This is a genomic window from Methylobacterium sp. E-046 (genome assembly GCF_022829625.1).
Taxonomy (GTDB): domain Bacteria; phylum Pseudomonadota; class Alphaproteobacteria; order Rhizobiales; family Beijerinckiaceae; genus Methylobacterium; species Methylobacterium longum.
Genome location: NZ_JAKSYP010000073.1, coordinates 1 through 56,781, shown reverse-complemented (window position 1 = coordinate 56,781; position 56,781 = coordinate 1). Strand labels below are relative to the sequence as shown.

Here is a 56,781-nt window from a genome sequence, read left to right as displayed (position 1 = left end):
TGCGTCGCATGAACACGATGCGTCACGGCAGCCCGAACGCGAAGAACCCGGCCATGCGCGGGTATCAGCAGAATCTCGGCAACACCACGAACGGCCCGCGCTACTGAGGTCCGGCCGGCCCCGGATGCTGGGGCCGGCCGCCATCCACTGCCGCGGCGGCTTCTCCCCAGCCGCGTCGGTGCCCGCGTCCTGATTCGCGCGCGGCGCTCTGCTAAGAGGCGCCATGGCCATTCCCGCCGTCCGCCCCGCCGCCGACAAGACCCCCGGCCTCGACCCGACCGGCGCCACGCCCATGATGGCGCAGTACATCGAGATCAAGGCCGCCAATCCGGACTGCCTGCTGTTCTACCGGATGGGCGACTTCTACGAATTGTTCTTCGAGGACGCGGAGATCGCCTCCCGGGCGCTCGGCATCGTGCTGACCAAGCGCGGCAAGCACGCCGGCGGCGAGATCCCGATGTGCGGCGTGCCGGTGGAGCGCTCCGACGACTACCTCAACCGCCTGATCGCCCTCGGCCACCGCGTTGCGGTCTGCGAACAGACCGAGGATCCCGCCGAGGCGAAGAAGCGCGGCCCGAAATCGGTGGTGCGCCGGGAGGTCGTCCGCCTCGTCACGCCGGGGACCATCACCGAGGACCGGCTCCTCGATCCGGCCCGGGCGAACCTCCTCCTCGCCATCGGGCGCCGCAAGGCCGGAGAGGGGGCCGTCGCTTACGGTCTGGCGGCCGTCGACATCTCCACTGGACGCTTCGCGTTGAGCGAGGTCGCGGGCGGCGATCTCGCCGGCGCCATCGCCCGGCACGACCCGCGTGAGATCGTCCTGTCCGAGGCGATCCACGCGGATCCCGCCCTCGCGCGGATCTGGCAGGAGAGTCGGGCCGCGGTCGTGCCGTTGGCACAGGCGGAGCTGGAACCCGCGGCAGCCGAGCGGCGCCTGCGCGAGCAGTACGGCGTCTCCACGCTTGACGGCTTCGGGCAGTTCACCCGGGCCGAGATCGCCGCGGCTGGGGCAGCGCTGCTCTACATCGCGCGCACACAGCTCGCGGCCCGACCCACGTTGGCGGTTCCGAGCCGGGAGGACGGCGGCGCCACCCTGGCGATCGACGCGGCCACCCGCGCCAATCTCGAATTGACGCGCACCCTGTCGGGGGAGCGGGCGGGGAGCCTGCTCGCCACGATCGACCGGACCGTGACGGCGAACGGTGCGCGGCTCCTGGCGGAGCACCTTGCCGGCCCGCTGACCGATCTCGGCGCGATCGCCCGGCGCCACGCGTCCGTGGCGCATCTGGCGGACGATGGCTCCCTGCGCGGCGTCCTGCGGGAGGCCCTGGCCCGGGCCCCCGACCTCGCCCGGGCGCTGGCGCGCACCGGGCTCGGCCGGGCCGGGCCCCGAGACCTGGCTGCCATTCGCGACGGAATGGCGGTGGCCGCGGATCTCGGGGCGCGTCTCGCCGCAATTCCGGACCTGCCGGCGGACCTCGCCCGGTTGGCCGGGCACCTGTCCGAAGCCGATCCGGACCTGATCGCAACCCTGGCGGCGGCCCTGGCCGACGAGCTTCCGCTGAGCCGCCGCGACGGCGGCTTCGTGCGCGGGGGGTACCATCCCGAGATCGACGAGGCGCGGGCCCTGGGCCAGGATTCGCGCAAGGTCATCGCCGCTCTCCAGGCGCGCTACGCCGAGCAGACCGGCTGCCGAACCCTTCGGATCAAGCACAACAACCTGCTGGGCTATTTCATCGAGGTCCCGCAATCGGTGGGTGAAGCCTGCCTCAAGGGACTTCAGAGCGAGTTCGTCCATCGCCAGACCATGGTGGACGCCATGCGCTTCACCAGCGTCGAACTGGGCGGGCTGGAATCCAAGATCTCTGGAGCGTCCGACCGGGCGCTCGCCCTGGAAGCCACCGTCTTCGACGACTGCGCCGCCCGCGTCCTCGCGCGCGCCGAGCAGATCGCCGAGGTGGCCGAGGTACTGGCCGGGCTCGATGTGGCCGCAAGTCAGGCCGAGCTCGCCGTCGAACTCGATTGGCGGCGGCCGGTGGTCGACGACTCGTTGAGCTTTGTCATCACGGGGGGACGGCATCCCGTCGTCGAGGCGGCCCTGCGCCGGGCGGGCGAGCCGTTCATCGCCAACGATTGCGACCTGTCAGGCGATACCCGCGGCCGCATCCGGCTGATCACCGGCCCGAACATGGGCGGCAAGTCGACGTTCCTGCGCCAGAACGCGCTGATCGCGGTGCTGGCCCAGATGGGCGCCTTCGTTCCGGCGTCCGAGGCGCGCATCGGCCGCATCGATCGCCTGTTCTCCCGGGTCGGCGCCGCCGACGACCTCGCCCGCGGGCAATCGACCTTCATGGTCGAGATGGTCGAGACCGCATCGATCCTCAATCAGGCGACGCGCCGCTCCCTGGTGATCCTCGACGAGATCGGCCGTGGCACCGCCACCTTCGACGGCCTCTCCATCGCCTGGGCCTGCCTGGAGCACCTGCACGAGGTGAACGCCTGCCGGGCGCTCTTCGCCACGCATTTCCACGAGCTGACCGCCCTCGGCGATCGGCTGGCGCGGCTGGAGAACGCCACGCTCAAGGTGGCCGAGCATCGGGACGGCGTCGTGTTCCTGCACGAGGTGGTGGCCGGAGTCGCGGAGCGGAGTTACGGCCTGCAGGTCGCGCGGCTGGCGGGCCTCCCGGGCAGCGTGGTGACGCGGGCCGGGGCCATTCTCAAGAGCCTGGAGAAGGCGGAGCGCGGCCGACCGGCGCGGGCTCGGATCGACGACCTTCCGCTGTTCGCCGCCCTGGCGCCGCCCCCGCCGCCGGAGCCGCCGCCCGAGGATCGCCTCGGCACGCTCCTCGACGCGATCGATCCCGACACGCTGACCCCGCGGGAGGCACTGGATGCGCTCTACAGGCTGAAGCGCGAGCGATTGGCAAAGAGCTGAGCCGCTCTGCGCTGGATCGGCTGGAGCCTCAACGCGGCGCGGGCGAGAAGCCGTCCGGCAGATCGGAGTCGCTGCGGCCGGCGCGCCGGTCCGCCACGTAATCGAGGGTGCTGGCGACGACCCGCTCGGAATAGGGTTTCGCGATTACCCCGATGGCCCCGGCGAAATCGGGCGGGATGCGCTTGGCGTTGGCGGTCATGAAGACGACGGTGGTGCGCCGGTCGGCCGAAAGCACCCGCGCAACCTCGATGCCGGTCGGACCGTCGACCAGATGGATGTCCACCAGGGCGACGTCCGGCGCCGTGGTTTTGGCCATGGCGATGGCCTCGGCCGCGTTGCCGGCGACACCCACGGTGACGTGGCCGAGGTCATCGAGGAGGCATTCCAGCTCGAGGGCGATGAGCGCCTCGTCCTCAACGACGAGGATGCGAAGGGCGGCTTCCGCGGCTGCGTTCCCCGACCCCATGTCCACTCCGTTCTCCGACGTGAGCACCGCCGAGTTTGCCGCGACCTTGTAGCGTCAGCACGGAATCCTCAAGACGATCCCTGGATCGGAATGTCGATCTCCACGGTGGTGCCGGGTCCGGCATCCGCCCACGCGATCGTCCCGCGCATCTGGCGGACCACCATCTCCACCAGATTGCGTCCGAAGCCCGCCGGGTTCGGGGGCACCGCCGCGAGGCCGACGCCGTCGTCCCGGATCGTCAGGTGCATGCCCGATGAGGTCCGCCGGGCGGCGATCGACACCACGCCCTCACGCTCTTCCGGGAAGGCGTGCTGAAGGGCATTCGCGGTCAACTCGTGGAGAAGAAGCGCCAGCGGCGCGGCCATCGCGGCGGCCACGGCGATCGGCTCGACATCGGCCTCCACCCGACGCCGCCCCGGATCGAGGCCAGCGTTCATGTCGGCGAGTAACTCGGTCGCGAAGTCGCCGAGGTTGAAATGCGTGCAGTCGCCCTCCGAGTAGAGCATCCGATGGGCGGTCGACAGCGCTCCGATGCGCTCCGCCATGCTCTGGAGCGCGTCGCGTGCCTCACCCTCGGGAGTGCGTCGCGCCTTGAGCAGCATCAGCGAGGAGATCACCTGGAGGTTGTTCTTCACCCGATGATCGACCTCGTGGAGCAGGGCCGTCTTCTGCTCCAGCGCCGCGCTCAGATCACGCGTCCGCGCGTCGACCAGACGCTCCAGTTCGTCGTTGGTGCCGCGCATGGACACTTCGAGCTGGTGGGTGTGCGTCATGTCCGCCTGAGCGGCGTAGTAGAACGCCACGCCCTCGGCATCGCGCACCGGCGTGATGGTCATCGCGTTCCAGAAGGTGGTGCCGTCCTTGCGGTAGTTGAGAAGTTCCACCGAGATCGGCTCGGCCGAGCGAACGGCATTGCGGATCCGCGCGACGGTCGCCGGGTCCGTGGCCGGTCCCTGGAGCATGCGGCAGTTGCGCCCAATGACTTCCTCGACATCGTAGCCCGTGGCCTGCAGGAAGGCGTCGTTCGCCCAGGCGACCGGGTTGTCGGGCGCGCGCGCGTCCGTGATGACCATCGGTGACGGACTGCTCGCGAAGGCGTCGACCAGCGCCATCGGCGGTGGACTGGCTTCGATTCGAATACTCAACGCACTCTTCCATGCACGGGCGATGTCAACCGTTCGTCCGGCGGCGCCTCCCTCACGCCGCGATCCGCGGGTGGTGAACACCGCGTTAAGCAAGCTTCAATCAAGATTGGGGCGAAAAACATCACAATCCAGCGAAAAGCCCTGCGGCGTAAGGCTGCCACGATTTCGCGGGATCAAGGCCACGCAGGCTCAGGAGTTCCATGCCATGGCCAACCCGCCACAGGCTGTGCACCGCTTCCGTCTCCGCGACATCGTCGAGGATCGGCGAATCGTGCTGATGCTGGCCCTCGGATTCTCCTCGGGCCTTCCGCTTCTGCTGGTGCTCGGGACCTTCACGCTCCGGCTGGCTTTCTCCGACATCGACGTGCGCGCCATCGGGCTGTTCAGCTACGTGGCGCTGCCCTACTCCCTGAAATTCCTCTGGGCGCCCGCCATCGACCGCCTGAACGTCCCGGTACTGACCGCCCGGCTGGGGCGTCGCCGGGCCTGGATGGTGACTACGCAGGCCGCCGTCGCCCTGTGCCTCGTGCTGATGGCCTTCTCCGATCCGAAGACCAACCTCGCGCTCCTCGGTCTCGGCGCCTTCCTGGTGGCGTTCTGCGCGGCGAGCCAGGACGTCGTGATCGACGGCTGGCGCATCGACGCGGCCGGAAGCGATTTCCAGGGCATCCTGGCGGCGACGTCGAACCTCGGCTACCGCCTCGGCCTGATCAGCGCGGGCGCCGGCGCGCTGTTCATGGCGTCGTCCGGCGGCTGGACGCTGGCCTACCTGATCATGGCGGCGCTCATGCTGGTCGGGATGATCGCGGCCCTGCTGGCTCCGTCCTTCGATGCGCCGCGCCGGGTCCGGGCCGAGACGCCCGGCCGGTCGCGGTTCTGGTCGATGCGCCGCGCCGTGCTCGAACCGCTGACCGAATTGCATGGCCGCTTCGGCAACGCCCTCTGGGGCATCCTGCTGCTCGTCGCCCTGTACCGGCTGCCCGACTTCCTGTCGGGCGTGATGGCGAGTCCCCTCTACCGGACACTCGGCTTCGACCTGAAGGAGATCGCCACCGTCACGAAGCTGTACGGCATCTGGGTCGGCATCGCGGGTGGCTTCGCGGGAGGCTGGGCGCTCGCCCGCGTCGGATTGTTCCCGACGCTGCTCCTCGGCGCCTTCCTGGCCGCGTCCTCGCACCTCGCCTTCGCGTGGCTCTCGGCCGGGCCCGCCGACATCTGGCGCCTGACCGTGGCCATCTCCATAGAGAATTTCTGCGGCTCCTTCGCGGGGATCGTGCTGATCGCCTACATGTCGAGCCTGACCAGCATGGCCTACGCGGCCACGCAGTACGCGCTGTTCTCCTCGCTCTACGCCCTCCCGGGCAAACTCGTGGCGGGCTCCTCCGGCTTCGTGGTCGCCGCCATCGGCTATCCCGCCTTCTTCGTCATGACCTCGCTGGTGGGGATACCGGTCCTCGTCCTCTGCCTGGCCGTCGGGCGCCGGAACGGCCAGCCCCCGGCCGAGGCGCCGGCGGCGGGCGAGGCGGGGAACCGCATCCCGGGGCCCGAACTTCCTTCCACGGCGCGAGCCCCGGGGGCGGCGTGAGCCCCGCGGGCGGCGTGAGCGCGACAGAACCAGGAATCCTCGGATGAGCACGAGCGACCTCACCCGCGTCGAGACGACGCTTCCGGCGGCGACCCCGGAGGCGATGCTGAGCGAGGCCGATCTGGCCGCCCTGCGACGGGCGGTCCAGGTGCTGGAGCGGCCGAGCCTCGCGGCCCGCCTCTCGGCGGCCGCCGGCGCGCCCCTCGACATCATCGGACGCTCGCTGCCCGCACCGGTGACGGAGGCGGTCGGACGAAGCACCGAGGCCGCCATGCGGGGCGCGATGCGCGTCGCCCTGGCGACGCTGCCGCGCACGGATCTCGCCCCGGCCGAGGACGACGGGCTCGGGGCGGCGGCCGCGAAGGTCGAGAGCCGGGTCTCGCGGCTGCTCGGTTCCGGGGACACCAAGCACAAGGCGATGGCGGCCCTCTCGGGCGCCCTCGGCGGCGCCTTCGGACTTGCCACGCTCGCGGTCGAACTCCCGGTCTCCACCACGCTGATGCTGCGATCGATCGCGGAGATCGCCCGAGAGGAGGGCGAGAATCTGGAGACGCCCGAGGGCGTGCTCGCCTGCGTGCAGGTCTTCGCTCTGGGCGGCCGGGCGGCGGCCGCCCCGGAGGCGGGCTCCGCGCTCACGGAGAGCGGCTACTTCGCGGTCCGCGCCGCCCTGGCCAAGACCCTGGCGGAGGCGGCCCGGTACGCCGGCAGCAAGACGCTCCTCGACCAGTCCGCCCCGGCGCTGATCCGCTTCACGGCACAGATCGCGGCGCGTTTCGGCCTCGTGGTCTCGCAGAAGGTCGCCGCGCAGGCCGTGCCGATCCTCGGCGCTTTCGGGGGTGCCGCGGTCAACACGGCCTTCATGAACCACTTCCAGGGGACCGCACGGGCCCATTTCACCGTCCGGCGCCTGGAGCGCGCCTACGGCGCCGCCGCCGTCCGGGCCGCCTACGAGGTCGAGAAGGCCGCCCTCGGGGTTGCTTGATAGCCGGCTCATAATCCGCGAGTGTCCCGGCCGCGCGGCGCGGGAACGGGGAGGCGGTCCTGATCGGCAACGGCGAGATGGTGGCGCGGCTCGCGCTGGCAGCCCTGTTCGGCAGCGTGGTCGGGCTGGAGCGCGAGCGCCTGCTCTGGGCCGCGGGCCTGCGGACCCACATGCTGGTCTGCGTCGGCTCCTGCCTGATCATGCTGGTCTCGGCCTTCGGCTTCGCCGACGTGCTCGGCACCGAACACGTGGTGCTCGACCCGTCCCGGATCGCCGCGCAGGTGGTCTCCGGCATCGGCTTCCTCGGAGCCGGCACGATCCTGCTGCGCGGCGAGGTGGTGAAGGGCCTGACCACGGCGGCGAGCCTCTGGGGCGTGGCGGCGATCGGGCTTGCGATCGGCAGCGGCCTCTACGTGCCGGCCCTCGCCACGACCGCGCTGATCGTCGGCATCCTGGCCGGCGTGAAACCCTTCGAGGAGCGGTGGCGCGAGCGGATGCGGGCGCACACGCTTCGGCTGACGGTGCGCCGGGGCATGATGTCCATCGACACCCTGCAGGCCGCCACCGGCGAGCGCGCCTCGCGGGTGCGGACCTTCACGGTCCACCCGAGCGACGATCCGGCACTCGACGCGGTCACCGTCACCTTCGTGCGCCTGTCGCGCACGAGCGTCGCAACCATCGCGGCGAAGCTCCGGGCGATGCCCGACGTCGTCGCGGTGGCGGAGGAGTGAGCCGGCACCCGGGCGCATTGTCGAGGCGCAAGCGCGGGTCCGTCATCGCGCCCTGAGCGCAGCGCCGCGGGTCGGCGCATCGACGGGAGTCCTGGCCCCTGGCCGCATCACGCCCGGGCGCGCCGGCACCTCACGCCGCTCCGCGACCCTCGCCGTCGAGGAACAGCCGGTAGCTCGGATTCTCGGTCTCGTCGGTGGCCGGGTAGCCGAGCGCCTCGATGACGGTGTCGAACCGCGCCCGCTCGCCCGGGGGGACGGCGATGCCGGCGAGCACGCGGCCGTAATCCGCGCCGTGGTTGCGGTAGTGGAACAGCGTGATGTCGAAGTCCGGTCCCAGCGCCTCGAGGAACTTCATCAGCGCGCCCGGCCGCTCGGGGAACTGGAAGCGGAACAGGCGCTCGTGCGCCACGCCCACGGCCCGGCCGCCGACCATGTAGCGGACATGGACCTTGGCCATCTCGTTGTCGCTCATGTCGAGGACGCGGTAGCCGGCCTCGCGCAGCGTACCGATCAGCGCCTGCTTCTCGCGCTTGCCGCCGCCGACGTTGATGCCGACGAAGATCTGCGCCTCGGAGCCCGGGGCGTGCCGGTAGTTGAACTCGGTGACGGCGCGCGGCCCGAGTGCCTGGATGAAGGCCCGATAGGCACCGGGCCGCTCGGGGATCGTGACGCCGAGCAGGACCTCGCGCTGCTCGCCGATCTCGGCGCGCTCGGCGATGTGGCGCAGGCGGTCGAAGTTGAGGTTCGCCCCCGACGAGATCGCGATCAGCGTACCCGCGCCGCCCTCGCGTTCGGCGTAGAGCTTGGCGCCGGCGAGGCTCAGCGCCCCGGAGGGCTCCGACACCGCGCGGGTGTCGTCGAAAATGTCCTTGATCGCGGCGCACATGGCGTCGGTGTCGACGGTAATCACCTCGTCGAGGTGCTCGCGGCAGAGCCGGAACGTCTCCTCGCCCGCCTGACGGACGGCCACGCCGTCGGCGAACAGGCCGACGGAGGGCAGGCTGACCCGCGTGCCGGCGGCGAGCGCAGCGGCCATGCAGGCGGCGTCCTCGGGCTCGACGCCGATCACCTTGGTGCCCGGCCGCAGGTACTTCACGAAGGTGGCGATCCCGGCGGCCAGTCCGCCGCCGCCCACCGGCACGAAGATCGCCTCGATCGGCCCGGTATGCTGCTCCAGGATCTCCTTGCCGATGGTCCCCTGGCCGGCGATCACGTCGGGATCGTCGAACGGGTGCAGGAAGGTCAGGCCCTGCTCGGTCTCGAGGATCTTCGCCTGCGCGAGCGCCTCGTCGAAGGCGTCGCCGTGCAGCACGACCTCGGCGCCGCGAGCCCGGCAGGCATCGACCTTGATCGACGGGGTGGTGCGCGGCATCACGATGACGGCGCGCGCGCCGAGCTTGGCGGCCGCCAGCGCCACACCCTGCGCGTGATTGCCGGCGGACGCGCAGACGACGCCGCGGGCGATCTGGTCGGGGCTCAGGCCCGACATCTTGTTGTAGGCGCCGCGCAGCTTGAACGAGAAGACCGGCTGCAGATCCTCGCGCTTCAGGAGAACCGGCCGGCCGAGCCGCTGCGTCAGGCGCGGCATCGGATCGAGGGGGCTCTCGATCGCCACGTCGTAGACGCGGGCGGTGAGGATCTTGCGGATGTAGTCCGTCACGGTGTGGAGTCTCGGCGGATGTGCAGGGCTATGCCGGCCAGATAGACCCTCCGGCCCGCGGATGCGAGCGCAGCCGGCGCGAGGCAGATCAGCCCAGCCGCTCCACCAGCGCCGCCACCCACACCAACAGGGCCGCCATCTGCGCCATGAAGGTGCCGGCGGAGGCGAGGTCCTTCACGGTGCCGATCATCGGATGATGACCCGGATGGACGTGGTCGCAGAGCTTCTCGACAGCGGTGTTCAGAAATTCGGCCGCCAGCATCAGCAGCAGGCTCACCACGAGGGCGACGCGCACCCACAGCGTCGGGCCGAGGAGCAGCGCGACCGGCACGCCGAGCGCCAGCAGGACGAGTTCCTGCCGCACCGCCCGCTCGGTGCGCGCGCCGTGGCGCAGCCCGCGCCAGGAATTGAGGAAGGCGACAACGAGGGCGTTCATCGGGCCGCCCCCGGAACGGAGCGGCTGATCCACTTGGCGAGCAACGGGCCGGTGAGCAGCACCACGAACAGGCGCAGCGTCTGTACCGCCAGCACGAAGGAGACGTCGGCCTTCGAGCCGACCGCGATGATCGCGACCGAATCGAGACCGCCGGGGCTGGTGGCGAGGACGGCGGTGAGAAGGTCGATCGGCAGCAGCAGGGTCAGGCCCCAGCCCCAGGCGGCGCAGAGGGCGATCACGGAGAACGTCGCCGCCAGGATGCCGGGGAGTGCCGTGAAGGTCAGGCGCAGGGTCTCCCGGGTGAACCGCAGGCCCACGTAGATGCCGATGCAGGCATAGGCCAGTTCGAGGAGCGGCACCGGCAGCGCCATGCGGACGAGGCCGGTGGCGTGGAGCAGGCTGCCGAGCACCATCGGGCCGACCTGCGCGCCGGCCGGGACCCGCAGCGCCAGGGCTGCGCCGGCACCGACCACGGCGACCGCCAGGGTCGCGAGGAGCGAGAGCGGACCGGTCACCTCTCCGGATCCCGCGACGGCGGCCCCCGGGACGGGGGTATCCATCAGGAATCGCGCGGCGAGGGAGGCCGAGAACACCACCGCGGCGACGCGCACGTACTGCATGAAGGCGACCAGACGCGGGTCGGCGCCGAAATCCTCGGCCATCGCCACCATCGCGGACGCGCCGCCCGGCGAGGATCCCCAGGCCGCCGTCGTCCCGGGCAGCACGCGCAGCCGGGTCAGGATCCAGCCGACGAGGCCGCTGACCGCGACCGTCACCAGCACGACGGCGACGATGAGCGGTCCGTCCTCCAGGAGGGTCTGGGCGATCTGCCCGGTGACGGCGTGTGCCACGAGGCAACCGATCGCAGCCTGCGAGGCCTGGAAGGCCGCGCGGGGCACGTGAAGGCGCGATCCGCCGACCCCGAACGCGATGGCGCCGATCATCGGCCCGAGCAGCAGCGCGGCCGGAAACTGCGCGCGCACCAGGCCGTACGAGACGGCCGCGGACGCAGCGATGAGGGCGGCCCAGAGGCCGATGGTGCGGAGAGAGGGCAAGGCGACCGATCAAGAGGGGCCCGCTGGGACCATCGGGCGTGAGGCGCGCGCTATAGCGCAATATTGTCGCTGTCACGGCAGAGTTTCGACACAGCGGATTCCGGGATCGACGCTGCGCGCCCGATTGGGCAGGGTTGAGGGTTCGCGGTTACCGGCGACGCCGTCAGCCCTGGTGCCGTGGCCGGCCCAACGGCCCTGGGCTACGCCTCCGTCACGTCCTCGTCGCGGCAGACGGCCGTACCCGGCGGCGCATGGGCCCGGAAGAATGCCGCCAAACTCGCCAACCCGGCCGCCCGCGGGTCGCTGGCCCGCCAGACCAGCGCGATGGTGCGTCCGGGTCCGTCGACGTCGAACGACCGGGTCACCATCAGGCCGCTCGGGTCGGGATGCGCCGGTACGGCGAGCGCCGGAAGCAGCGTGTACCCGGCGCCCGCCGCCACCATCGAGCGGAGGGTCTCCAGGCTCGTGGCGTGTCGCCCGACCGACGAGCCGGCGCCGCAGGCCGCGATCGTCTGGTCGCGCAGGCAATTGCCCTCATCGAGGAGCAGCAGATCCGGTCCGGCGATCTCGGTCGCCGACAGGGCGCCGCCGCGGGCGAGGGCGTGCTCGGCCGGACAGGCGAGCCAGAACGGCTCGACGAAGAGCGGTGCCACCGAGAGCCCGTGCTGCGGCACCGGCAGCGAGACGAGGGCCGCATCGATGCGGCCGTCGCGCAGACCCTCGATGATCTCGGTCGTGCGCGATTCCGACAGCGACAGCATCAGCAGCGGGTATTGCTCGCGCAGCGGGCGCAGCACGAGGGGGAAGAGATACGGCCCGAGAGTCTGGATCGCCGCGAGGACGAGACGTCCCGTCAATGGCGCGCCGCGCCCCTCGCTGGCGAGGGCGAGCAGCCGCTGCGCCTCCGCCAGCACCACGCGCGACTGCCGCACGATGACCTGACCGGCCTCGGTGAGCAGGACCCGCCGATTGGAGCGCTCGAACAATGTCAGGCCGAGCGCAGTTTCCAGTTTGCGCACCTGCACGCTGAGCGTTGGCTGACTGACGTTGCAGCGCTCGGCGGCGCGGCCGAAATGCCCTTCATCCGCGACGGCGGCGACGTATTCGAGACCGCGCAGGGACAGACCAGCCAGATTCATAGGCTGCGTCTATCAGAACCTTTGTGACGATGCATTTGCCTCGGGGTCGTCCCGGGGCCATAACCCTTCCACAGAACAGTTCCAGGCTGGCCTGTCCCCCGGAACCGTTGCACCACGGAGAAACGGAACGCATGAGCGATCAACGCCCGATCCTGACCACCCGCCAGGGCCATCCGGTCCGCGACAACCAGAGCACCCGCACGGTCGGTGAGCGCGGGCCGGCGACGCTCGAGAACTACCAGTTCATCGAGAAGATCACCCATTTCGATCGCGAGCGTATTCCGGAGCGCGTGGTCCACGCCCGCGGCGCCGGCGCCCATGGCTGGTTCGAGGCTTACGGCAAGATCGGCGACGAGCCGGCCTCCAAGTACACCCGCGCCCGCGTGCTGAACGAGACCGGCGTGAAGACGCCGATGTTCGTGCGCTTCTCGACCGTCGCCGGCGCCAAGGAGAGCCCGGAGACGGAGCGTGACCCGCGCGGCTTCGCGGTGAAGTTCAAGACCGTCGACGGCAACTGGGACCTCGTGGGCAACAACCTCAAGGTCTTCTTCATCCGCGACGCGATCAAGTTCCCCGACATGATCCACGCGTTCAAGCCGGATCCGGTGACGAACCGGCAGGAGGCCTGGCGCTTCTTCGACTTCGTGGCCCAGCACCCCGAAGCGATCCACATGGTGACGCACCTGAAGTCGCCCTGGGGCATCCCGGCCAATTACCGCGAGATGGAAGGCTCGGGCGTCAACACCTACAAGCTGGTCAACGACCAGGGCGAGGCGGTGCTCTGCAAGTTCCACTGGGAGCCGAAGCAGGGCGTGCGCAACCTGACTTCGAGCCAAGCTTCCGAGATCCAGGCCAAGGACGTGGGTCACGCCACTCGCGACCTCTACGACAACATCAAGGCCGGCAATTTCCCCGAGTGGGAGTTCTGCGTGCAGATCATGCCGGACGGCCCGAACGACCACCTGTCGTTCGATCCTCTGGACGACACGAAGCTGTGGCCGGTCGATCAGTTCCCGCTGCTGCCGGTGGGCCGCATGGTGCTCGACCGGGTGCCCGACAACTTCTTCGCCGAGGTCGAGCAATCGGCGTTCGGCACCGGCGTCCTGGTCGACGGCATCGACTTCTCGGACGACAAGATGCTCCAGGGCCGGACGCTGTCCTACTCGGATACGCAGCGCTACCGCGTCGGTGCCAACTACCTGCAGCTGCCGATCAACGCGCCGCAGCCCGGCGTGAAGGTCTACTCGAACCAGCGGGACGGGCAGATGACCTACGGGGTCGACGGCACCGGTCCGAACAAGCACATCAACTACGAGCCCTCGACGCTGGCCGAGGGGCTCCGCGAGGCACCGAAGCCCGCGAAGGACTATCATCAGCCGGTCCAGGGCAATCTCGGCCGCTACCAGACCTCGCGCACGGAGGACGACTACACCCAGGCGGGCGTCCGCTACCGCTCCTTCGAGACCTGGGAGCGCGACGACCTGATCGCCAACCTCGTGGGCGACATGAAGCAGTGCCCGGAGCCGATCCAGCTGCGGATGGTCTGGCACTTCTGGCATGCCGACGAGGATTACGGCCGCCGCGTCGCCGAGGGTGCGGGCATCGACCTGGAGAAGGCCAAGGCCCTGCCGCCGCTGCCGGGTCGCGCCGCGCCGGGCAAGCGCCTGCAGGCCGAGACCTTCACGGACGGGTCGCAGGCGCACCGGGTCGCGGCCGAGTAAGCATCCGCTGAACGGATCGATGAAAGGCCTCGCGGGCTCTCGCCCGCGGGGCCTTTTCTTCGACGCTGGGCACCCCGCGTCGTTTCGGCTCGCGTGGCGCGCGGGTCATGGCTCAAGACCGAGACGGCCGCGCTCCAGCGCCGAACCGGCGTTCATGTCGGCGGGGAACGCTCCACCCGGACAGGGACAGGGGCGTCGAATGAAGCCCCTGCCGACATGGGTTCGCGTGACCGGATCGTAGGTCCTGAACCGGCGGGCGCAGACCGCGACCGAAAGCGGATGTGCCGCTCCAACCGATTCGATCCGGCGCCGGAACGGGCATTTCGGCGAACGCCTCGTCGTCGGAGACGTAGGGGTCGGCGCAGTCGCCGAACACCCCGCCGAGGCCCAACCCCAAGCCGCCGAGCCCGAACCCGCAGCCCCACTGGCGCCCGGCTCGAGAATGCCGATGATAGGGGGGCCGCTACGCGAAGCCGCGCCGGAAGCCGCGCCCGATGAAAGGCCCTGCGGGCCTCAGGAGTACCATCGGTCTGCCCCACGCCCCGCCCCGCATACCGCTGTAGACGCCGCCCCCCGGGCCTCGACGCCCGTCGCAATCAGCGTCACCGCGAGCAGCGTGGCCGCGGCCAGGCGGATTCTCGGCCTTTCGATCTCTGCGATGCGTGTCACCCCGGCACGGTGCGGCCGAGTCGATCCGCCGTCGCGCGCGATTGCTCTGAGTAAGGGTGCGCGCGGGTCGGCACCCGTCGAGGACGTATCCGCGTTCCGGCCTAAGCCGCGGGATGACACGGATGAAGCACATGAAGCGGCGCTCCGCCCTCGCCGGAGCGATTTTCCACGGTTGTCCCGCCGAGTATCGGAGGACGCACCGGCGCCCGGTCAGGGGGTCGATGCGACAGGCCGGGCAACCTCGCCCCGCGCCTCCGGTTCTGCGACGCTGACCTTGCGGTCCCGGCCGGCGGCGAGGCCGATCAGGATCGCGGAGGTGGCGATGCCGACGAACATCGCCCCCGGCACACCCCATCCGCCCGTCGCCTCATGGGCGAGGCCGAAGATCAGCGGGCCCAGGCAGGCCCCCGTATAGCCGATTCCCTGCGCCATGGCGGACAGGCCGGCGGCGCTCGCCGCATCGGCGGCACGCAGCACGATCAGGGTGAGACCCAGCCCGAAGCACCCGCCGACGCCGAACCCGAGGGCGCAGGCGGCTGGGATGCGCAGCGCATCAGCCCCGAAGGCGAGGACGAGGAAGGCCGCCGCGGTAAAACCCGGGATGGCGACGATCCACGCCCGCTGATCCGGCCTGCGGGCGGCCAGCATGGCAGTCAGGAGGGCGCCCGGCGCCTGCACCAGCGTCGTCAGGGAGGCATACAGCCCGGCATCCAGGGGCGAGAGCCCGCGGCCCTGCAGGAGCAGGGGCAGCCAGCCGAAGAGGATGTAGGCGAGCGACGATTGCAGGCCCATGAAGCCCGTCACCCACCAGGCCAGCGGGCTGCGGAGCAGACGTCCGGCGGAGGGCGCCGCCGTCGACGTTTTCCGGCGGGCGAAGGGGACCCACAGGAAGGCCGCGGCCAAAGCCGGCAATGCCCAGATCGCGAGGGCCGAGGGCCACCCGCCGTCGAGGGCGTGCTCGACGGGCACCGCCGCGCCCGCCCCGGCGGCGGCGCCGAGGCAGAGGGTCATGGTGTAGAGGCCGGTCATCAGGCCGCCGCTGCCGGAGAAGTCGCGCTTGACCAGGGCCGGCAGCAGGACGTTGTCGAGGCCGATGCCGATGGCGGCGAGGGCGGTCCCGGCGAAGAGCGGCACGAGGCCGCCCAAGCCGCGGAGCGTCAGGCCTGCCGCCAGGATCGTCGAGCCGGCCAGCACCGCGAGATCGGGTCCGATCCGCCGGATCAGCGGCGCGGCCAACGCGCAGGCCATGCCGAGGCACAGGACCGGCAGCGTGGTGAGGATCGCGGCTCCGCCGGCGCCCAGGCCGGTGCCGTCGCGGATGGTCGCCAGCAGGGGGCCGACCGTGCTGAGGGCCGGGCGCAGGTTGAACGCCACGAGCATCAGCGCGAGCCCGAGGAGCAGGCGGCTCGGGGTTGCACGACCCGCGCTCACGGCCGTCGCGCCATCACAGCGCCTCCGAGGCAGGCGGCGAGCATCAGCGCGAAGGCCGCGTCGCCGAATTGGCCGTAGAGCGTACCGCCGATGATCCGAGCCGGCAGGTCGGCGTCGAGCCAGGTCTCCTGATCGAGGGGCGTGCGTGCGACGATCCGGCCGTGCGGGTCGATCACCGCGGAGATGCCGGTGTTGGCGTCGCGCACGAGCGGCAAGCCCTCCTCGACGGCACGCAGACGTGCCTGCGCCAGGTGCTGGCGGGGGCCAGGGGTGTCGCCGAACCAGGCGTCGTTGGTGACGTTCAGGATCAGCCCGGCGGACTGCGGTCCGGCGGGCAGGATTGCCCCCGGAAAGATCGCCTCGTAGCAGATGGTCGCCGCGGTCGGCGGCAGACCGGGTACCGTCAGTATCCGCTTCGCCGCCAGAGCGCCCGCGGAGAAGCCGCCGGGTATCGCCACGAACTGCCGCAGGCCCAGCGCCCGCAGGGCCGCGTCGAGGGGCGCGGGCAGGTACTCGCCGAACGGGACGAGGTGGACCTTGTCGTAGCTGTCGGAGATCACGCCGTCGGACCCGATCACCATGACGGCGTTGAAGTAGCGCAGGCGTTCGCCCGGCAGGGGCTCCTCGGCACGGGCCGCCCCGGTGATGAGGTGCTGCCCCGCCTTCAGCCCGGCCGCGACCCGGGCGAGGGCGTCGGGGTCGCGCTGGATCAGGAACGGGAAGGCCGATTCCGGCCAGACGATATGGGTCGGCGGGGGCTCCCCGGCCTCCACCGGGCGCTGGCTCAGCTCGATGTAGCGGTCGACGATGTCGGCCCGGTTCTCCGGCCTGAACTTCGCGTCCTGCGGCAGGTTCGGCTGCACGAGGCGCAGGCGCACCCCCGTCACCACCGGATCCGGCGGCCCGAGGCGCCCGGCGCCGTAGAGGGCCATGCCGACGAGCACGATGGCGGCGGCGGCACTCAGACCGAATCGGCTGCGCGGATGCGAGCCGGTGGCGAGCGTCGCGGGTGCGGCGCAGATCAGCACCGCGAGGATCGTGAGGCCGTAGAGGCCGATCACCGCGGCCCCCTGCATCAGCCAGAGGTTCTGGGCCAGCGCCATGCCGAGGCTGTTCCAGGGAAAGCCCGTGAACACGTGGCCGCGCAGCCACTCGGCGGCGCCCAGACCGAAGGCCAGGGCGGCGATGCGCGCGGGACCTCGTCCCCACAGCAGGCCCGCGGCGCCGAACCCTGCGCCGTAGAACAGGCCGAGCGCGAAGGGCAGGCCGATCACCCCCAGCGGCAGGGCCCAGAGGAATTCGTCGGCCTCCACCAGGAAGGCTTGGCCGAGCCACCACAGGCCGGCCGTGAGATAGCCGAAGCCCCAGGCCCAGCCGAGCAGGAAGCAGGGTCGGAAGCGCCCGAGCGTGGTCCGTCCGGAGACGGCGCCATCCTGGAGCCAGACAGCGATCGCGAGGGATACGGCCAGGGCCGGCAGGATGCCGTAAGGCGGCATGGCCAGCGCACCCAGCGCGCCCGCGAGCCACGCCAGCCCGAGGCGGCGCCATCCCGTCAGGCGCTGGATCGCCGAGACGGCGCCCGGCCCTGCGGCGCGGGCCGGATCGTCTATGGGACCGCCCACGGGGCCGCGCATGGGCGCGCCGGCCGCCGAGGAGGCCCGGGCGAAGCCGTCCACCAGACGAATCACGCCGGGACCGTCACGGGTGCGGCGTCTCGCTGGTCGGGCTGCTTGAGGGCGGAGGCAGGGCGAGCGGAACCACGGTGCCGATTCGCGCCGCACCCTTGTGGAAGCGCAGGCGCTTCAGGCGTCGGGGGTCGGCGTCGAGCACCTCGAATTCGAGGTTTCCGGGGCCGGCGATCAGTTCGCCCCGCGAGGGGACGCGCCCGGCCAGCGTGACGATCATGCCGCCCAGCGTGTCGATCTCCTCGGCCATCTCGCCGACCGCCGCGGCGAGGTCGACACCGGTCGCCTCCGATATTTCGGCCAGGGGCGTGCGCGCGTCGGCCACGAAGACCTCGTCCTCGCCGTCGACGCGCTGGACGTGCTTATCCTCCGCGACGTCGTGCTCGTCCTCGATATCGCCGACCACCACCTCGATCAGGTCCTCGATGGAGATCAGGCCGTCGGTCCCGCCGTACTCGTCGATGACGAGCGCCATGTGGGTCCGCGTCGCCTGCATCCGGACCAGCAGGTCGATCGCCGGCATGGACGGTGGCACGAACAGGACCGGACGCTGGATGCGCGCGGCCGCCAGGGTCGGGGTCAGGTCGACCTTGCCGAGGTCCAGACCTCGCGGCAGGCGGGCCGCCGGCCGGCGCACGCGCGGCGCGACCGGGGCCTCCGCCACGCCGTCGACGGTCGGGTCGACGGGCTTCGCCACGGCCGGAGCGGAGCGCCGGGCCGGTTCGGCCTTGGCGGCGATGTGGTCGACGAGGTCGCGGATGTGGACCATGCCGCGGGGATCGTCGAGCGTCTCGCCGTAGACCGGCAACCGGGAATGACCGGCGGTGCGGAACAGCTTGAGCAGGTCGCCGAGGCTCGTGTCGTTCGAGACGGCGACGATGTCGGCCCGGGGGATCATGACGTCGTCGACGCGCACCTTGTGCAGGCCGAGGACGTTCTTGAGCATGATGCGCTCGAGCGGGGTCAGGCCGCTCTCGCCGGCATCCGGCTCCGCCAGCGCTTCCTCAAGTCCCTCGCGCAGCGAGTCGCGCGGCTTGAGGTGAAGCGCCTGGAGAAGGCGGTCGTACCAGGGCTCCCGGTTCTGGGATTCGCCCTCGGTGGAACTGGGCGCGGCCAGGGCCGCGCCGCGACTTCGATCGTTGCTCATGTCTCTCGGGTCTGGGGTCGGTCGGACGTCGCGCGCTCAGGCATAAGGATCCGGGATGCCCAGGGTCGCGAGAGCCGCGACCTCGAGGGCTTCCATGACGTCAGCCTCGGCCTCGCCGATCTCGTGGTCCTGACCGAGACAATGCAGGGTGCCATGGACGAGGAGGTGCGCGAGGTGATTCTGGAGCGGCTTCGACTGCTCGGCACTCTCGCGCACCAGGGTCTCGTAAGCAAGGACCACGTCGCCGAGCGGAACGGCCGCGCCGGCCCGCGGCGGTTGCGGAGGCGCCGGGAAGGACAGGACGTTGGTGGGCTTGTCCTTGCCGCGCCACGTCCGATTGAGTTCCTGCACGGCGGCATCGTCCGTCAGCAGGATGCTGACCTCGACCGGGTCGGCGGGCTTCCCGGGGGCGACCGCGAGACCCGCCTCGACAGCGCGCCTGACATGCGCGTCGAGGCCGGGGATCGCGGATTCCCAGCGCTCGTCCTCGACGGCGACGTCGATCTCGTGGACCCCACTCACGCCGGAGGCCGCCGCCGGGGGTTTGGATTGCGGTCGGCCTCGCCGTCGCCGTGGGCCGCGCGCTCGTAGGCGGTGACGATCCGGCGGACGAGGTCGTGGCGCACCACGTCGACGTCCTTGAACCGCACGCGCCCGATGCCCTCGACCCCGTCCAGCACGTTGACCGCCTCGACCAGCCCGGACTTCTGGCCCGGGGGCAGATCGATCTGGCTGGGATCGCCGGTGATGATCATGCGCGAGCCCTCGCCCAGCCGGGTGAGGAACATCTTCATCTGCATGGAGGTGGTATTCTGCGCCTCGTCGAGCAGCACCACCGCGTTGGTGAGGGTGCGACCGCGCATGAACGCCAGCGGCGCGATCTCGATCATGCCGGTCTGGAGGCCGCGGTCGACGTGCCGCGCTTCCATGAAGTCGTAGAGGGCGTCGTAGATCGGCCGGAGATACGGATCGACCTTCTCGCGCATGTCGCCCGGCAGGAAGCCCAGGCGCTCGCCGGCCTCGACGGCGGGCCGCGACAGGATGAGCCGCTCCGCGTGGCCCTGCTCGAGCAGCGACACCGCGTGCCCGACCGCGAGCCAGGTCTTGCCGGTTCCGGCGGGCCCCTCGGCGAAGACCAGCTCGTTGGAGCGCAGCAGCTTGATGTAGGCGTCCTGCGCGGGATTGCGCGCCCGCACGGCCCCACGCTTGCGGGTCGCGATCTGTTCGAAATGCGGCTTGTCGGCCTCGGCCGCGATCGCCTCGGCCGGAAACAGCGTCGCCTGGGCGGTTGCCTCGCGTATCGCGCCGTCGACATCACCGAGCGTGAGGGTGCTGCCGCCGGTCCGCACCCGCGCGTAGAGCTTCTCGAAGACCCGCCGCGCCGTCTCGACGGCGTCGGGCGGCCCCTTGATGACGAGATGATTGCCGAGCGCCGTGGCGGTGACCTCCAGGCGCCGCTCGATATGGGCGACGTTCTGGTCGTACTGGCCGAAGACGAGGCTCGCGAGCCGGTTGTCGTCGAAGGTCAGCGGCACCTCGACCGCCTCGTCCGATCCGGCAGGCCGCGCCGCCGGTCCACGACCCCGCAGGGCGCCGCGCGCGCCCGCCCCGTCCGATGCGCTCAAGCCGTCATCCTCGCACATGCCTCATGCCGCCGCAGCCTCCGAGACCAGCTGCCCGAACAGGCTGTTCGTTCCCGCCTCGGTGATGCGTACCCTGACCACGGAGCCGATATGGTGAGCCGCCGCGTCGAACTGCACGGCGAGGAGGTGCGGCGTCTTGCCCGCGACCTGGCCCGGACGCCGCCCGGGCTTCTCCACCAGCACGTCGAAGGTCCGCCCCTCGGCCGCCCGCTGATAGGCGTAGCGCTGGCTATCGAGGAGCGCCTGGAGTTCGGCGAGCCGCGCCGCCATCACGGACTCCGGCACTTGGTCGGTGCGGTCCGCGGCCGGCGTACCGGGGCGGGGGCTGTACTTGAATGAGAACGCGCTCTCGAAGCCGACATCGCGCACCAGGCGCAGGGTCTCGCCGAAATCCGCGTCGGTCTCTCCCGGAAAGCCGACGATAAAATCGGATGAGAGGGCGATATCGGGTCGGGCTGCGCGCACGCGGTCGATCAGGCGCCGGTACTGGTCGCCGGTGTGCTTGCGGTTCATGGCGGCGAGGATCCGGTCCGAACCCGCCTGCACCGGCAGATGCAGGTACGGCATCAGGGCCGGGATCTCGGCATGGGCCCGGATCAGCGCGTCGTCGAAGTCGTTCGGGTGGCTGGTCGTGTAGCGGATCCGGGCGATGCCGGGGATGCGCGCCACCGCGCGGACCAGCTCGGCGAGGCCGGCCACTGGACCGTCGGTGCCGGTGCCGTGGTAGGCATTGACGTTCTGGCCGATGAGCGTGATCTCGCGGACGCCGCCCTCGGCGAGTTTCTCGGCCTCGGCGAGCACCGCCGCCACGGGCCGCGACACCTCGGCGCCGCGGGTATACGGCACCACGCAGAACGCGCAGAACTTATCGCAGCCCTCCTGCACGGTGAGGAAGGCCGAGGCGCCGAGCGTCCGCCGCCGGGGCAGGTGGTCGAATTTGTCCTCGACGGGAAACTCAGTGTCGACCACGCGGCGCTCGCGGGACCGGGCCAGGAGATCCGGCAGGCGGTGATAGTTCTGGGGTCCGACCACCACGTCGACGGCGGGCTGGCGCGCCTGGATCTCGGCGCCCTCGGCCTGCGCGACGCAGCCGGCCACGACGATACGCGTGTCGAGGCCTTGTGCTTTCCTCTCGCCCTTGAGGACGCGCAGGCGCCCGAGTTCGGAATAGACCTTCTCGGCGGCCTTCTCGCGGATGTGGCAGGTGTTGAGGACGACGATGTCCGCGTCCTCGACCGTGTCGGTCGCCGCGTAGCCTTCAGCGCCGAGCACGTCGGCCATGCGGGCCGCGTCGTAGGCGTTCATCTGGCAGCCGTAGGATTTGACGAAAGCCTTCTTCAACGTGCGCCGTCCCGAACCAATCCGCTCAAATCCTCGCGCCCGCCCCGTGCGGGCGGGCCGGCGCGAGGCCTGTAGCACGGATCGCGCGGGCCGTCGCGGCGCCGAAACGCAACCGGCCGCCCGTAGGCGGCCGGTGAACGATCGAGGCGGCGCAAAGCGCCGGCCGTCTCAGTGCGCGGCCGGCACCGCGGCGGGCACGTCCACCACCATCTGCTGGAAGAACGGCACGTAGGCCTGCAGCATCACGAACAGGCCGACGAGGCAGGCGAGCGCGATCGAGTGCCAGAACACGAAGCGCAGGATCTTGCCTTCCTGGCCGAAATAGCCGGTGGCCGTCGAGGCGACGACGATCGACTGCGCGTCGACCATCTTGCCCATCACGCCACCCGACGAGTTCGCAGCCGCCATCAGCACGCCCGGCAGGCCGAGCTGCTCGGAGGTGATCCGCTGCAGGCCGCCGAACAGGACGTTCGAGGCCGTGTCCGATCCCGTAAGCGCCACGCCGAGCCAGCCGAGCAGCGTCCCGAAGAACGGGTAGAGGATGCCGGTGCCCGCGAAGGCGAGGCCGAGCGTGGCGTCGACGCCCGCGTAGCGGGTGAGGACGCCGAGCGCGAGCATCGCCGCGATGGTGATCAGCGAGTAGCGCAGGGCCCAGATCGTCTCGAAATAGGCCGAGACGAGGCGCAGCGGCGAGAAGCGCATGATCAGGCCGGAGATGATCGCGGCGATCAGCACCCCCGTGCCGGTGTACGACATGTAGGTGAACAGGAAGACCGCGCCTTCCGGGATGGGCTTCGCCACCACCGGCGGCACCTTCATGATCACGTTGTGAAGGCCCGGCACCTCGTACTTCCAGGTGAAGAGCGGGTTCACGATGCCCTTGAACCAGCCGGTTCCCCAGATCGCCACGATGATCGAGAGAATGATCCACGGCACCCAGGCCATCAGGATCTCGCCCTGCGTGGCGGTGCGCGCGCCGGTATGGACCGGGGGTGAGCCGGGGACGCCGGCGCCGAGCGCCACCGGACGGGGACCGGCCACGGCGAGCGACGGATCGTGGCCGCGCAGAGCCGGCGACGTCCAGATCTCCTTGGGCTGCCACACCTTCAGGAACAGCACGAGGGCGAGCATCGAGGCGAGCGAGGCGCCGATATCGACGATCCAGGGGTTCACGTAGTTCGAGATCAGGAACTGCGCGACCGCGAAGGAGGCGCCGCAGACCAGGATCGGCGGCCACACCCGGATCATGCCGCGGAAGCCGGCGAAGACCCAGATCAGCCAGAACGGCACGATCAGCGAGAAGAGCGGCAGCTGCCGGCCGATCATCGCGCCGAGGATCTCCGGCGGATATCCGGTGACGGAGGCGAGACCCTGAATCGGGGCGCCCAGCGCGCCGAAGGCGACGGGGGCGGTGTTGGCGATCAGTGACAGGCCCGAGGCGGCGAGCGGCGAGAAGCCCAGCCCGATCAGGATCGCGCCGGTGACGGCGACCGGCGTGCCGAACCCGCCCGCGCCCTCGAAGAAGGCGCCGAACGCGAAAGCCACCAGCAGGAGCTGCAGGCGCCGGTCGGCCGTGATCCCGGCGACCGATTGCTGCAGGATCGCGAACCAGCCTTTCTCAACCGTCAGCCGGTAGAGGAAGATCACGTTGAGGATGATCCAGCCGATCGGGAAGAAGCCCGTGACCACCCCGAGGAGCGCCGCGCGGGTGGCGAGATCGGTGGGCATGCCGAAGCCCACGATGGCGACCAGCATGGCGAGGCCGAGGGCGATGATGGCCGCGATATGGGCCTGCACGCGCCCGCTGGCGATCATGACGAGCAGTGCGATGACCGGCACTGAGGCGGCGAGCGTCGAGAGCCAAGCGCTCCCGAACGGATCGTAAACCTGATTCCAGGTTTGCAACGGGCGTCTCCCAAAAAATTCCGGCTGATACGGATTGCGGCCTAGCTAGCAGAGAGATTCAGCCCGCTCAATCTGTCGCATCATGTATTCTGAGGTCATTTCTACGGATAGATCTTCGGCGAAAAGCCAGAACCACATCCCGGTCATGTCCGAAGCCGCCGCGCGGCGGAGACGATGTCCCGGGTGACGCCCGCGTCGGCGGGCGCGTCGCCAACTTCTGCCGCGATCCGAGTCCGGAAGTCCCCGCCCGCAGGCGGCGCGCTGCGCGACCGAACGGTGCCGGGCCGCCGAACGGCTGTTCCGTCCGCGCGAAGACGGACCTGAGGCGTCAGACCTCGGCCATCTCGGGCTCACGCAGGCCGACGCCGGGCGAGGTCGGCCGCACAGCCGTCGCGGGCGCGCTCGGACCCCGTCCCGCGCCGACGCCCCGCAGGGCGGCACGGACCTCGGCTTCGGCGGCCGCCGTGGCGACCTTCCGGTCGGTACTCGCTTCGAAGGCGATCGGGCTGCCCCAGACGACGTGCACGTCCACGGGGCCGCCGCGCAGGAAGTCGGAGAGATGCGGGGCGAGTTCCATGTCGCCATACCACGCGATCTCGACGCGCTCGGAGCGTGTCACCGGCAGGCCGTTGCGATGTGGATAGCTGATTGCGAGCGGCTGGAGGCGGACCCGCCCGGACCCGGCCTCGGCCTGCAGGGCGGCCCGCGCCGCGCCGACCAGGGAGGATCGGAACGGGAGGAGGCGGGTGCCGTCGCTCGTCGTTCCCTCGGCGAACAGCACCACTAGCTCGCCCCCGGCCAGGCGGTGACCGATCGCGGAGCTGACCGCACCGGTGGCCGCGCGCCGTCGCCGGTCGATGTAGATCGTGCGCTGCAGACCCGCGAGGGAGCTGATCACCGGCCACCCGGCGATCTCAGACTTGGCCACGAAGGAGAGCGGGCGCAGCGATCCGATCGCGATGATGTCGAGCCAGGAGACGTGATTGGCCAGCACGAGGGCGGCTTCGCCGGGAGCCGGTGGGGTCCCGCTCTGCGTCACCCGCACCGAGAACAGGCGCAGGAACACCCGGTGAAACAGCAGCGGCGCCAGACCGGCGCGGCGGCCGAGGACCCGCAGGGCGATCCAGTGCGGCGGCGCCAGGATCGCGAGTGCGAGGGCAAGCGCCGCGCCGCGCCAAGCGATGCCGAAGCGGCTCACGGCGCTACAGGTCGGCGCTCATCGTCAGCGCGGTCGCCCGGCTGCCGTCGGCCTTGAGGTAATAGCCGGTGCGCGCCCCGACCTGTCGGAACCCGTGGCGGGCGTAGAGCTTCAGGGCGGGCGCGTTGCCCTCGTCGACCTCCAGATGCACCCGGGTGATGCCGGCCCGCGCAAGGCTGGACAGGTGCTCGCGCAGGAACTTGCGGCTGTGACCGCCACCGCGGAGCGCCGGAGAGAGCACCACGGTGAGGATCTCGGCCTCGTCGGCCGCCCGGCGCGAGAGCACGAAACCCTGGAGCGTTCCGGCGCGCCACAGGCCGTGGGCCTGGGTCGAGCGCTCGCAGAGCATGCGCTCGAACTCGTGCGCGTCCCAGGGGCGCGCGAAGGCGGTGGCGTGGAGGCGGGCCAGCGCCGGGGCCTGCGACGCATCGGTCAGCGGGGCGACGTAGGGCTCGGGCGTCAGCGCGTCCCACCACGCGAACCACCAGTCGAAAGGCCAGAAGGGGGCGGGGCGCGTCATTGCCGGGCGATCCGCGCATGGCCCTGGGGCCGGGCATCGGGGCCGCGCAGATAGAGGGGGCGCGGCAAGGCCTGAGCCGGATCGGCCAGGAGGCCCAGGGAGGCGACCGACGCGATGTCGGGACCCGCGATGCCGGCGATTTTGGCATCGATGCCGCGCTCGGCCAGTGCGGCCGCCAGGAGCGGCGCCCCCGAGCCGGTCAGGAGAATGGGTCCGGTGCCGAGGCGCTCGGCCGCCGCCTCGACGGCGAGATGGGCGGGGGCGAGCCCGTCGCCGGCCCCCAGGGCCTGGACGTAGACCGCACCGTGCCGGGCATCGATCACCGCGGCGATCATACCTTCCGCCGTCTCGGTCAGGAGCGGCGCCAGGAGGGCCGACAGCGTGCCGACGCCGACGACCGGCTTTCCCGTAGAGAGCCCGATGGCGCGGGCGGCCGACAGCCCGACGCGCAGGCCCGTGTAGCTGCCGGGACCCACCGTGACGGCCACGCGGTCGATCGCCTCGAAGCCGCCTTCGACCCGGGCGATGACCCGCTCGATCAACGGGAGCAGCGATTCGGCGTGGCCTCGCGCCATCGGCAGCGCCTCGGCAGAGAGCGGCGCCTCGGAATCCTCCGTCGTGACGCAGGCGGCGCAGGTATCCAGCGCTGTGTCGATGGCAAGGATACGCACGTCCACTCCCACCCGCCGGTTCGAACCGGCCGTTACCTCCTTGACGCCCCCGAAGGACGCGAAGAGCCTCGATCGATAAAGCAAATCGGCCGTCGCGTCAGCGGCAGGGCGCCGGCGATGGGTTCATCGCCAGTGGAGTGTTGCCCGCTTGCGCCGGTCCGGCGCGGCCATGGCGGTTGCGCTCAAGCGGCGCGGACCGCGTCGAGGAAGCGCCGGACCTCACCGTTCAGTTCATCGAACTGGCGCGCCAGCGCGGAGGCCGATGCCAGCACCTGCGTGGCCGCCGCACCGGCCCCCCCGGACGCCTCCGCGACCCCGGCGATGTGGCGGGTCACCTCGTCCGTTCCGCCCGCCGCTTGGGCGGTGTTGCGGACGATCTCCTGGGTCGCCGCGCCTTGCTGCTTCACAGCCGCCGCGATGCTCGCCGCCAAGCCGTTGATCTCGCGAATGCGACCCGTGACCGACCCGATCGCACTCACGCACGCGCCGGTCGCATCCTGGACCGCGCCGATCTGCGCGGCGATCTCGTCGGTCGCCCGCGCGGTCTGGCCGGCGAGTTCCTTGACCTCCCCGGCCACCACCGCGAAACCCCGGCCCGCCTCGCCGGCCCGGGCGGCCTCGATGGTGGCGTTGAGGGCCAGCAGGTTGGTCTGCCCGGAGATGGACGCGATCAGGCCGACCACGTCGCCGATCTTCGTCATCACACCGTTGAGCGCTTCCATCCGCCGGGCGACGGCCTCCGCCTCGCCGACCGCCTGCCGGGCGAGGCTGGACGAGCCCACGACCTGGCGTCCGATCTCACGGATCGACACGCCGAGTTCCTCGGTGGCCGCCGCCACCGCGCCGACGTTGGAGGCCGCTTCCTCGGCGGCGGTCACCACCGCGCCCGATCGGCTGCTCGCCTCGACGGCGGCGTGCGTCATGGCTTCGGCCGTCGCCTGCAGATCCGCAGCCGAACCGGAGACCTGGGCGACGATGCCGCCGACCGCCTGCTCGAACCGGTCGGCGAGCTCGACCGTCGTGCGCCGCCGCTCCAGGATCGCTGCCTCATCGGCACGATGCCGGAGCTGGATGTCCTCGGCAGCCTTCTGCGCCACCATGGCCCTGATGCCCTCCACGGCCCGGCCGACCGCGCCGATCTCGTCGCCGCGGCGCGCCTCCGCGATCTCGGCCGCGATCTCGCCCCGCGCCATGCGCTGCAGCACGGAAACGAGCCGACCCAGCGGACGCGTGATCCCGATCGTGGAGACCGCGAGGGCGCAGACGAGGCCGATCACCGTTCCGAGGGCGCCGAACCCGATCAGAGTGTAGCGCGTCGCGTTGGTCCGCATCGTCAGAGTGTCGGACAGGTTGTCCATACTGGCTCCGATGGCATCCCCGAGCCGTGCTCCTTCGACGCCGAGCTTCTTGAAGAGCGGATCGATTTCGGCATGCGCCCAGCTCAAGGCCGCCGCCTTCTCGCCGTCGATGGCGAGGCTGCGCACCTCGGTGGCATGCGTGATGAAGCGTTCGATCCGGGCGCGCTGGGCCTGGACCTGATCGGCGAGGACCGGGACTTGGCGGGCGATCTCGGCCAGCGTTTCCCGGATCTCGGAGACCGCGACATCGAACGTGGCGGCGACCTCGCGGACCGTTTCGCGTTCCGGCTCGGCGATCATCCGGTAGACCAGATAGGTCAGCGTGTTGTTCAGCCGATTGCTACGGCGCACGTTCGACACCGCCTTGGCGTCACGCGACAGCAGCACCGTGTAGGTCGCGTCGACGGCCAGCATCCGATCCTGTGCGAACCAGATGCAGCTGCCGACGATCACCGTGATGGTCAGGTTGATCAACAGCAGCTTCGTGAGGATGCTCGTGCGCGCCAGCAAGCCCATGCGGATCTCCGGGATCGATGCGCCATCGAAGGTCGCAGCGTCCTCGCCCGTCAAGCCCACCGTCCGAAGTTCACGCCAAGTTGTTTGCCGATGGCATTCGCAGACGACCATCGACTTTACCGCAACTATTCAGAATTAAATTTTAAATACTGATCAACAAAGCAACAATCGACGCATAGTTGAGGATTTTTACTTCTCAATCGAGCCGGCAGCTCCACGAATACGATGCGCGTTTCGCGTCTTGCGGGTGCGCCGGCTTACCGTTCCTCGGGACGGCGCGAGGGGTGGGTGAGACTGCCGGCCGCGTGCCCTCTCAGAAGCCTGCGCCGCCCGGTGCGCCGCGACGAAAGAAGCCGAACGCCAGCGCACCGGGACCCGCCGCGCGCTTGGTTCGGGGACGAGGCCTTGGCGAGCCTCGTCCCGGCGGCGGCTCAGATCGCCTGGACCTCGCGGATCTCCGGCAGGAAGTGGCGGAACAGGTTCTGTACGCCGTGCCGAAGCGTGGCGGTCGACGACGGGCAACCCGAGCAGGCACCCTTCATCTCCAGATAGACGACACCTTCCTTGTATCCGCGGAAAGTGATGTCGCCGCCATCGCCGGCGACGGCGGGGCGCACACGCGTCTCCAGCAGGTCCTTGATCGTCACCACGGTGTCGTGGTCGGCCTCGTCGTAGAACTCGTCACCCGGCTCGATAGCGCCGGCACCGCCTTCCGCCATCACGGGTGCACCGGACTGGAAATGCTCCATGATCGCGCCGAGCACGGCCGGCTTCACCTGGGCCCATTCGGACCCGTCCTCCGCCTTGGTGACGGAGATGAAGTCGTGCCCGAAATAGACGCCGGACACGCCGGGAACGGCGAACAGCGCCGAGGCGAGGGGTGACCGGCCGGCAGCCTCGGCATCGCGGGCTTCGAAGGTCGATTCGGACAGGACCACGCGTCCGGGCAGAAACTTCAGGGTCGCCGGGTTCGGCGTGGCTTCGGTCTGGATAAACATGCTGGGCAAACTCCACTGCGCCGGTTCAAGGCCGGCCGGGACAGGCGCCCCGCGGCGCCACCTTCCATGTGGACCGCCACCCGGATTTTCTCAACCTGGCGCCCGCGACCACGGAGTGGACATTCGCCGAGGAGCGCGACAGGACGGGCGGGGTCGAGGTGGCACAGGAGCTGGACGTGGACGTGACTGGGGACCAGACGCTCGCGCAAAGATTAAGCGAGGACCTCCGCGAGACCCAGGCCAAGCTCGACGCGGCCCAAGCGGAGGCCGCATCGCTCAAGGTCCTGCTGGCCCTGCGCACGCATCAGCACGACACTACGTGGCAGGAGGCACGCCGCCTCGCGGCGGACCTCGAAGACGCGCGAAGCCGTGCAGATGCGGCGGCCGACCACGACGCAGCGGGCGCGAGTGCGGCAGGTGCGGAGGCCGTGGCAACCGCCGACGAGCGCACCGAGGCGGTCCGGATCGTGCTGAACGCGGTCCTGGCGAGCATCAGCCAGCGCGCCCTTGATCGCCGCAACTTCCAAGACATCATCGCCCGGGCCGGCCGGGAAGCGCCCGACCAGGGTCCCGGGGCGGCACGGCACGCGGTGCTGTTGACGGAGGCACGCCGCGTGCTCGGGATTTCGGCCTGACGGTATTCTTGCCGGCACGCCCGCGAGCCAGTGCACGGATTCTCGGCGCGGCACCGGATCCAGCGGCCCAGCCGGTGGCTCCGGCGACCGGGCTCGTCTGGACAAGGCCCAGCGCCGCGTCCCGATTGCGGGCGAGGGAGGACGGCGCCCCCGTCACGGTTAACCCCTCTTTAACTCCGTGCTCCGATCGTCGCCGGCGGGACGGACAGGAGATCGACCGCATGCAGATCAGCGAGCAGAACGTGCGCGAGTGCGCCTATTACATCTGGGAAGCCGAGGGCCGGACTCACGGGCAGGCCGCGGCCCATTGGATCCGCGCCGAGGCCGTGCTGCGCGCCAACGTCGCGCTGGCAGCCGGTGAGGCTGCGCCGAAGAACGTCGCCAAGGTCGCCAAGCCGGCCGCGAAGGCTTCTGCGACCAAGATTGCGAAGACCAAGGTTGCCACGACCAAGGCCGTCACGGCCAAGATTGCCGCTCCGGCGGCCGAGGCCACCAAGCCTGCTGCAGCCGTCAAGACTGCCAAGCCGACCGCGCCGAAGGCCGCCCGGGCCTCCAAGGCTGCGGTTACGGCCGGCCTTGCCGCCAAGGCAAAGCCCACCCGCACGCCCGCCGCGATGCACTGACGCGCCGGCGCTCCGGCGCCCCCGCGATCTCCGGAAGCCCGCCCCCGACCGGGGGCGGGCTTCCGTCGTTCCGGGGCAGGGGAGCGATGGGAACAGGCACGCCGCCGCCCGGTTGAATGCCCTGATGCGGGCGCCCTGCACCGCGAGGAGGCTGGGATGCGCGCGGCGATTTTCGACATCGATGGAACGCTGCTCGACAGCGTCGACCTACATGCACGGGCCTGGGTCGAGGCCTTCACACATTTCGGCGTCGAGACCGATTTCACCGAGGTCCGCCGTCAGATCGGCAAGGGCGGTGACGAGCTGATGCCGGTGTTCCTGCCGAAGTCACGGATCGAGCGTGAGGGCGAAACGATCGAGGCCTACCGCTCCGACCTGTTCAAGCAAAAATACCTGCCGGAGGTGCGACCGTTTCCGGGCGTCCGCCCCCTGTTCGAGCGCATCCGGGCGGCCGGTCTCACGATCGCGCTCGCCTCCTCGGGCAAGCGCACCGAGGTCGAGCGCTACACCGAGATCCTCAAGATCGGCGACTTGGTGAACGTCGCGACCAGCTCGGATGACGCGGATCGTTCGAAGCCGCATCCCGACATCTTCGAGGCGGCCCTGAAGAAGCTCAACAGCGGCACCCGCGACACGATCCACGTGATCGGTGATACGCCCTACGATGCCGAGGCCGCCGGAAAGGCCGGCCTGCCGACGATCGGACTGCTCTGCGGCGGATTCCCCGAGGCGGACCTGTCGGCGTCGGGCTGCGTGGCGATCTTCAGGGACCCGCAGGACCTCCTCGACGGGTTCGAGAGGTCCCCGCTGGAGGCGGCGTGAGAAGCGCGACGGGAAAGCACTTTCCACCGCACAGCGCTCATCATCCACAGTTTCCGTCCCGGCTGTTGCAGCGCGGTGACGGAGATTGATGCCGGCTACGCAAATATGAGAAAGGGGCTGGTGCAGGGCGATCGAAAGGCGTAGCGACCCGCCCGCCAATCTGGATCTTCTCGAAGGACGCGCGCCTCGTATGCCCCAGACTCATCTCGCCGGCCCGGCACGGCGCTTCATCCCCGGCTCGAAGTCCCTACCGGAGCAGATCGCGGACGCCATCGGAAGCCGGTCGACCCCGCTCAGTCAGCTCCTGCGCCTGATGGCAGCCCTCGAAGCCGAGGGCGGGGACGATCGCCTCCGCCTACAGCTCCGCGCCCGGATCGGCGCGCCACTCGACGCCTGAGCGGGCCGGCGGCGCTTCAGCGCCGCCGATGCCGATGACCGCGCCGCCGGCTGGAGCGCTTCGCGGGCCGTGCCTCGCGCTGGCCGAGCCTGCTCATGCAGGCAAAATAGATCTGGCGCCCGATCTGCTCGAGTTCCAGGCCGTGCGGATTGGGCGCCGAGAACACCTTGGCGCGGGCTTCCAGACGGCAGGCCGCGTCTTCAGGACTGCGGATCGGCGGCTCCGCGCGCGCGGGACTGCCGGAGAGCACGAGCCCGATCAACGTTCCCGACACGATCGATACGCAAAGGCGCGTCCGCGCCCGGATACTCGGCATGCTGAAGCGCGGTCCTCGCTGATCGAACCGCAGACATAGTGCATCCCGGTCAGCCGTGAAGCTTGGTCAAACTGCTGGTTGCGCCGAGTCCCCTCAGGGTACGACCCAGAGACACCGACCGCCCCCGACGACGGACATACACTCGTAGGGCGCGCCGCCGATCAGCGCCCGTTGCTCGACAGGCCCGATTCGGCTTCGCGGGACGCGACGGCAATCGGCCTCCACGGGAGGCGCTTGGCCCGAGCCGGCGGCGGCATCGACGCGGCGGGCGGCAATCAGGGTATCGCACGCGGTCACGGCCGCAGCATCCTGCGCCGATGCGGCATTGGCCCAGGCCAAAGCCGTTACGGCGAGCGCCAGACGTGTTCGAGACAGCATCTCGTCCTCCTGAAAGCGACGGACGGAACCGGTTTCGCCGTCGCTCCCAACGCCGCGCTGGGCACGCTGGTTGCCCGGGAGCCGACGCGCCGGACGCGAAAACGCCCGCCTGAGGGGCGGGCGTCTTCCGGTCTTCGCAGTTGCGTCGGCTCCGGCAGCGCTCAGCGCTTGCTGGCCTTGGCCTTGCGCGCGGCGTAGCGGGCGTCGCGCTGCGCCTTCTTGGCGACCAGCTCGGCGGACTTGCGCTCCTGCGCGGCCGCGAGTTCGGCGGCTTCGCGCGCGATCTGCGCGGCGAGTTCCGCCTCCTCGCGCTGACGCTTCTCTTCCGCGGCCTGGCGCTCGGCGGCGATGCGGGCGGCTTCCCGCTCGCGGGTGCGCTCCTCGCGCGCCTTGGTGACCTCGGCGCGGGCCTTGGCCTTGGCGATCACCTCGGGATCGTCGGACGGCGGCCTGGCCTTGAACTTGGCCAGCAGGGCGGCCTTGGCATTCTGGGAGTTCTGACGACGATCGTCGAAATTCCTGTAGTCGAATGCGCTCATCTGACCTTTCTCAGTTGCAAGCGTTGAATGTGTTGCGAGGACAGTTTCTATCAGTCGTCTTGTGGCTTCGACGCCGTCCCCGGACCCCGAAACCGCACCGATCCACCGGCCAAGCCGGTGATCCGACCCCAGCGCTCGGCCCACGCCAAAGCGCTCGGGTCGGACCACGTCTTGATTATGCGAAGCCCATAACCGCAGCTTCGACCCATATGCAATCGTTGCAGCGCACGTGGACCGCTGGCAGAGCGACAAACCGGCTCATCTCTGTGAGAGTTTCACCGAACGATGCCGAAAAACCTCAGCCGGTCGATCATGATGGCCGACCGGTGGCGATCCCGCAGGCGCGTGAACCGCATCTGCCTGGAGGTTGAAAATAGGGTTCGCACCGGGAAGCGACAAGGTCGACGCAACGATCAACATCTCCCAATGTGCGCGGCCGAGGCAGGTTCGAGCAATAGACCGGCACCGCCGAAGCTGGGTCATGGTCGACTGGGGACGAGTGATCTTCCCACATCTTCACGAAAGACAAGGCTGACCTGCAAGCGCGGCATCGGAGCGCGACACCGCCTTCACCGGGCCGGGCCTCACGCTGTTCACGGCATCCCCGTTATGACGCGCGAAAGGCTCGTGCCGCCGCGGGTCCCCGCCAGGGCATCCGCACAACCGATTTTCCGCTCTCCGTCGGCCTAATAAGTAGGCAAGATGGGCCGGACCGGCGACGGCTGGCTCACCGTGACGTTTGCCTGTTGGACAGGCACACCGGTTCGCGCCGGGGGTTGTCGGGTCCGGCATGAGGCCTGCTTCGGAAAACCCACCCGTCCGCCCCCGCGGACGCTTCTGAGGATCGCGATGTCCGAGGCTACGTCCCCCTTCGATCCCGAAGCCTACGCGGCGGCCATGTCCGCACTCCTCGCGCTGAAGCTCGATCCGACGTGGATGCCGGCGATCACCGCGAACCTTCGGGTTCTGGCCGCAGCGGCCGAACTGGTGAACGGGGGCCCACCCTGCGACGGCCTGGATGCCGCACCGAGATTTGAAGTATGAGCGCGACGGCCCCTGCGGACGCAGCCACCATCGCGGCCGATGTCGGTGCTGCGCGCAGCAGCGCTCGGACCGTGGTCGCGGAAGCCCTCGACCGGATCCGACGCCTCGACGGCCGCGTGAACGCCTTCACCGATATTCTGGCCGACCGGGCCTTGGCGCGCGCCGACCGGCTCGACGCCGCCATCCGCGGAGGCGTGCCTGCCGGGCCGCTCGCCGGCGTGCCGTTCGCGGTGAAGAACCTGATCGACATCGCGGGCCTGCCGACCCGGGCGGGCTCGAAGATCAACCGCGACCGTACACCGGCCGCGCGCGACGGCGCCCTGGTGCGACGCCTGGAGGCGGCCGGAGCCATCCTGCTGGGCGCCCTCAACATGGGCGAGTATGCCTACGACTTCACCGGCGAGAACGTCCATGACGGCGACGCCCACAACCCGCACGCCCTCGACCACATGACCGGCGGTTCCTCCGGGGGCTCGGGGGCAGCGCTGGCCGCCGGACTGGTGCCGCTGACCCTCGGCTCGGACACCAACGGGTCGATTCGGGTTCCGGCGGCCTTCTGCGGATGCTTTGGCCTCAAGCCCACCTACGGCCGGCTGACCCGCGCCGGAAGCTTTCCCTTCGTCGGCAGCCTCGACCATCTCGGCCCGATGGCGCGGAGCGTCACTGATCTGGCCCTCGCCTACGACGCGATGCAGGGACCGGACACGGACGATCCGGTGGCGACCGCGCGCCCGCCCGATCCGGTCCTGCCGGGGCTGGACGGTGGCCCCGGCGGCCTGCGGATCGCCGTGGCGGGTGGCTACTTCGCCCGCGGCGGCGATCCCGACGCGTTCGCGGCGGTGGCGCAAATCGCCGACACCCTCGGTGCGCGCCGGACCGTCGAGTTGCCCGAGGCGCACCGAGCCCGGGCCGCCGCTTACCTGATCACCGCGGCGGAGGGCGCGACGCTCCATCTCGAACGCCTGCGCACCCGTCCGCAGGATTTCGACCCCGCGGTTCGCGACCGCCTGATCGCCGGGGCGATGATCCCGGCACCCCATGTGGAGCAGGCGCAGCGCTTCCGTCGCTGGTACCGCGACGCGGTGCTCGACCTGTTCGGGAGCGTGGACGTGATCCTGGCACCGACCACGCCTTGCCGGGCTCCGAAGGGCGGCCAGACCCACTTCGTCCTGGACGGCACAACGTTGCCGCTACGGCCCAACATCGGTCTGTTCACGCAGCCGATCTCGTTCATCGGCCTGCCCGTCGTCGCCGTGCCGGTCTGGCTCGACGCCGGCCTGCCGCTCGGAGTCCAGGTTATCGTCGCCCCCTGGCGCGAGGATCTGGCCCTGCGCGTTGCGCGCTACCTCGAAACGAGCGGGTCCTGCGCGGCGCCCGTGGCGGAGCTTGCCCGATGATCGTCGACGATCCCGCCGTGAGAGCCGAAGTCGAGGCGGCGTTCCAGGCATACGAGGTTGCTCTCACCACCAACGACGTTCCGACTCTGGAAGCCCTGTTTCGGGATACGCCGCTGACGATCCGGTACGGGATCGGCGAAAATCTCTACGGTATGGACGCGATCCGCGCCTTCCGCCGCGCGCGCGCGCCGGTCGGTCTGGAGCGCACCTTGGCGCAGACCCGGATCACGACCTACGGGCGCGACTTCGCCACCGCCATGACCCTGTTCACCCGGCCCTCCACTCCGGGCAAGATCGGCCGTCAGAGCCAGACCTGGGTGCGCTGCCCGGAGGGCTGGCGCGTCGTCGCCGCCCACGTGAGCCTCATCGACATCGCTTAGGCGCGCGACGCGGAGCACGGGCAGCCCGGCGCGGGCCCGGCAAACGGTTTGGCCGCGGCCTTGCATAGGGTCGCGTGTATTCCGGGCCAGCTGGGCCGGACGAACGCGGACACCCGATCCAAGATGTTATTCAGCCTGACCAAATTCGGCGCTCGTCTCGCGCTCGCCGGTGCCCTGGTTGTCTCCGCCAGCACCGCTGCGCTCGCGCAGGGGACGCTGCGGATCGGCATGACCGCCTCCGACATCCCACTGACCACCGGCCAGACCGACAATGGCGGCGAAGGCATGCGGTTCCTGGGCTACACGGTCTATGACGGACTCATCAATTGGGACCTGTCGAGCGCCGAGCTCGCCTCCGATCTCGTGCCCGGGCTCGCCACCAGCTGGGGCGTCGACGCCGCCGACAAGACCAAATGGACCTTCAAGTTGCGGCCGGGGGTGAAATTCCACGACGGCTCCGACTTCAGCGCCGACGCCGTGGTCTGGAACCTCGACAAGCTCCTGAAGGCCGACGCGCCACAATACGATCCGCGCCAATCCGCTCAGGGGAAGACCCGGATCCCGGCGGTCGCGAGCTACCGCGTCGTCGATCCGCTCACCGTGGAGATCATCACCAAGGCCCCCGACGCGACGCTGCCCTACCAGATCGCCTGGATCATGATGTCGTCGCCGGCGCAGTGGGAGAAGCTCGGCAAATCCTGGGACGCCTTCGCCAAGCAGCCCTCGGGCACAGGTCCGTGGAAACTCACCCTGTTCGCACCGCGCGAGCGCGCCGAGATGGTGCCGTTCAAGGAGTACTGGGACGCGAACCGCGTGCCGAAGCTCGACAAGCTCGTGCTCATCCCGTTGCCGGAAGCGAATGCCCGCACCGCTGCGCTCCGCTCCGGCCAAGTGGACTGGATCGAGGCGCCCGCGCCGGACTCGGTCGCCTCTCTCAAGGGCGCGGGCTTCACCATCGTGACGAATGCCTATCCGCATAACTGGACATGGCACCTGTCGCGGGTCGAGGGCTCGCCCTGGAACGACGTCCGCGTGCGCAAGGCCGCCAATCTCGCCATCGACCGCGACGGCCTGAAGGAGCTGCTCGGCGGTCTCGCGATCCCCGCCAAGGGCTTCATGCCTCCCGGTCACCAGTGGTTCGGCCATCCGACCTTCGACGTGAAGTACGATCCGGATTCCGCCAGGAAGCTGCTCGCCGAAGCGGGTTACAGTCCGGCGAAGCCGCTGAAGCTGAAGGTCGCGATCTCGGCTTCGGGATCCGGCCAGATGCAGCCGTTGCCGATGAACGAGTTCGTCCAGCAGAACCTCGCCGAGGTCGGCATCCAGGTCGATTACGAAGTCGTGGAATGGAATACGCTGATCAACATCTGGCGGGCCGGCGCCAAGGCCGACATCTCCCGCGGTGTCTCGGCGATCAACTACTCGTACTTCATCCAGGATCCCTTCACCGGCTTCATCCGGCATCTGCAGTGCAACTTCGCTCCGCCGAACGGCACGAACTGGGGCTATTACTGCGATCCCGCGATGGACAAGCTGTTCGACCAGGCGCGCAACGCCTTTGACAAGGCTGAGCAGACCAGCGTTCTGGAGAAGATCCACGAGAAGTACGTTGACGATGCGTTGTTCGTCATGATCACCCACGACGTGAATCCGCGCGCCATGAGCCCCAAGGTGAAGGGCTTCGTCCAGGCGCAGAACTGGTTCCAGGATTTTTCGAAGATTACCATCGCGACGGCGGGACGATAGCGCCGCCATGTCTCTCCCCTTCCCGGCGGGGAGGGGAGGTCTGACGCCACGTCGTATTCTTCGAGCTCAAGGCAAGCGATGCTGCTCTACATCCTCAAACGACTGGTCTACGTGACGCCCGTGGCGTTCGGGGTCAGCGTGGTCTGCTTCCTCCTCGTCCACCTCGCGCCGGGCGACCCGCTGAGCGCGGTGCTGCCGGCGGACGCGACCCAGGCCACCATCGACGAGATGCGCGCCGCCTACGGGTTCGATAAGCCGCTGCCGGTCCAGTACGCGATCTGGCTCTGGCACGTGCTGCACGGCGATCTCGGCATCTCGATCGCCACCGGACGCCCGGTGCTGGGTGAGGTCAGCCGCGCCGTTGTCAATTCCCTGATCCTCGCCTCCGTGGCGACGGTGATCGGCTTCACCTTCGGCACGCTGTTCGGCTTCGTGGCGGGCTACCATCGCAACTCGCTGGCCGACCGGGCGGCGTCCGCGCTCTCGGTCTTCGGCGTGAGCGTGCCGCATTACTGGCTCGGCATGGTGCTGGTGATCGTGTTCTCGGCGACGCTGGGCTGGCTGCCGCCCACCGGCGCCGGGCCTGACGGCTCCGGGAACTGGCGGCCAGACTTCGACCACCTGCGCTACCTGATCCTGCCGGCGGTCACGATGTCGGTGATTCCGATGGGCATCATCGCCCGCACGGTCCGGGCGCTGGTGGCCGACATCCTGTCCCAGGACTTCGTCGAGGCCCTGCGCGCCAAGGGCCTGGATGAGCGCGGCGTGTTTCGGCACGTGGTGCGCAACGCCGCCCCGACCGCGCTCGCCATCATGGGCCTGCAACTCGGCTACCTCCTCGGCGGCTCGATCCTGGTCGAGACCGTGTTCGCGTGGCCCGGCACCGGCTTCCTCCTCAACGCCGCGATCTTCCAGCGCGATCTGCCCCTGCTCCAGGGCTCGATCCTCGTGCTGGCGATGTTCTTCGTGGTCCTGAACCTCCTGGTTGACGTGATGCAGACCGCCCTCGATCCGCGCATCGAGCGCGCCTGAACCGGAGGACGATGATGACCGCTCCCGTCACCGCCGCCTCAATGGCCCTCGACGGCGGCCTGCTCACCGCCGACGACGCGGCACCGGAAGGCGCCTTCGTCTCGTCGCGCGGATTCTGGGGTCACGTCGGGCACCGGCTGGTCCGTGACCCCGTGGCCATGGGCGCCGGCGCCGTGATCCTGCTCGTCGTGATCGTGGCGATCCTGGCGCCGTGGATCACCCCGATGGATCCCTACAAGGGCTCGATGCTGCGCCGCCTGAAGCACGTGGGCGACGCCACCTACTGGCTCGGCTCCGACGAACTCGGCCGCGACATGATCAGCCGCCTGATGCTGGGCGCGCGGCTGTCGCTGTTCATCGGCGTCACGCCGGTGCTGATCGCCTTCGTGATCGGGTCGGGGATCGGAGTCCTGGCCGGCTACGTCGGCGGCTGGACCAACACGATCCTGATGCGCACCATCGACGTGTTCTTCGCCTTCCCCTCCGTCCTGCTGGCCATCGCGCTGTCGGGGGCGCTCGGCGCCGGAATCTTCAACTCGATCGTCTCGCTGACTTTCGTGTTCGTCCCTCAGATCGCCCGGGTGGCCGAGAGCGTCACCACCGGCATCCGCCGCCGCGACTACATCGACGCCGCCAAGCTGTCGGGGGCTTCGGCCCTGACGATCATGCGCGTGCAGGTCCTGGGCAACGTCGTCGGACCGATCTTCGTCTATTCCACCAGCCTGATCTCGGTCTCGATGATCCTGGCTTCCGGCCTCTCGTTCCTGGGCCTCGGGGTGCGCCCGCCGGAGCCCGAATGGGGCTTGATGCTCAACACCCTGCGCACCGCGATCTACGTCAATCCGGTCGTCGCCGCGCTGCCGGGCGTGTGCATCTTCGTCGTCTCGATCGCCTTCAACCTGTTCTCGGACGGCCTGCGCGCCGCCATGGAAATCCGCCAATGACGGAGATTCGCCAGTGAGCGTCATTCCGGACGGACACGATCCGTTCGCCCGCGACCGCGGCGGCCCCGCCCAACCGCTCCTGTCGGTCTCGGGCCTGTACAAGCACTTCCCCGTGCGCAAGGCCGGAGGGAAGAAGCAGGTGGTCCGCGCCGTCGACGGCGTCGATTTCGATGTGCTCAAGGGCGAGACGCTCGGCATCGTCGGCGAATCCGGCTGCGGCAAGTCCACCACCGCCAAGCTGCTGATGGGCCTGATCGAGCGCGATGCCGGCGGCCTGCTCTACGACGGGCAGGCGGTCGGCGAGCGCGCCATGCCCTGGCGGTCCTACCGCCGGGAAGTCCAGATGGTCTTCCAGGACAGCTACGCGTCGCTCAATCCGCGCATGACCGTCGAGCAGTCGATCGCCTTCGGCCCGAAGGTGAACGGCGTGCCCGGCCGGGAAGCGGTGGAGCGCGCCCGCGCTCTGCTCGCGCGCGTCGGCCTGGAGCCGAGGCGGTTCGCCGGTCGCTACCCGCACGAGATCTCCGGGGGCCAGCGCCAGCGGGTCAACATCGCCCGGGCGCTGGCCCTGGAGCCGCGGCTGGTGCTCCTCGACGAGGCGGTCTCGGCCCTGGACAAGTCGGTGGAGGCGCAGGTGTTGAACCTGCTTCTCGATCTCAAGGCCGAGTTCGGCTTGACCTACATCTTCATCAGCCACGACCTGAACGTCGTGCGCTTCATCTCCGACCGGGTGATGGTGATGTATCTCGGCCGTGTGTCGGAGATCGGGCTGTCGGACGCGGTGCTCGACGCGCCCGCTCACCCCTACACGGAGGCGCTGATGGCCTCCATGCCGTCCCTCGATCCGGACAACCGCACCGCGGTGGCGTTGCTGGCCGGCGACCCGCCGAACCCGATCGACCCGCCCTCCGGCTGCCGCTTCCACCCGCGCTGCCCGCTGGCGGAGGAGGTCTGCGGCGTGACCGAGCCGCCGCTCGACGGGATCCGGCCGCTGCACCGCGTCGCCTGCCTCGCCCGGCAGCCCGGCTCCGGCCACGCGCGGGCCCCGAACCCGGCGCTCGCGGCATGAGGGAATCGATGTCGTCCTCCGAACCCGCGGTCGTGTTGCGAGACCTGCGCGTCGCCTTCGGCAAGGTGCAGGTCGTCGACGGCGTCGACCTGACCCTGGAGCGCGGGCAGGCCATCGCGCTCATCGGCGAATCGGGCTCCGGCAAGAGCGTGACGCTCCGGGCGATCCTGCGCCTGTTTCCGGAGGGGCGCAGCCGGATCGAGGGCCAGATCCTGGCGGCCGGCCGGGACGTGCAGGCGCTGACCAAGCGCCAGCTCGCCGACTTCCGCGGCGGCGACGTCTCGATGATCTTCCAGGAGCCGCTGCTCGCCTTCGACCCGGTCTACACGGTCGGGCGCCAGATCACCGAGGCGATCCTGCGCCACGAGACGATCTCGAAGGGGGAGGCCCGTGAGCGTGCCCTCGCGCTGTTCGAGCGGGTGCGGATCCCCAGCCCGGAGCGGCGGCTCGACAATTACCCGCACGAGATGTCGGGCGGCATGCGCCAGCGGGCCATGATCGCCCTGGCGCTCTCCTGCCGGCCGCAGGTGCTGCTGGCCGACGAGCCGACGACGGCGCTCGACGCTACCGTGCAGATCCAGGTGCTGCTGCTCCTGCGCGAGCTTCAGCGGGATCTCGGCCTGTCGATCGTCATCGTCACGCACGATCTCGGCGCGGCCGTCGAGGTGGCCGACCGAATCGCCGTCATGTATGCGGGCAGGATCGTCGAGACCGGGACGGCCCATCAGGTGGTCCTCGACCCGCACCACCCCTACACGATCGGCCTGCTGCGCAGCCGCGCGGAAGGGGCGCTCGCCAAGGGATCCCGGCTCCAGACCATCCCGGGCAGCCCTCCGGACCTCGCCAATCGACCCCCGGGATGCCCCTTCGCGCCGCGCTGCTTCCTCGCCGAGGAGCGCTGCCGCCGGGAGATGCCCCCCGTGGCCGAGATCGCCCCCGGCCATCGTGTCGCCTGCTGGCGAACCGAGGAGGCCGCGAGCGCCTATCGCGCCGGACCGACCCCGGTCCGCGCGGCGGAACCGGTCTTGGCCTGACCTCGACGCGTCCGCGCGGAGCCTTTATCCGGCTTCGCGCGGTCCGCGGCGGAGGGCCGCGACCGAACGGGCCGCGCGGGCGTCACGATGAGCCACTCCTCCTCCGAGATCCTGCTCGTCCCCAGGGGCGAGGCAGGCCACTTCCTGCCGGCAGCCCTCGGCTGGATGGGCAGCCCGGTCACCGTCACGGCGGACCCGGGCGCAGCCAACCACGTGCTCTGCCTCCCGGTCCTCGATTTCGTGCGGCTCGGCTTTACGGAAGCCAACGGGCGGCTCGACCTGCTGCAGCCGGGGGATGCCGAGAACCTGCGTTCCGGCCGGGCTGCGCTGCTCCTCGACCTGTCGAACGAGGGGCCGGGCCTGCACGCGCCGACCTTCGAGGCGCTCCACCGGAATCTCCACGGCCTCGGCATCCCGCGCGATCGGGTCATCCTGGCCTCGCAGAACAGCCTGCTGCGCCTGGACTACGAACGCCTCTACGGCGAGGGTCTGCGCTTCTGGACCTTCGAGTTCTTCCCGCTCCAGGTCGCCCTCTGGCTGGACGCGGAGGCCGGCCCGCGTCTCTTCCCCCAGCATCCCCTCGACCGATCCGGCTACGCGCCCTTCGCCCGCGCCGCCGGTCCGGCCCGGTTCCTCTGCCAGAACGCGGCGCTCCGCTGGCACCGGGTGCTGCTCTACCGCTGGTTCCAACTCAACGGCCTGGACCGTGACGGACTGATCTCCTTCCACGGCATCGGCGCGGACAATCCCAAGGCGGGTGGAATCGACGTGTTCCACGCTCCGCCCGAGATCGCGGCGGCGTTCGGGCCCCTGCTCGCCGATGTCGGTGCCTGGATCCCACGACAGGCGCGGCGGATCGATGCCGACCGGGGAACCGACATGGTCATGACCCTCGACACGCAGGCCTATGCGGGCTGCGACCTCACGGTGATCTCCGAGACGGACTTCTTCGAACCCGGCGTCGAGCGCGTGACCGAGAAGGCGCTGAAGGCCGCCGCGACCGGGCTGCCCTTCGTGATGGTCGGCGCCCCGCGCGCCGTCGCTCGCCTCTCCGAACTGGGCTTCCACACCTTCGGCAGCCTGATCGACCACCATTACGATCCGATCGCCGACCCGATCGAGCGCCTGCCGGCGGTGTTCCGCGCGATCGAGGCCGCGTGGTCCACCTGCAGCAGCGACCCCGCCGGATGGCATCGCCGCGCCCGGGCGCAGGCCGAGGCCAATGTCGCGCACGCGCGCAGCGGGCTTCTCGCGCAGCTCGATCGGGTGATGGTGGCGCCCCTGATCGCCCGCCTCGCCCGGTTCGCCGAAACCGGCGCGATCGTGCACTGACCACGTTACCGCCGTGGCCGCGGATCCGTCCCCCCCAGGCAGGCACTGCGACGTTTGCGGCCTCGGCCACTCCGTCGCGGTGCCGTACTGCCCCTTCTGCGGAGCCGCGCAACGGGCACGAGCCGACACGAGGAACCGCGCACCGGGTGAGACGAACGAGATCGCCGGCCCGGACCAAGCGACCCTTGCATTCGGTCCCGTCCCGCGGCCTTCGGCGGCCGCGGACCGCTCGTCACACCGGCCGCTCCCCGCGCGGCGCGCATTCCATTCGCCCGCACCGAAGGTGCGCGCGGACGCGCCGCCACACCACCGGCCGCGGCTTCGCCACGTCGGTCTGACGGTTCTGTTCGTCGCCGGCCTGACCTGTCTGGCTCCGGGGCTGCCGGACGGCATCGGCCCGACGACGATGACACCGACGCAGCTTGCGATCGGGCCGGCTTGGACCCTCGTGACCCTGGCGCCGTTCCGCGCGGCGCCGCGGATGAGCGTGCGCGGTGGCGGCACCTTCCACCTGCGGGTCGATGGGGATCGTGTGGTGCGAGTGGTGCCGGGCGACGGCATCACGATCGGCACGGCGCTGCTGCGGAGCCTCGAAGTGCGCGCCGCGCACCCGACCCTCGTCACGCTGACGCCGCAGCGGGATTGATCCGCACCCTCGGAGCGCCCGACTCAGGGGGCCAGACGCAGGGTCTCCGCCATGCGCCGCACCGACGTATCCATGGCGCGCTCCTGCACTGCCGCGTAGCCGAGCAGCAATCCCGTTTCCGCGGGCCCGGCATAGTAGGCCGAGAGGGAAACCGTGGCGATCCCCGCCCGGCCGAGCGCCGCCGTGGCGGCCACGTCGGTGAGCGACGGCGTCCAGGCCGGTCCCGGCCGGGCGATGAGATGCATTCCACCTTCCATGGGGGCGATAGACACGACGTCTGCCGCATGACGGGCGGCGGCCTCGACGAGGGCGGCCTGCCGCAGGGCGTAGAGGCGGCGGGTCCGCCGCAGATGGCCGGCGAGGTGCCCGTCCTCGATGAAGCGGGCGAGCGCCCACTGGCCGACCACGGGCGGCGTCGGCCCGGTCCCGGCGAGCGCGTGGCTGACCGGCGCGAGGAGCCCCGGCGGCAGGACGAGGTAGCTCAGGCCCAGCGCCGGCAGGAGAAGCTTCGAGAAGCTTCCGACGTAGATGACGCGCCCGCCGCGATCGAGGGCGCGCAGCGGCGCGAGCGGTCGTCCGGCGTACCGGTAGGCGCCATCGTAATCGTCCTCCACGATCCAGCCCGCGGCGGCTTCGGCCCAGGCGAGAAGATCGAGCCGGTGCTCCAGGCTCATGGCGTAGCCGAGGGGGTAGTGATGGGCCGGCGTGACCACGGCGAGGCGCGCGCCGGGCGCCAGCGCTGCGACCCGCGCCGCCGAGAGACCGCCGGCTCCGACCGGGACCGGGATCGGTCGCAAACCGGCGCTCGCGAGCGCCTGTGCGATCCCGGGGAAACCCGGCTCCTCGACCATGGCGGCCTCTCCGGGATCGAGCAGCAACTCCGCGATCAGCCTCAGGCTCTGGCGGATGCCCGCCGTGACGATCACGTCGTCCGCCGTGCACGCGACTCCGCGCGCCTGTCCGAGATAGGCGGCGATCGCCCCCCGGAGCGCGGGCGAACCCCGCAGGTCCTGCCGTTCGGCGGGACCGTGGCGCCACTCGGCCTGAAGCAGGCGTGCCCAGACGGCGTACGGGAAAGCGTCCAGGGCCGGCCGGCCGAGGGCGAAGGCGTCGGGCACGTCGGGCTCGGCCATGAAGCGTCGCCGCGGGCCGCCGATGAGCCGGGCGCCGCGCCGCGACAGGGTCGGCACCAGCGTCGGGACCGGCCGATCGGGTCTCGCGGAGAGCGACGTCGCATCGTCGGGAAGCGACGCGGCCACGCTTGTCGACGAACCGGGCCGGGCGATCAGGTAGCCTTCGGCCGTGAGCTGTTCCAGGGCGAGAACCACCGTCCCGCGGGCGCAGCCGAGGTCCGATGCCAGCACCCGGGAGGCGGGCAGCCGAGTCCCGCGCGGCAGGCGCCGGTCCAGGATCGCGGCGCGCAGGGCCTCGCGGAGCTGCGCGTGCAGCGGCGACGGCGCGTTCCAGTCGAGGCTGACCGACAGGGGTGGGGCTGCCCGGGCCATCGGCGCAAGTGGTCCAGTGCTGTTTCGAGAACTGGACCTTTCTCCTGGTCCGCCCCTGGGTCAATCGAATGGTGTCGATATCCGCTTCGAGTCAGGTGCCATGTACCAGCCGCCGCATTTCCGCGAGGACGCGCGGGACGCGCAGCACGCGCTGATCCGGACCCATCCTCTGGGCCTCCTGATCACGGCCGGTCCGGCCGGCCTCCTTGCCAACCCGATCCCATTCCTGCTCGATGATGTCGGCTCATACGGCACCCTGCGGGCGCATCTGGCACGGGCGAATCCTCAGGGACAGGAGCTTGCCGCGGTCGAGGAGTGCCTGATCGTGTTCCAGGGTCCGCAGGGCTACGTCTCGCCGGGCTGGTACGCGAGCAAGCGTGAGCACGGGCGGGTCGTGCCGACCTGGAACTATGCGACGGTCCACGCCTGGGGCCGGCCGCGGCTAATCGAGGATGCGGCGTGGCTCGGGCGGCAGATCGCGGACCTCACCGCCCTGCGCGAGACGCCCCGCGCCGATCCCTGGGCGGTCGCGGACGCACCCGCGCCGTTCGTGACCGCGCAGGTCCGCGCCCTCGTGGGCGTCGAGATTCCGATCAGCCGGATCGAGGGGAAGTGGAAGATGAGCCAGAACAGACCGGAAGCCGACAGGATCGGCGTCGTCGCCGGGTTCCGAGCGGATGGTGAGGAGGCACTGGCAGCACTGGTCTCGGAGCGGAGCGGATCATGAGCGCGCGCGTCAATGCCTTCGGCCAGCCCGTCGGGCCGGCCCTTCCGGATTGGAGCGCCCGTCCGCGGCCGCCGCGGACACCCATGACCGGCCGCACCTGCCGCCTCGCGCCGCTGGATGCCGGGACCCACGCGTCCGACCTGTTCGCGACCTACAGCGCCGCGCCCGACGGGCGCGGCTGGACCTATCTCGGCGACGAGCTGCCGGATAGCGCGGCGGCCTATCGGGCGCGCCTCGAGACCCAGCAGGCGAGCGAGGATCCGCTGTTCCACGTGGTGCTGGACAGCGCCACCGGCGAAGCGCTCGGCATCGCCTCGTACCTCCGGATCGACCCCGGCAACGGCGTGATCGAGGTCGGGCACCTGCATTTCGGACCCCGGCTCCAGCGCAGTGCCGCCGCCACGGAGGCCATGGCGTTGATGATGGCGCGCGCCTTCGACGAGCTGGGCTATCGGCGCTACGAGTGGAAGTGCGACAGCCTCAACGCGCCGTCCCGGGCGGCGGCGCTGCGCCTGGGCTTCACCTTCGAGGGCATCTTCCGCAACGCGGTGGTCGTGAAGGGCCGCTCCCGCGACACGGCTTGGTTCTCCATCACCGACGCGGAATGGCCCCGCGTCCGCGCCGGCTTTTCGGCCTGGCTCGATCCGGCGAACTTCGACGCGGAGGGACGGCAGCGGCGCGGTCTGGCGGAGCTGCGTGCCGCGGCGGGGTGAGGTCGTCAGTGCCCCTCGGCCAGGAACGCCTCCGCGCTGCGCAGGCTCAGCGCCATGATGGTGAGCGCCGGGTTGGCCGCGAGCGAACTCGGGAAGGTCGAGCCGTCGCAGATCCAGAGATTGTCGATGTCGAAGCTGCGGCCCTGCGGATCGACCACGGCGCTGGATCCGTCGCGTCCCATCCGGCAGGTGCCGATCGTGTGCGCGACGCGCTCCAGCACCCAGATGTCCTCGGCGCCGGCCTCCTCCCACAGACCGCGCATCACCGCGGTCGCGTGGGCGTTGAGCCGGTTCTCATTGGTGCTGTAGCCGAAGCTGACATGGGCCTTGCGCATCCCGCGCGCGTCCAGCTCGTCGGAGAGCGTGAGCACGTTCGCGTCACAGGGCAGGGTCTCGCCGTTGATGCCGATCCCGGCGATGTGATTGTAGCGGTCGAGGTAGTCGAGGAGCGGCTTGCCCCACAGGCCGCGACCCCGCGCGGCCGCGTTGCCGAAGGTCAGCGGCACGACGCCGAGGCTCTGGATCAGGTAGCCGCCCGCGAAGTCGGCGCCCGGCCGGATGAAATCCTCGGTGATCAGCGACGAGGGATAGCCTCGGTTCATCCGCACCGCGTTCGGGAAGGTGCCCCAGACCTGGGTGGCCACGTGCCCCATGTAGTTGCGCCCGACCTGACCGCTCGAATTGGCGAGCCCGAGATGCAGCAGCAGGCGCGGCGTCTCGACGGCGCCCGCGCAGAGGAAGACCGTGCCGCAACGCTGGCGCCGGTCCTGCCCGTCCTGCCGATAGACCACCCCGGTGATGCGCCCGTCCGCGCCGCGCTCGAGGCCGTGCACGAAGGCCTCGGCTCGGATCTCCGCGCCCCGGGAGACGGCGAAGGGGAGATAGGTCACGTCCATGCTCGCCTTGGCGCCGTTGCGGCAGCCCTGGTGGCAGAAACCGCAATTGATGCAGGCGTTGCGCCTCGGTCCGTCCTCGGACTGGAAGTCCTGCGACACCACCGCGGCGGGGGCGTCCGCCCATCGGATGCCGCGCGCCTCGCAGGCCTGCGCCATGATCTGCGCCGGGCCGTTGCGCGGCACCGGGGGGAGGGGATAGCGCCTCGCGGCATCCCAGGGATAGGCCTGCGCCCCCGAGACGCCGAGGAACCGCTCCACCCGCTCGTAGAACGGACGCAGGTCCTCGTAGGCGAGGGGCCAGTCCACCCCCATCCCGCTCTCGGTGTGGAGCCGCAGGTCCCGGGCATCAGCCCGCGGGACGAACGCGCCCCAGTGCAGCGTCGATCCGCCGACGCCGGTGCCGCTGTTGTTCGCCCCGAACGCTTCCGGAGTCGAGCCGCCGCTGAGGCGTTCCATGGTCCAGTAGATCTCGTCGGCGAGCGTCTCGTCGAAGGCGAAGCGTTCCGGCGTGAAGTTGGGCCCCGCCTCCAGCGCGACGACCTTGAGGCCCGCCGCGGCGAGGCGCGCGATGAGCGGGGCGCCCCCCGCACCGGTGCCGACAACGACCGCATCGACGCTCTCGTCCTCGCGGTAGGCCCGCATGCCCTCGAGATTCATCGTGCCGTCCCCTCGTACGCCGCCCGGGGCTCCCAAGCTTCCGGCGAATCCAACCCCACGGCGCGGAAGCCCGGCAGGCCGTCGGCGATCTCACCGTCCCGGTCGCCGCCGGCGCCGATGCCCGAGAAGCCGATCCGCGCCAGCGCAGCCGGATGCCCCAGCCAGAGCCGGACCGCGTCGGCACGCAGATCCTCGAACCAGAATCGCATCCGGTCGGCGTCGAGCCGGCCGCCGAGCATATCCGGCACCGTCAGCTCGGCCCGCTCGCAGAGGGTGAGCAGCGTATCCTGATCGTTTCCGCCGAGGATGACGAACGGCCGGCCGTGCGCGGCGCGGGCGGCGGCATCCAGGGTGCGGAGGGCGGCCCGATACGCGTCCGCGTCCGGCGGCAGCGCCGAGAAGCGCCAGCCGTCGCCCTCGCCCGAGGCGAGCCTCCGGTCGAGGCGCGCCGCGAGATCCAGATTCGGCACCGGCACGACACGGCCCATGGCGGCGCGGAGGATCGCGAGTTCCACCGGATCCAGGGCGGTCGGACGGTAGGCCGGATCGTCCGGAGCCGCGCGCGCGCCGAGGGCCTCGCGCAGCCGGCTGTTCACCCGTTCGGAGTCGATCAGCGCCGCGTAGGCCGGCGGCACCGCCGGAGCGTCGGGATCCGCCTGACCCGGTCGGTCACCGAAATGCGCGCGCAGCCGCTCGGCCAGGATTGCCGGTCGCTCCAGCGGCAGGAGATGGCCGACGCCGGCGACGGTCACGCGGCGATGATGCGCGAGATGCGGGGCCATCAGCGCCGCCTGGGCATCCTCGCCCAGATCGGCATCCGCGGACCCCGCCAGGATCAGCGCCGGCGTGCGCAGGACCCCGATCCACCGGCCCCAATCCTCGCGGCCCCCCGATTTGAGCCACGCCGTCCAGGCCGCCGGCGCGGCCCGCAGGACGTCGTCCACGGCTCTGTCCTCGTCCGCCGCGTCCAGCGGCTGCCCGACATTCGCGGTCACGAAGGCGCGCGCCTCGCGCCGACGCGTCTCGGGATCCGCATCGATCCAGGCGAGCATCTTGGCACGGCGCTCGTCCGGGATCGGCTCCGGGCTGGGCGGCGAACCGGAGATCAGGATCAGGTCGGTGAGGCCGGTCAGACCCGGCTCGCCGTCCTCGGAGCGGCGCGCCAAGGCCAGCGCCACCTTGGCTCCCATACTGTGGCCGACGAGGCCGAACCGCGCGGGCGCGCGGGTTCGGATCCGGGCAGCGACGTGATCGGCCATCGCGGCGACGGAGTATCCCGTCGTTCCGGCAGCATCGCCGAAGCCCGGCAGATCCACCGGGACGCAGAACGGCACACCGTCGAGAGCGCGCGCGAGACGCTCCCAGCTTCGGGCACTGCCGCCGAGGAAGTGGAGGCAGAACAGGACGTCAGGTTCAGACATCGCCGAGACATCGCGCGGCTCCACAATGCTTCAAGCGTACGTGACGCCGCATGGGCGAAGTCTTGCCCCGCAGCGATTGGCCAAGTCCCCGCGGCGTGCGATCAGGCCGTCGGGAGAAAGCGGCGATGTCGGATCTCGAACGGGCGTGGCGCGTGGAGGAGGCTTGCCTCAACGCTTGGCCGAGCCCGCGCCAGCTCCTCGTCCACGGGTACCTGCTGCGCGCCGCGGGCGGCCCCTCGAAGCGGCAGAACTCCCTGAACCCGATGCGTGGAAGCGGAGCGCCCGGGCCGGCCGTCGATGCGGCACAGGCAATCTTCGGTCGCCTCGGGCAGCGTGCGATCTTCCGGATACCGGCCATCGCGCCGGGACTGGAGTCGTGGCTGGCTGGGGGGGATTACGCCGTCGTGGATGAGACCTGCACCCTGTTCCGCGACCTTGACGCTCCAGCGGGGGCGCCCGATCCGTCCGTGGCGGTCGCGGCAGCCCCCGGCGCCGACTGGCTGGCGCTTCGCGACACGATGAACCACGCGGACGCCGCGGCCGGACGGGTGTTCCGCGACACGGTCGCCGCGCTGGTCCTGCCCCGGGCCTTCGCGGCGGCGGCGGCGGAGGGCGGGATCGGCGCCATCGCCTTCGGGGTGCTCGACCGCGAGTTGCTGGTCATCGAGGCGGTGGCGACGCCCGAACCCCTGCGCGGTCGCGGCCATGGCAAGCGGGCGGTCGAGGCGCTGCTCGGCTGGGGACGCGGGCAGGGCGCCCGAGCGGCCTGCCTGCAGGTCGTCGCGGCGAACGCGCCCGCGCGCGCACTCTACCGCGCGCTCGGCTTCGAACGTGAGCTGTACCGCTATCACTACCGCGTCGGGGCGGAGCCGGGGTGACTCACCCCACGCCGCGATCCGGCGTCCTCAACCGGTCCGGCGGGCGCCGTCCGTCCGCGCGGGGCGGTGGAACGGAGCGACGTGGCCTCGCAATCCAGGCCGGCGGCTGACGCACCGCGCCGTGCGTGCACCCACGATCGCGCCGGCTCCGCGCCACCGCGGGACACAGCCCTCAGGCGTCGAACAGCGATCCCTGCCGCGTCGCCGCGGCGCCGGCGCGCTTGCCCTGCGGCGCTGACGCAGGCGAGCCTCCGCGCCGCGCGGGCTTCGCCGCCTGCGGGGGTGCGGGCGTCCCGTCCGGCACCGCCGCGACGATCCCGTCGGCGAATTGCAGGCCGAGGCGGGAGGCGGCCGCCGCATCGGCGGCGCGGCGGACCGGCAGCCCGGCCGCATCGCGCACGAGCACGTAGCCGCGCTCCAGTACCGCCCGATAGCTGAGTGACCCCAGCAACCCCGCGAGCCCCTGCAGCCGGTCGCGCCGCCGCTCGACGGTGCGCGCCCCGGCCTGGACGAGGCGGTCCGAGAGGGCGAGCAGGCGATCGGTGCGGCGCGCCTGCAGGGCCCGCGCCCGCTCCAGGCTCGCATCCCGGGCGACGACGAGGCGCCGCCCGAGCTGCACCAGGGCCTCGCCCTTGCGCTGGAGGTCGTTGCTCACCGCGTGGAGCGGCCGGTGGTCGATCCGCGCCAGCCGCGCCCGGGCATTGGCGAGGGCGACGTCAGGCGAGCGCCGGGCCATCCGGTCGAGGAGGAGCTGGAGCCGGGCGCGGTGGCGGCTGGCGCCCGCCGCCAGGGCCGGAGCGAGGCGCGCCTCGGCGAGGTCGAGCCGCTGGCGCTTGGCCGCCAGCAGGGCGTCGGCACCCGGCAGGGCGCGGGCGAGGGCGCGCAGGTCCGACCGGTCGCGGTCGATCCGGCGCCCGACCGCCCCCCTGCCGCGGGCGGCCAGATCCGCCACGGTGGCGATCAGGTCGGCGCGGACCGGCACCGCCATCTCGGCGGCGCCCGTCGGGGTCGGCGCGCGGCGGTCGGAGACGTGGTCGATCAGCGTGGTGTCGGTCTCGTGCCCGACCGCCGAGATCAGCGGGATCGCGCTCTCGAAGGCGGCGCGGACGACGCATTCCTCGTTGAAGGCCCAGAGATCCTCGATGGAGCCGCCGCCGCGGGCGACGATCAGCACGTCGGGACGCGGGATCCGGCCCCCGGCCGGGAGCGCGTTGAAGCCCCGGATCGCGGCCGCGACCTCCTCGGCCGCCCCGTCGCCCTGGACCCGCACCGGCCAGACCAGGACGGGCCGCGGGAAGCGGTCCTCCAGCCGGTGAAGGATGTCGCGGATCACCGCGCCGGTCGGCGATGTGACCACGCCGACGACACGCGGCAGGTAGGGGATCGCCCGCTTGTGCTCGGGGGCGAACAGCCCCTCGGCGGCCAGCTGCTTCTTCCGCTCCTCCAGCAGAGCCATCCAGGCACCGAGGCCCGCAGGCTCCAGGCTCTCGACCACGATCTGGTAGGAGGATTTGCCCGCGAAGGTGGTGATGCGCCCTGTGGCGACGACCTCCAGCCCCTCCTGGGGCCGCTGGCGCAGGCGGCCGAACACGCCCTTCCAGACCACCGCGTCGATGCGCGCCTGCCCGTCTTTCAACGAGAAATAGGCATGGCCCGAGCCGTGCTGTCCGCGATAGCCCGAGATCTCGCCGCGCAGCCGCACGTGCCCGAAGGCGTCCTCCAGCGTACGCTTCAGGGCGCCCGCCAGCTCGCCCACCGACCATTCGGGCTGGTTGGCGTTGAGCACGCTGGTCGGCGGGATATCGGCCGCGGGCTGGGCTGCGGGGCGCGGGGGCGGCACGAGGGGCATGGGGGGACGCTAGAACATGATGCGGCCGCACGGAAGCTGCGCGGCCGCCACGCCGTCTACTCCACAGCGAGTTCGCGCGGACCGTCCGAGATCGCGACCCGCGGAACCAGGAGCGACAGGAGCAGGGTCAGCACCGCCACGGCGAAGACGGTCCAGAACGTCCCGTGCAGCGCGTGCTGCAGCCCGTCCCGGATCGCGTGGCCCCCCGCACCAAGGCTCGCCGGATCGTCGAGCAGGCGTCGCAACTCGTCCGAGCTGACCGTCGGCCCGCTCGCCGGATGAGCGAGTCGGTAATTCAGCACGGCGCCCAGCGCGGTGGCGCCGAGCGTCGAGCCGAGGTTGCGCGCGAAGATGTTCGAGGCCGTGGCGGCACCGCGCTGCGCCCAGGAGACGCTGTCCTGGATGATCACGATGGCGGCAGTCGACAGGAAGCCCATGCCGAGCCCCATGACGACGGAGCCGCAGGCGGCCACGAGGGGCGACGTGTCCGATCCGAGCGCCACGAAAGCGATCGCGCCGAGCGGCAGGAGGGTCGCGCCGACCAGCAGGACCGGGCGGAGGCCGAAGCGCACGAAGCTTCGGGCCGCCGTCGTCGCGCCGATCGGCCAGCCGAGCACCATCAGGGTGAGCGTCAGGCCGGCGATGAGCGCCGATTGCCGCAGGACGCCCTGGACGTACATCGGCAGGAACGCCGTGAGCCCGATCACCGTCATGCCGGAGAGCAGCGTCGCCGTGTTGGCGGTGGCGATCGGCCGCTGCATCCACAGGCGGATGTCGAGCATCGGATCGGCGGCGCGGCGCTCCTGGAGCACGAACAGGATCGCGGCCACCACGAAGCCGGCGGCCGGCCACGCGGCCGCGGCGGCCGACTCTCCTGCCGCGGTCAGCGCCAGCATCAGGGCCGCGATGGCAGCGGTGAACAGGGCCGCGCCGATCGCGTCGATCTGGCGGCTGCGGCGCTCGACGCCCTCGTGGAGGTAGCGGAGGAACAGGCCGGCCGCGATCACGCCGATGGGCAGGTTGAGCCAGAAGATCCAGGGCCAGCTCAGATGGCCGATGATCAGACCGCCTACCAGGGGGCCGGCCACCGAGGAGATCCCCCACACGCTGGCGAGGTAGCCCTGGATGCGGCCGCGCTCCCGGGCCGCGTATAGGTCTCCGACCACGGTCAGGCTCACCGGCTGGATCGCCCCCGCCCCGATGCCCTGGACGAGGCGGAACAGGATCAGCGAGGGCATCGACCAAGCGAGCCCGCACAGCAGCGAGCCCATCAGGAAGACCGCGATGCCGAACAGCAGGACCGGACGGCGTCCGTACAGGTCGGAGAGCTTGCCGAACACCACCGTGGTGGCCGTCTGGGTCAGCAGGAAGGAGGCGAACACCCAGGCGTACAGATGCAGATCACCGAGCTGACCGGCGATCTGCGGCATCGCCGTCGAGACGATCGTCGCCTCGATGGCGATCATGAACATCACCGCCATCACCGCGGCGAGGACCAGCGGACGGCGCGTCTCTGAGGGCGTTGGCATGCCACCCGTCTAGGCTCGGGCCGCGCGCCGACCTAGGGGCGAAACGGACGACCGACGAGGATTCCCGCGGGCGTCGTGCGCGAGCGCACATACGCCCGGGCCCCGACCCGAGGCCGGTGCACACGCCCGGAGCCGGGAGGCGCCACGCGCGTGGCTCCGTGCCGGACGCGTCAGGCCGCGGCGTCGGCGTCGAGATCGCGGCCGCGCGTCTCGGGCAGCAGCATGGCGGCGACCGTGCCGACGAGGCTGAAGGCGGCGAGATAGTAGGCCGGTGCGAGGCGGTCGCCCGTCGTCGCGATCAGCCAGTTCACCACGTAGTTGGTGCTGCCGCCGAACACGGAGACCGACACCGCGTAGACGATCGACAGGCCAGCACTGCGTACCGCCCGCGGCAGCGCCTCCGGGATGCCGACGATCACGGCGGCGGCGTTGATGGACGACAGCGCCGACAGCAGGAAGGTGACCGCGTAGACGCTCGCGGCGCTCGGCGCCTGCACCACCCAGGCGAAGGCGGGCACGGCCAGGATCAGGATCAGCGCGCGCGGCCAGATCATCACCGGGCGGCGGCCCACCCGGTCCGCCAACCAGCCGCCGAGGAGCGGGAAGATCACGGAGGCGAGCCCGAGGGCGATCGGCACCGCCGTGGCGGCGGTCTCGGAGAGGCCGAGCGTCGCGCCGGCGAAGACCGGCATGTTCGTGCCCACCGCATTCGAGACGGTGGACGCCGCGATGACCAGGAAGGTCAGGCCCAGCAATCGGCCGTGATCGCGCAGGAGCCGCCGGACGACCCCGAACGTCGACGCGGCCGCGTGCGGGTCTTCCTCGGGGCCGGCCGTCTCCGGCAGGTGGCTGCGGATGATCAGGCCGACCGGGACGACGCACAGGCCGAGGGCGAACATCAGCCGCCAGCCCCATTGCGCCATCGCTTGGTCGCCCACCGCCAGCGCCAGGACGGTCGCGATGATGCCGGCGAACAGGGCGGCACATCCCTGGCTGGCGATCTGCCAGCTCGTCACGAAGCCGCGCCGCTCCGGAGGCGCCGCCTCCAGGAGATAGGCCGTGGACGGGCCGACCTCTCCGCCCAACGCCAGACCCTGCACGAGACGTCCGGCGATGACGATCACCTGCGCCCAGCCGCCGATCACCGCGTAGGAGGGGCAGGCGGCCAGCATCAGCATGCCGAGCGCCATCAGCGCGATGGTGATCAGCATCGCGGGCTTGCGGCCGGCCCGGTCCGCGAAGGCGCCGATCAGCACGCCGCCGATGGGCCGCATGACGTAGCCGATGCCGAACAGGGCCAGCGAGGCCAGCAGGCTGTGGGTCGGGTCGTTGGCGGGGAAGAACGCCTCGCCGATGGGCTTGGCGAAGAAGGCGTAGACCGTGAAGTCGTAGAATTCGAGGGCGTTGCCCAGGACGACGGCGCCCACGGCCCTCCGGTTCAGGGGCGGGTGCGATGTCGGGGGGAGGCGGGCTCCGGTCAGCGCATCCATCAGTGCCCCGGACCGACCGGGTGCTTGGCGATGCCACCGGTCACGGGTGCGGCCCCACCCGCGACCGCCTCGTCATAGCCGGAAAGCCAGAGGCTGCGTGCCTCCGTCCCCTCGGCGTACGGACAGGCCTCGCGGGCCAGACCCTTGCCGGGCGCGGCGGCGCCGAGCGCCCGCGCATCCAGATCGTTCGGGGGTGAATCCATCCTGCAGCCATCCTCATCCGACGCGTCCGCCGCGATGTAGGGCACAGATCGGCGGAGCGCTGCCCTCAATGACGCGTGGGATCGTCCGGGGACGGCAGCGTGACGGCCTCGCTGAAGGGAAACTCTAGAACCACGTCGCCCGCGGCATCGACGACGATCAGGCAGGCGGTCATCAGCCGGGCCTGATCGCGGGGCGTCTGCAGGGCGGCGCGGATCGTCGCGCGGGCCCGCTCCCAGGCCTCGTCGGGATCGCGGAGGTCGAACCCCGTGGGATCGGTGATAAGGTCGTCACCGATCTGGGTGTGGAAGAAATAGTGCGGCATGGCGATCCTCACCAGAATCGAGGCGCCCACGAACCGGCGCCCCCCGCCTCAAGGTGGTGATCGCGAAGGGCCGCCGCAGCCACCGGCGCTGGACCGCCCGACGCGACGGGCGCCGATGGCCGGCCTCAGCCGTTCGCGGCGCGGGCTTCGGGCGCGGCGGGAACCGGGCGCAGGGTCCGGACCTGCGCGGTCGCGGCCCCGGTGCGGTGGTGCTTCTCCATGATCATCAGCGGCCGCAGTTCCGGCTCCGCGAAGTCCATCAGCCTGGCGTTCCGCCAGCGCGGCTTGGCGACACCGCGGCCGAACCAGCGCGGGCGCTCTTCCTCGACGAGGAGGACCAGCCGGCCGGTCCAGGATTTTCGAAACCAGAAGCGTCCGGTCAGACTCGTTGTCCGATCCTCCCTGCATGCGGACGGGCGTGGTCGGTCCAGCCGAACATGCTCGTAATCGGAGGGAGCGATACCCGACTTGATCCTGGAAGTAGTGGCTGATCGTGTCGAACGCCGGCGGGGTCGCCGATATCCACAGCGCCACACCCGGCTTGGAGAGGCTGGTCCTCAGCGCGCGAGATGACGGACGAACAGCGCCGCCACGACGAGCCAGACGAGGCCCGACACGCCGTACACGAAGCCGCGCAGCAAGGCGGCTTCCAGGGCGGCATGCGGAGAGTCCCGTCCGGTCCCCGGCAGCGGGTGTTCCCCGCGCGCGCGCCCGGGCGCGCGCCGCTGGGGCGTCGCCAGCAGGCGCGTCAGGCTGTCGGGGAGGTTGGATGCCTTCGGGCGCACGGCGCAATCGAGCCTAAGGACGACGGACGAGCCTAAGGACGGCAGGCCGCATGGGCAAATCGCTCGACCCGCCGACCGGGCAGGTGGGGCGTGGCGGCCCGGGCGGATGTCTGTCGTTGGCCGAGACTTCACGTGCCGCAGGGAGCCAAATCGAACGCTTCGTGTTGAGGGTAGCGGTTGCCCGCCATGGCTGCTGCAACCGCAGACTAGTGATCGACGTCCGTAAACGTGGCCGTTGCACCCAGTATGCGGATTCTTTAGAGCTGTTCCAGGCAGGCAAGCTCTGCCCTCGACGCTGCCGCGCCAGCGGCCAAAAGGAGGAAATCCATGCGTTCACTCGTTCTCGGTGCCGTCCTCGCCGCCCTGATCCCGCTCTCGGTTCAGGCCCAGGAGGCCGGGGATGCGGCCGCAGGCGAGAAGGCCTTCGCCCCCTGCAAGGCCTGCCACAACTTCCAGAAGAACGGCGTCGGCCCGGACCTGAAGGGTGTCGTCGGCCGCAAGGCCGGCACCTATGAGGGCTACAGCTACTCCGCC

The 56,781-nt window shown here is 70.8% G+C and carries 54 protein-coding genes (1 of these 54 only partly in view); 24 read left to right on the top strand and 30 right to left on the bottom strand.

The window, feature by feature from the left end; translation table 11 throughout:
• On the top strand, positions 1-107 hold the final stretch of the coding sequence (locus tag MKK82_RS04875) for a hypothetical protein (RefSeq protein ID WP_243984801.1). 172 nt of this gene lie to the left of the window's left edge; only the last 107 of its 279 coding nucleotides appear in the window; its start codon lies off the left edge, out of view; it ends in the stop codon at positions 105-107.
• A gap of 116 nt (positions 108-223) precedes the next feature.
• Positions 224-2,935, top strand: coding sequence for a DNA mismatch repair protein MutS (mutS, locus tag MKK82_RS04870; RefSeq protein WP_243984798.1), 2,712 nt, complete (start codon positions 224-226; stop codon positions 2,933-2,935).
• Positions 2,936-2,963: 28 nt separating this feature from the next.
• Here mutS and MKK82_RS04865 read toward each other — a convergent pair whose 3' ends face one another.
• Both MKK82_RS04865 and MKK82_RS04860 read right to left on the bottom strand, forming a co-directional pair.
• Complete coding sequence (locus MKK82_RS04865; RefSeq protein ID WP_238290120.1) at positions 2,964-3,401, bottom strand: response regulator; 438 nt, start codon at positions 3,399-3,401, stop codon at positions 2,964-2,966.
• Between the two features lie 68 nt (positions 3,402-3,469).
• A complete protein-coding gene (locus MKK82_RS04860; protein WP_243984837.1) occupies positions 3,470-4,513 on the bottom strand; it encodes a PAS domain-containing protein in 1,044 nt (347 codons plus the stop codon).
• Between the two features lie 238 nt (positions 4,514-4,751).
• On the opposite strand from MKK82_RS04860, the gene MKK82_RS04855 reads away from it, so the two are divergent.
• The 3 genes from MKK82_RS04855 (at position 4,752) to MKK82_RS04845 (ending at position 7,844) form a co-directional block, all read left to right on the top strand.
• Complete coding sequence (locus tag MKK82_RS04855; protein ID WP_238290119.1) at positions 4,752-6,131, top strand: AmpG family muropeptide MFS transporter; 1,380 nt, start codon at positions 4,752-4,754, stop codon at positions 6,129-6,131.
• Between the two features lie 43 nt (positions 6,132-6,174).
• Positions 6,175-7,113, top strand: coding sequence for an EcsC family protein (locus MKK82_RS04850; protein WP_238290118.1), 939 nt, complete (start codon positions 6,175-6,177; stop codon positions 7,111-7,113).
• 77 nt (positions 7,114-7,190) lie between these two features.
• A complete protein-coding gene (locus tag MKK82_RS04845) occupies positions 7,191-7,844 on the top strand; it encodes an MgtC/SapB family protein (protein WP_238290117.1) in 654 nt (217 codons plus the stop codon).
• Between the two features lie 130 nt (positions 7,845-7,974).
• On the opposite strand, the gene ilvA is transcribed toward MKK82_RS04845, so the two are convergent.
• From ilvA to MKK82_RS04825, 4 genes are all read right to left on the bottom strand, one after another.
• Positions 7,975-9,591, bottom strand: coding sequence for a threonine ammonia-lyase, biosynthetic (ilvA, locus tag MKK82_RS04840; RefSeq protein WP_279602793.1), 1,617 nt, complete (start codon positions 9,589-9,591; stop codon positions 7,975-7,977).
• A 1-nt stretch (position 9,592) separates the two neighbouring features.
• Complete coding sequence (locus MKK82_RS04835) at positions 9,593-9,940, bottom strand: diacylglycerol kinase (protein WP_238290115.1); 348 nt, start codon at positions 9,938-9,940, stop codon at positions 9,593-9,595.
• A complete protein-coding gene (locus tag MKK82_RS04830) occupies positions 9,937-10,995 on the bottom strand; it encodes an AbrB family transcriptional regulator (protein WP_238290113.1) in 1,059 nt (352 codons plus the stop codon). Before MKK82_RS04830 ends, MKK82_RS04835 begins: the two co-directional genes overlap by 4 nt.
• Positions 10,996-11,195: 200 nt before the next feature.
• Positions 11,196-12,134 (bottom strand): LysR substrate-binding domain-containing protein, encoded by a 939-nt coding sequence (locus MKK82_RS04825; RefSeq protein WP_243984797.1) that lies wholly within the window; start codon positions 12,132-12,134, stop codon positions 11,196-11,198.
• Positions 12,135-12,265: 131 nt separating this feature from the next.
• Here MKK82_RS04825 and MKK82_RS04820 point away from each other — a divergent pair, with 131 nt between their 5' ends.
• Positions 12,266-13,855 carry a catalase gene (locus tag MKK82_RS04820; protein WP_238290111.1) on the top strand — a complete coding sequence of 530 codons (1,590 nt, stop codon included), beginning with the start codon at positions 12,266-12,268 and terminating at the stop codon, positions 13,853-13,855.
• 879 nt (positions 13,856-14,734) lie between these two features.
• Here the strand turns inward: MKK82_RS04820 and MKK82_RS04815 are convergent.
• The 12 genes from MKK82_RS04815 to MKK82_RS04760 form a co-directional block, all read right to left on the bottom strand.
• On the bottom strand, positions 14,735-15,955 hold the full coding sequence (locus MKK82_RS04815; RefSeq protein ID WP_238290110.1) for an MFS transporter: 1,221 nt from the start codon (positions 15,953-15,955) through the stop codon (positions 14,735-14,737).
• Positions 15,952-17,589 (bottom strand): apolipoprotein N-acyltransferase, encoded by a 1,638-nt coding sequence (gene lnt / locus MKK82_RS04810; RefSeq protein ID WP_279602791.1) that lies wholly within the window; start codon positions 17,587-17,589, stop codon positions 15,952-15,954. The genes MKK82_RS04815 and lnt overlap by 4 nt, the downstream gene beginning before the upstream one ends.
• Before the next feature lie 64 nt (positions 17,590-17,653).
• On the bottom strand, positions 17,654-18,787 hold the full coding sequence (locus tag MKK82_RS04805; protein ID WP_238290108.1) for a hemolysin family protein: 1,134 nt from the start codon (positions 18,785-18,787) through the stop codon (positions 17,654-17,656).
• 36 nt (positions 18,788-18,823) lie between these two features.
• Positions 18,824-19,309: an rRNA maturation RNase YbeY gene (gene ybeY, locus MKK82_RS04800; RefSeq protein WP_238290107.1), complete on the bottom strand. Its 486-nt coding sequence runs from the start codon at positions 19,307-19,309 to the stop codon at positions 18,824-18,826.
• A complete protein-coding gene (locus MKK82_RS04795) occupies positions 19,306-20,430 on the bottom strand; it encodes a PhoH family protein (RefSeq protein ID WP_373323353.1) in 1,125 nt (374 codons plus the stop codon). The genes ybeY and MKK82_RS04795 overlap by 4 nt, the downstream gene beginning before the upstream one ends.
• A 3-nt stretch (positions 20,431-20,433) precedes the next feature.
• Entirely contained in the window at positions 20,434-21,771 is a 1,338-nt protein-coding gene (gene miaB / locus MKK82_RS04790) for a tRNA (N6-isopentenyl adenosine(37)-C2)-methylthiotransferase MiaB (protein ID WP_238290104.1), read from the bottom strand.
• Between the two features lie 168 nt (positions 21,772-21,939).
• Complete coding sequence (locus MKK82_RS04785; RefSeq protein WP_238290103.1) at positions 21,940-23,676, bottom strand: L-lactate permease; 1,737 nt, start codon at positions 23,674-23,676, stop codon at positions 21,940-21,942.
• A 328-nt stretch (positions 23,677-24,004) separates the two neighbouring features.
• Complete coding sequence (locus tag MKK82_RS04780; RefSeq protein WP_238290102.1) at positions 24,005-24,874, bottom strand: lysophospholipid acyltransferase family protein; 870 nt, start codon at positions 24,872-24,874, stop codon at positions 24,005-24,007.
• A 4-nt stretch (positions 24,875-24,878) separates the two neighbouring features.
• Positions 24,879-25,394 carry a GNAT family N-acetyltransferase gene (locus MKK82_RS04775; protein WP_243984793.1) on the bottom strand — a complete coding sequence of 172 codons (516 nt, stop codon included), beginning with the start codon at positions 25,392-25,394 and terminating at the stop codon, positions 24,879-24,881.
• Positions 25,391-26,065 carry a tRNA (adenosine(37)-N6)-threonylcarbamoyltransferase complex dimerization subunit type 1 TsaB gene (gene tsaB / locus MKK82_RS04770; RefSeq protein ID WP_238290100.1) on the bottom strand — a complete coding sequence of 225 codons (675 nt, stop codon included), beginning with the start codon at positions 26,063-26,065 and terminating at the stop codon, positions 25,391-25,393. The genes MKK82_RS04775 and tsaB overlap by 4 nt, the downstream gene beginning before the upstream one ends.
• Positions 26,066-26,247: 182 nt before the next feature.
• Positions 26,248-27,939 carry a methyl-accepting chemotaxis protein gene (locus MKK82_RS04765; RefSeq protein ID WP_238290176.1) on the bottom strand — a complete coding sequence of 564 codons (1,692 nt, stop codon included), beginning with the start codon at positions 27,937-27,939 and terminating at the stop codon, positions 26,248-26,250.
• Positions 27,940-28,370: 431 nt separating this feature from the next.
• Positions 28,371-28,937, bottom strand: coding sequence for a NifU family protein (locus tag MKK82_RS04760; RefSeq protein ID WP_238290099.1), 567 nt, complete (start codon positions 28,935-28,937; stop codon positions 28,371-28,373).
• Positions 28,938-29,005: 68 nt separating this feature from the next.
• On the opposite strand from MKK82_RS04760, the gene MKK82_RS04755 reads away from it, so the two are divergent.
• The 4 genes from MKK82_RS04755 (at position 29,006) to MKK82_RS04740 (ending at position 31,414) form a co-directional block, all read left to right on the top strand.
• Positions 29,006-29,572: an atp-dependent helicase gene (locus MKK82_RS04755; protein ID WP_238290098.1), complete on the top strand. Its 567-nt coding sequence runs from the start codon at positions 29,006-29,008 to the stop codon at positions 29,570-29,572.
• Between the two features lie 221 nt (positions 29,573-29,793).
• On the top strand, positions 29,794-30,195 hold the full coding sequence (locus tag MKK82_RS04750) for a DUF2934 domain-containing protein (RefSeq protein ID WP_243984791.1): 402 nt from the start codon (positions 29,794-29,796) through the stop codon (positions 30,193-30,195).
• Between the two features lie 156 nt (positions 30,196-30,351).
• Entirely contained in the window at positions 30,352-31,017 is a 666-nt protein-coding gene (locus MKK82_RS04745; protein WP_243984789.1) for an HAD family hydrolase, read from the top strand.
• Positions 31,018-31,207: 190 nt separating this feature from the next.
• Complete coding sequence (locus MKK82_RS04740; protein WP_238290094.1) at positions 31,208-31,414, top strand: hypothetical protein; 207 nt, start codon at positions 31,208-31,210, stop codon at positions 31,412-31,414.
• Between the two features lie 16 nt (positions 31,415-31,430).
• On the opposite strand, the gene MKK82_RS04735 is transcribed toward MKK82_RS04740, so the two are convergent.
• Together MKK82_RS04735 and MKK82_RS04730 are read right to left on the bottom strand one after the other, a co-directional pair.
• The gene (locus tag MKK82_RS04735) at positions 31,431-31,730 is read right to left on the bottom strand and encodes a hypothetical protein (protein WP_238290093.1); all 300 of its coding nucleotides are present in this window, start codon (positions 31,728-31,730) and stop codon (positions 31,431-31,433) included.
• Between the two features lie 539 nt (positions 31,731-32,269).
• A complete protein-coding gene (locus MKK82_RS04730) occupies positions 32,270-32,647 on the bottom strand; it encodes a DUF6481 family protein (protein WP_238290092.1) in 378 nt (125 codons plus the stop codon).
• An 849-nt stretch (positions 32,648-33,496) separates the two neighbouring features.
• Between MKK82_RS04730 and MKK82_RS04725 the strand changes: the two genes are divergently transcribed.
• From MKK82_RS04725 to MKK82_RS04680, 10 genes are all read left to right on the top strand, one after another.
• Positions 33,497-33,691: an AtzG-like protein gene (locus MKK82_RS04725; protein WP_238290091.1), complete on the top strand. Its 195-nt coding sequence runs from the start codon at positions 33,497-33,499 to the stop codon at positions 33,689-33,691.
• Positions 33,688-35,088, top strand: coding sequence for an AtzE family amidohydrolase (locus tag MKK82_RS04720; RefSeq protein WP_238290090.1), 1,401 nt, complete (start codon positions 33,688-33,690; stop codon positions 35,086-35,088). The genes MKK82_RS04725 and MKK82_RS04720 overlap by 4 nt, the downstream gene beginning before the upstream one ends.
• Positions 35,085-35,468: an oxalurate catabolism protein HpxZ gene (gene hpxZ / locus MKK82_RS04715; RefSeq protein WP_238290089.1), complete on the top strand. Its 384-nt coding sequence runs from the start codon at positions 35,085-35,087 to the stop codon at positions 35,466-35,468. The genes MKK82_RS04720 and hpxZ overlap by 4 nt, the downstream gene beginning before the upstream one ends.
• A gap of 123 nt (positions 35,469-35,591) precedes the next feature.
• A complete protein-coding gene (locus MKK82_RS04710) occupies positions 35,592-37,214 on the top strand; it encodes an ABC transporter substrate-binding protein (RefSeq protein WP_238290088.1) in 1,623 nt (540 codons plus the stop codon).
• A gap of 78 nt (positions 37,215-37,292) precedes the next feature.
• On the top strand, positions 37,293-38,246 hold the full coding sequence (locus MKK82_RS04705; RefSeq protein ID WP_238290087.1) for an ABC transporter permease: 954 nt from the start codon (positions 37,293-37,295) through the stop codon (positions 38,244-38,246).
• 14 nt (positions 38,247-38,260) lie between these two features.
• Positions 38,261-39,190 carry an ABC transporter permease gene (locus MKK82_RS04700; RefSeq protein WP_238290085.1) on the top strand — a complete coding sequence of 310 codons (930 nt, stop codon included), beginning with the start codon at positions 38,261-38,263 and terminating at the stop codon, positions 39,188-39,190.
• A gap of 13 nt (positions 39,191-39,203) precedes the next feature.
• Complete coding sequence (locus MKK82_RS04695) at positions 39,204-40,259, top strand: ABC transporter ATP-binding protein (protein WP_238290084.1); 1,056 nt, start codon at positions 39,204-39,206, stop codon at positions 40,257-40,259.
• Between the two features lie 8 nt (positions 40,260-40,267).
• Positions 40,268-41,293, top strand: a complete 1,026-nt coding sequence (locus MKK82_RS04690) for an ABC transporter ATP-binding protein (RefSeq protein ID WP_238290083.1) — start codon at positions 40,268-40,270, stop codon at positions 41,291-41,293.
• A gap of 87 nt (positions 41,294-41,380) precedes the next feature.
• Entirely contained in the window at positions 41,381-42,625 is a 1,245-nt protein-coding gene (locus MKK82_RS04685; RefSeq protein ID WP_243984787.1) for a hypothetical protein, read from the top strand.
• A 283-nt stretch (positions 42,626-42,908) separates the two neighbouring features.
• Entirely contained in the window at positions 42,909-43,271 is a 363-nt protein-coding gene (locus MKK82_RS04680; protein ID WP_238290081.1) for a hypothetical protein, read from the top strand.
• A gap of 23 nt (positions 43,272-43,294) precedes the next feature.
• Here MKK82_RS04680 and MKK82_RS04675 read toward each other — a convergent pair whose 3' ends face one another.
• Positions 43,295-44,776 (bottom strand): PLP-dependent aminotransferase family protein, encoded by a 1,482-nt coding sequence (locus MKK82_RS04675; RefSeq protein ID WP_238290080.1) that lies wholly within the window; start codon positions 44,774-44,776, stop codon positions 43,295-43,297.
• 100 nt (positions 44,777-44,876) lie between these two features.
• Here MKK82_RS04675 and MKK82_RS04670 point away from each other — a divergent pair, with 100 nt between their 5' ends.
• Together MKK82_RS04670 and MKK82_RS04665 are read left to right on the top strand one after the other, a co-directional pair.
• Positions 44,877-45,503, top strand: coding sequence for an FMN-binding negative transcriptional regulator (locus MKK82_RS04670; RefSeq protein ID WP_238290079.1), 627 nt, complete (start codon positions 44,877-44,879; stop codon positions 45,501-45,503).
• Positions 45,500-46,216: a GNAT family N-acetyltransferase gene (locus MKK82_RS04665; RefSeq protein WP_238290078.1), complete on the top strand. Its 717-nt coding sequence runs from the start codon at positions 45,500-45,502 to the stop codon at positions 46,214-46,216. Before MKK82_RS04670 ends, MKK82_RS04665 begins: the two co-directional genes overlap by 4 nt.
• 5 nt (positions 46,217-46,221) lie before the next feature.
• Here the strand turns inward: MKK82_RS04665 and MKK82_RS04660 are convergent, their stop codons facing one another.
• Together MKK82_RS04660 and MKK82_RS04655 are read right to left on the bottom strand one after the other, a co-directional pair.
• Positions 46,222-47,769, bottom strand: a complete 1,548-nt coding sequence (locus tag MKK82_RS04660) for a GMC family oxidoreductase (RefSeq protein WP_238290077.1) — start codon at positions 47,767-47,769, stop codon at positions 46,222-46,224.
• Positions 47,766-49,190 carry an alpha/beta hydrolase gene (locus MKK82_RS04655; protein ID WP_238290075.1) on the bottom strand — a complete coding sequence of 475 codons (1,425 nt, stop codon included), beginning with the start codon at positions 49,188-49,190 and terminating at the stop codon, positions 47,766-47,768. The genes MKK82_RS04660 and MKK82_RS04655 overlap by 4 nt, the downstream gene beginning before the upstream one ends.
• Positions 49,191-49,315: 125 nt before the next feature.
• On the opposite strand from MKK82_RS04655, the gene MKK82_RS04650 reads away from it, so the two are divergent.
• Positions 49,316-50,068: a GNAT family N-acetyltransferase gene (locus MKK82_RS04650; RefSeq protein WP_238290074.1), complete on the top strand. Its 753-nt coding sequence runs from the start codon at positions 49,316-49,318 to the stop codon at positions 50,066-50,068.
• A gap of 172 nt (positions 50,069-50,240) precedes the next feature.
• On the opposite strand, the gene xseA is transcribed toward MKK82_RS04650, so the two are convergent.
• The 7 genes from xseA to MKK82_RS04615 form a co-directional block, all read right to left on the bottom strand.
• Positions 50,241-51,917 (bottom strand): exodeoxyribonuclease VII large subunit, encoded by a 1,677-nt coding sequence (gene xseA, locus MKK82_RS04645; protein WP_238290073.1) that lies wholly within the window; start codon positions 51,915-51,917, stop codon positions 50,241-50,243.
• A 56-nt stretch (positions 51,918-51,973) separates the two neighbouring features.
• Positions 51,974-53,446 carry an MDR family MFS transporter gene (locus tag MKK82_RS04640; RefSeq protein WP_238290072.1) on the bottom strand — a complete coding sequence of 491 codons (1,473 nt, stop codon included), beginning with the start codon at positions 53,444-53,446 and terminating at the stop codon, positions 51,974-51,976.
• Between the two features lie 170 nt (positions 53,447-53,616).
• Positions 53,617-54,936 carry an MFS transporter gene (locus tag MKK82_RS04635; RefSeq protein ID WP_279602783.1) on the bottom strand — a complete coding sequence of 440 codons (1,320 nt, stop codon included), beginning with the start codon at positions 54,934-54,936 and terminating at the stop codon, positions 53,617-53,619.
• On the bottom strand, positions 54,936-55,139 hold the full coding sequence (locus MKK82_RS04630) for an Rmf/CrpP family protein (RefSeq protein WP_238290070.1): 204 nt from the start codon (positions 55,137-55,139) through the stop codon (positions 54,936-54,938). The genes MKK82_RS04635 and MKK82_RS04630 overlap by 1 nt, the downstream gene beginning before the upstream one ends.
• 65 nt (positions 55,140-55,204) lie before the next feature.
• The gene (locus MKK82_RS04625) at positions 55,205-55,462 is read right to left on the bottom strand and encodes a DUF6894 family protein (protein WP_238290069.1); all 258 of its coding nucleotides are present in this window, start codon (positions 55,460-55,462) and stop codon (positions 55,205-55,207) included.
• Positions 55,463-55,587: 125 nt separating this feature from the next.
• Positions 55,588-55,893 carry a hypothetical protein gene (locus tag MKK82_RS04620; protein ID WP_238290175.1) on the bottom strand — a complete coding sequence of 102 codons (306 nt, stop codon included), beginning with the start codon at positions 55,891-55,893 and terminating at the stop codon, positions 55,588-55,590.
• Between the two features lie 126 nt (positions 55,894-56,019).
• Entirely contained in the window at positions 56,020-56,247 is a 228-nt protein-coding gene (locus MKK82_RS04615; protein WP_238290067.1) for a hypothetical protein, read from the bottom strand.
• Between the two features lie 327 nt (positions 56,248-56,574).
• Here MKK82_RS04615 and MKK82_RS04610 point away from each other — a divergent pair.
• On the top strand, positions 56,575-56,781 hold a 207-nt coding region (locus MKK82_RS04610), incomplete at its 3' end, for a c-type cytochrome (RefSeq protein WP_243984784.1).

Coding starts and splice junctions, on each gene's coding strand:
- MKK82_RS04670 (WP_238290079.1), top strand. CDS start 44,877: ATGTACCAGCCGCCGCATTTCCGCGAGGACGCGCGGGACGCGCAGCAC.
- MKK82_RS04735 (WP_238290093.1), bottom strand. CDS start 31,730: ATGCCGAGTATCCGGGCGCGGACGCGCCTTTGCGTATCGATCGTGTCG.
- MKK82_RS04655 (WP_238290075.1), bottom strand. CDS start 49,190: ATGTCTGAACCTGACGTCCTGTTCTGCCTCCACTTCCTCGGCGGCAGT.
- MKK82_RS04720 (WP_238290090.1), top strand. CDS start 33,688: ATGAGCGCGACGGCCCCTGCGGACGCAGCCACCATCGCGGCCGATGTC.
- MKK82_RS04635 (WP_279602783.1), bottom strand. CDS start 54,936: ATGGATGCGCTGACCGGAGCCCGCCTCCCCCCGACATCGCACCCGCCC.
- MKK82_RS04730 (WP_238290092.1), bottom strand. CDS start 32,647: ATGAGCGCATTCGACTACAGGAATTTCGACGATCGTCGTCAGAACTCC.
- MKK82_RS04665 (WP_238290078.1), top strand. CDS start 45,500: ATGAGCGCGCGCGTCAATGCCTTCGGCCAGCCCGTCGGGCCGGCCCTT.
- MKK82_RS04705 (WP_238290087.1), top strand. CDS start 37,293: ATGCTGCTCTACATCCTCAAACGACTGGTCTACGTGACGCCCGTGGCG.
- MKK82_RS04700 (WP_238290085.1), top strand. CDS start 38,261: ATGACCGCTCCCGTCACCGCCGCCTCAATGGCCCTCGACGGCGGCCTG.
- MKK82_RS04740 (WP_238290094.1), top strand. CDS start 31,208: ATGCCCCAGACTCATCTCGCCGGCCCGGCACGGCGCTTCATCCCCGGC.
- MKK82_RS04685 (WP_243984787.1), top strand. CDS start 41,381: ATGAGCCACTCCTCCTCCGAGATCCTGCTCGTCCCCAGGGGCGAGGCA.
- MKK82_RS04640 (WP_238290072.1), bottom strand. CDS start 53,446: ATGCCAACGCCCTCAGAGACGCGCCGTCCGCTGGTCCTCGCCGCGGTG.
- MKK82_RS04690 (WP_238290083.1), top strand. CDS start 40,268: ATGTCGTCCTCCGAACCCGCGGTCGTGTTGCGAGACCTGCGCGTCGCC.
- MKK82_RS04625 (WP_238290069.1), bottom strand. CDS start 55,462: ATGCCGCACTATTTCTTCCACACCCAGATCGGTGACGACCTTATCACC.
- MKK82_RS04675 (WP_238290080.1), bottom strand. CDS start 44,776: ATGGCCCGGGCAGCCCCACCCCTGTCGGTCAGCCTCGACTGGAACGCG.
- MKK82_RS04630 (WP_238290070.1), bottom strand. CDS start 55,139: ATGGATTCACCCCCGAACGATCTGGATGCGCGGGCGCTCGGCGCCGCC.
- MKK82_RS04660 (WP_238290077.1), bottom strand. CDS start 47,769: ATGAATCTCGAGGGCATGCGGGCCTACCGCGAGGACGAGAGCGTCGAT.
- MKK82_RS04765 (WP_238290176.1), bottom strand. CDS start 27,939: ATGGGCTTGCTGGCGCGCACGAGCATCCTCACGAAGCTGCTGTTGATC.
- MKK82_RS04750 (WP_243984791.1), top strand. CDS start 29,794: ATGCAGATCAGCGAGCAGAACGTGCGCGAGTGCGCCTATTACATCTGG.
- MKK82_RS04795 (WP_373323353.1), bottom strand. CDS start 20,430: ATGTGCGAGGATGACGGCTTGAGCGCATCGGACGGGGCGGGCGCGCGC.
- xseA (WP_238290073.1), bottom strand. CDS start 51,917: ATGCCCCTCGTGCCGCCCCCGCGCCCCGCAGCCCAGCCCGCGGCCGAT.
- MKK82_RS04725 (WP_238290091.1), top strand. CDS start 33,497: ATGTCCGAGGCTACGTCCCCCTTCGATCCCGAAGCCTACGCGGCGGCC.
- MKK82_RS04650 (WP_238290074.1), top strand. CDS start 49,316: ATGTCGGATCTCGAACGGGCGTGGCGCGTGGAGGAGGCTTGCCTCAAC.
- MKK82_RS04710 (WP_238290088.1), top strand. CDS start 35,592: ATGTTATTCAGCCTGACCAAATTCGGCGCTCGTCTCGCGCTCGCCGGT.
- MKK82_RS04845 (WP_238290117.1), top strand. CDS start 7,191: ATGGTGGCGCGGCTCGCGCTGGCAGCCCTGTTCGGCAGCGTGGTCGGG.
- MKK82_RS04745 (WP_243984789.1), top strand. CDS start 30,352: ATGCGCGCGGCGATTTTCGACATCGATGGAACGCTGCTCGACAGCGTC.
- MKK82_RS04835 (WP_238290115.1), bottom strand. CDS start 9,940: ATGAACGCCCTCGTTGTCGCCTTCCTCAATTCCTGGCGCGGGCTGCGC.
- mutS (WP_243984798.1), top strand. CDS start 224: ATGGCCATTCCCGCCGTCCGCCCCGCCGCCGACAAGACCCCCGGCCTC.
- MKK82_RS04860 (WP_243984837.1), bottom strand. CDS start 4,513: ATGGCGCTGGTCGACGCCTTCGCGAGCAGTCCGTCACCGATGGTCATC.
- lnt (WP_279602791.1), bottom strand. CDS start 17,589: ATGCGCGGCCCCGTGGGCGGTCCCATAGACGATCCGGCCCGCGCCGCA.
- MKK82_RS04850 (WP_238290118.1), top strand. CDS start 6,175: ATGAGCACGAGCGACCTCACCCGCGTCGAGACGACGCTTCCGGCGGCG.
- MKK82_RS04760 (WP_238290099.1), bottom strand. CDS start 28,937: ATGTTTATCCAGACCGAAGCCACGCCGAACCCGGCGACCCTGAAGTTT.
- MKK82_RS04775 (WP_243984793.1), bottom strand. CDS start 25,394: ATGACGCGCCCCGCCCCCTTCTGGCCTTTCGACTGGTGGTTCGCGTGG.
- MKK82_RS04865 (WP_238290120.1), bottom strand. CDS start 3,401: ATGGGGTCGGGGAACGCAGCCGCGGAAGCCGCCCTTCGCATCCTCGTC.
- MKK82_RS04805 (WP_238290108.1), bottom strand. CDS start 18,787: ATGAGCAACGATCGAAGTCGCGGCGCGGCCCTGGCCGCGCCCAGTTCC.
- MKK82_RS04825 (WP_243984797.1), bottom strand. CDS start 12,134: ATGAATCTGGCTGGTCTGTCCCTGCGCGGTCTCGAATACGTCGCCGCC.
- hpxZ (WP_238290089.1), top strand. CDS start 35,085: ATGATCGTCGACGATCCCGCCGTGAGAGCCGAAGTCGAGGCGGCGTTC.
- MKK82_RS04820 (WP_238290111.1), top strand. CDS start 12,266: ATGAGCGATCAACGCCCGATCCTGACCACCCGCCAGGGCCATCCGGTC.
- MKK82_RS04855 (WP_238290119.1), top strand. CDS start 4,752: ATGGCCAACCCGCCACAGGCTGTGCACCGCTTCCGTCTCCGCGACATC.